This is a genomic window from Alishewanella jeotgali KCTC 22429 (assembly GCF_000245735.1).
Lineage (GTDB): Bacteria > Pseudomonadota > Gammaproteobacteria > Enterobacterales > Alteromonadaceae > Alishewanella > Alishewanella jeotgali.
The window spans coordinates 230,686-288,356 of sequence record NZ_AHTH01000005.1; the positions used below are offsets into that span (position 1 = coordinate 230,686).

Annotated in this window: 51 protein-coding genes (2 of these 51 only partly in view); 25 read left to right on the plus strand and 26 right to left on the minus strand. The window is 52.0% G+C overall.

Going from position 1 to position 57,671, the window contains the following annotated elements:
* From benC to AJE_RS02635, 6 genes are all read right to left on the minus strand, one after another.
* Window positions 1-29 carry the beginning of a benzoate 1,2-dioxygenase electron transfer component BenC gene (benC, locus tag AJE_RS02610; protein ID WP_008949533.1) on the minus strand. The gene continues 991 nt to the left of window position 1, outside the view, so only the first 29 of its 1,020 coding nucleotides appear in the window; it begins with the start codon at window positions 27-29; its stop codon lies off the left edge, out of view.
* Window positions 30-47: 18 nt separating this feature from the next.
* Complete coding sequence (benB, locus tag AJE_RS02615; RefSeq protein ID WP_008949534.1) at window positions 48-554, minus strand: benzoate 1,2-dioxygenase small subunit; 507 nt, start codon at window positions 552-554, stop codon at window positions 48-50.
* On the minus strand, window positions 551-1,921 hold the full coding sequence (benA, locus tag AJE_RS02620) for a benzoate 1,2-dioxygenase large subunit (RefSeq protein ID WP_008949535.1): 1,371 nt from the start codon (window positions 1,919-1,921) through the stop codon (window positions 551-553). Before benA ends, benB begins: the two co-directional genes overlap by 4 nt.
* A 134-nt stretch (window positions 1,922-2,055) precedes the next feature.
* Window positions 2,056-2,976 carry a catechol 1,2-dioxygenase gene (catA, locus tag AJE_RS02625; protein WP_008949536.1) on the minus strand — a complete coding sequence of 307 codons (921 nt, stop codon included), beginning with the start codon at window positions 2,974-2,976 and terminating at the stop codon, window positions 2,056-2,058.
* Between the two features lie 42 nt (window positions 2,977-3,018).
* Entirely contained in the window at window positions 3,019-3,309 is a 291-nt protein-coding gene (gene catC, locus AJE_RS02630; RefSeq protein ID WP_008949537.1) for a muconolactone Delta-isomerase, read from the minus strand.
* A gap of 11 nt (window positions 3,310-3,320) precedes the next feature.
* Entirely contained in the window at window positions 3,321-4,433 is a 1,113-nt protein-coding gene (locus AJE_RS02635; RefSeq protein WP_008949538.1) for a muconate/chloromuconate family cycloisomerase, read from the minus strand.
* A 103-nt stretch (window positions 4,434-4,536) separates the two neighbouring features.
* Between AJE_RS02635 and AJE_RS02640 the strand changes: the two genes are divergently transcribed.
* From AJE_RS02640 to AJE_RS17920, 4 genes are all read left to right on the plus strand, one after another.
* Window positions 4,537-5,451: a LysR family transcriptional regulator gene (locus AJE_RS02640; RefSeq protein ID WP_008949539.1), complete on the plus strand. Its 915-nt coding sequence runs from the start codon at window positions 4,537-4,539 to the stop codon at window positions 5,449-5,451.
* 78 nt (window positions 5,452-5,529) lie between these two features.
* The gene (locus AJE_RS02645) at window positions 5,530-8,211 is read left to right on the plus strand and encodes an HAD-IC family P-type ATPase (protein ID WP_008949540.1); all 2,682 of its coding nucleotides are present in this window, start codon (window positions 5,530-5,532) and stop codon (window positions 8,209-8,211) included.
* 136 nt (window positions 8,212-8,347) lie between these two features.
* Window positions 8,348-9,451, plus strand: a complete 1,104-nt coding sequence (locus tag AJE_RS02650) for a helix-turn-helix transcriptional regulator (RefSeq protein ID WP_008949541.1) — start codon at window positions 8,348-8,350, stop codon at window positions 9,449-9,451.
* 209 nt (window positions 9,452-9,660) lie between these two features.
* Window positions 9,661-10,410 (plus strand): PEP-CTERM sorting domain-containing protein, encoded by a 750-nt coding sequence (locus tag AJE_RS17920; protein ID WP_008949542.1) that lies wholly within the window; start codon window positions 9,661-9,663, stop codon window positions 10,408-10,410.
* A 100-nt stretch (window positions 10,411-10,510) separates the two neighbouring features.
* On the opposite strand, the gene AJE_RS02660 is transcribed toward AJE_RS17920, so the two are convergent.
* Window positions 10,511-11,986, minus strand: a complete 1,476-nt coding sequence (locus AJE_RS02660) for a DUF3360 family protein (protein WP_039927926.1) — start codon at window positions 11,984-11,986, stop codon at window positions 10,511-10,513.
* Between the two features lie 293 nt (window positions 11,987-12,279).
* Between AJE_RS02660 and AJE_RS02665 the strand changes: the two genes are divergently transcribed.
* On the plus strand, window positions 12,280-12,753 hold the full coding sequence (locus AJE_RS02665; protein ID WP_008949544.1) for a hypothetical protein: 474 nt from the start codon (window positions 12,280-12,282) through the stop codon (window positions 12,751-12,753).
* Here the strand turns inward: AJE_RS02665 and AJE_RS02670 are convergent.
* Window positions 12,737-13,741, minus strand: a complete 1,005-nt coding sequence (locus AJE_RS02670) for a Kelch repeat-containing protein (protein WP_008949545.1) — start codon at window positions 13,739-13,741, stop codon at window positions 12,737-12,739. The two genes, AJE_RS02665 and AJE_RS02670, sit on opposite strands and share 17 nt — an antisense overlap.
* Window positions 13,742-13,955: 214 nt before the next feature.
* Here AJE_RS02670 and AJE_RS02675 point away from each other — a divergent pair, with 214 nt between their 5' ends.
* Window positions 13,956-15,413, plus strand: coding sequence for a PAS domain-containing protein (locus tag AJE_RS02675; RefSeq protein WP_237709284.1), 1,458 nt, complete (start codon window positions 13,956-13,958; stop codon window positions 15,411-15,413).
* Here the strand turns inward: AJE_RS02675 and AJE_RS02680 are convergent.
* Complete coding sequence (locus AJE_RS02680) at window positions 15,410-16,084, minus strand: RluA family pseudouridine synthase (protein ID WP_008949547.1); 675 nt, start codon at window positions 16,082-16,084, stop codon at window positions 15,410-15,412. The two genes, AJE_RS02675 and AJE_RS02680, sit on opposite strands and share 4 nt — an antisense overlap.
* Window positions 16,085-16,289: 205 nt before the next feature.
* Between AJE_RS02680 and AJE_RS02685 the strand changes: the two genes are divergently transcribed.
* On the plus strand, window positions 16,290-16,964 hold the full coding sequence (locus tag AJE_RS02685; protein ID WP_008949548.1) for an RluA family pseudouridine synthase: 675 nt from the start codon (window positions 16,290-16,292) through the stop codon (window positions 16,962-16,964).
* 72 nt (window positions 16,965-17,036) lie between these two features.
* Here AJE_RS02685 and AJE_RS02690 read toward each other — a convergent pair whose 3' ends face one another.
* Window positions 17,037-19,505 carry a S9 family peptidase gene (locus AJE_RS02690; protein ID WP_008949549.1) on the minus strand — a complete coding sequence of 823 codons (2,469 nt, stop codon included), beginning with the start codon at window positions 19,503-19,505 and terminating at the stop codon, window positions 17,037-17,039.
* A 172-nt stretch (window positions 19,506-19,677) separates the two neighbouring features.
* Entirely contained in the window at window positions 19,678-20,280 is a 603-nt protein-coding gene (locus tag AJE_RS02695) for an FMN-dependent NADH-azoreductase (RefSeq protein ID WP_008949550.1), read from the minus strand.
* Between the two features lie 253 nt (window positions 20,281-20,533).
* On the opposite strand from AJE_RS02695, the gene AJE_RS02700 reads away from it, so the two are divergent.
* Window positions 20,534-21,133: a sigma-70 family RNA polymerase sigma factor gene (locus tag AJE_RS02700; RefSeq protein ID WP_008610140.1), complete on the plus strand. Its 600-nt coding sequence runs from the start codon at window positions 20,534-20,536 to the stop codon at window positions 21,131-21,133.
* The gene (locus tag AJE_RS02705) at window positions 21,117-21,794 is read left to right on the plus strand and encodes a ChrR family anti-sigma-E factor (RefSeq protein ID WP_008610139.1); all 678 of its coding nucleotides are present in this window, start codon (window positions 21,117-21,119) and stop codon (window positions 21,792-21,794) included. Before AJE_RS02700 ends, AJE_RS02705 begins: the two co-directional genes overlap by 17 nt.
* Before the next feature lie 67 nt (window positions 21,795-21,861).
* Here the strand turns inward: AJE_RS02705 and AJE_RS02710 are convergent, their stop codons facing one another.
* Window positions 21,862-24,102, minus strand: coding sequence for an aminotransferase class V-fold PLP-dependent enzyme (locus AJE_RS02710; RefSeq protein ID WP_008949552.1), 2,241 nt, complete (start codon window positions 24,100-24,102; stop codon window positions 21,862-21,864).
* 130 nt (window positions 24,103-24,232) lie between these two features.
* A complete protein-coding gene (fadR, locus tag AJE_RS02715; protein WP_008949553.1) occupies window positions 24,233-24,949 on the minus strand; it encodes a fatty acid metabolism transcriptional regulator FadR in 717 nt (238 codons plus the stop codon).
* 185 nt (window positions 24,950-25,134) lie between these two features.
* On the opposite strand from fadR, the gene dsbB reads away from it, so the two are divergent.
* Window positions 25,135-25,671 (plus strand): disulfide bond formation protein DsbB, encoded by a 537-nt coding sequence (gene dsbB, locus AJE_RS02720; protein WP_008949554.1) that lies wholly within the window; start codon window positions 25,135-25,137, stop codon window positions 25,669-25,671.
* A gap of 115 nt (window positions 25,672-25,786) precedes the next feature.
* Here the strand turns inward: dsbB and AJE_RS02725 are convergent, their stop codons facing one another.
* The 4 genes from AJE_RS02725 to AJE_RS02740 all read right to left on the minus strand — a co-directional run bounded on the left by AJE_RS02725 (window position 25,787) and on the right by AJE_RS02740 (window position 29,794).
* Window positions 25,787-27,481, minus strand: a complete 1,695-nt coding sequence (locus AJE_RS02725) for a methyl-accepting chemotaxis protein (protein ID WP_008949555.1) — start codon at window positions 27,479-27,481, stop codon at window positions 25,787-25,789.
* Between the two features lie 179 nt (window positions 27,482-27,660).
* Window positions 27,661-28,275 carry a BamJ family beta-barrel-assembly machinery protein gene (locus AJE_RS02730; RefSeq protein ID WP_008610132.1) on the minus strand — a complete coding sequence of 205 codons (615 nt, stop codon included), beginning with the start codon at window positions 28,273-28,275 and terminating at the stop codon, window positions 27,661-27,663.
* 104 nt (window positions 28,276-28,379) lie between these two features.
* Window positions 28,380-28,664, minus strand: a complete 285-nt coding sequence (locus AJE_RS02735) for a YfcL family protein (protein ID WP_008949556.1) — start codon at window positions 28,662-28,664, stop codon at window positions 28,380-28,382.
* Window positions 28,664-29,794 (minus strand): ATP-NAD kinase family protein, encoded by a 1,131-nt coding sequence (locus AJE_RS02740; RefSeq protein ID WP_008949557.1) that lies wholly within the window; start codon window positions 29,792-29,794, stop codon window positions 28,664-28,666. Before AJE_RS02740 ends, AJE_RS02735 begins: the two co-directional genes overlap by 1 nt.
* Window positions 29,795-29,953: 159 nt before the next feature.
* Here AJE_RS02740 and AJE_RS02745 point away from each other — a divergent pair, with 159 nt between their 5' ends.
* On the plus strand, window positions 29,954-31,351 hold the full coding sequence (locus tag AJE_RS02745) for a coniferyl aldehyde dehydrogenase (RefSeq protein ID WP_008949558.1): 1,398 nt from the start codon (window positions 29,954-29,956) through the stop codon (window positions 31,349-31,351).
* Here the strand turns inward: AJE_RS02745 and AJE_RS02750 are convergent.
* From AJE_RS02750 to prmB, 3 genes are read right to left on the minus strand one after another with little or no spacing between them, the layout of a single operon-like run.
* Window positions 31,348-32,535 (minus strand): MFS transporter, encoded by a 1,188-nt coding sequence (locus AJE_RS02750; RefSeq protein ID WP_008610128.1) that lies wholly within the window; start codon window positions 32,533-32,535, stop codon window positions 31,348-31,350. The genes AJE_RS02745 and AJE_RS02750 overlap by 4 nt on opposite strands.
* Before the next feature lie 46 nt (window positions 32,536-32,581).
* Window positions 32,582-33,688, minus strand: a complete 1,107-nt coding sequence (gene aroC, locus AJE_RS02755; protein WP_008949559.1) for a chorismate synthase — start codon at window positions 33,686-33,688, stop codon at window positions 32,582-32,584.
* Window positions 33,689-34,645 carry a 50S ribosomal protein L3 N(5)-glutamine methyltransferase gene (prmB, locus tag AJE_RS02760; protein ID WP_008949560.1) on the minus strand — a complete coding sequence of 319 codons (957 nt, stop codon included), beginning with the start codon at window positions 34,643-34,645 and terminating at the stop codon, window positions 33,689-33,691.
* A gap of 50 nt (window positions 34,646-34,695) precedes the next feature.
* Between prmB and smrB the strand changes: the two genes are divergently transcribed.
* On the plus strand, window positions 34,696-35,271 hold the full coding sequence (gene smrB, locus AJE_RS02765) for an endonuclease SmrB (protein ID WP_008949561.1): 576 nt from the start codon (window positions 34,696-34,698) through the stop codon (window positions 35,269-35,271).
* A 45-nt stretch (window positions 35,272-35,316) separates the two neighbouring features.
* Here smrB and sixA read toward each other — a convergent pair whose 3' ends face one another.
* Window positions 35,317-35,802 (minus strand): phosphohistidine phosphatase SixA, encoded by a 486-nt coding sequence (gene sixA, locus AJE_RS02770; RefSeq protein WP_008949562.1) that lies wholly within the window; start codon window positions 35,800-35,802, stop codon window positions 35,317-35,319.
* A 196-nt stretch (window positions 35,803-35,998) separates the two neighbouring features.
* On the opposite strand from sixA, the gene AJE_RS02775 reads away from it, so the two are divergent.
* Both AJE_RS02775 and AJE_RS02780 read left to right on the plus strand, forming a co-directional pair.
* Window positions 35,999-38,776: an insulinase family protein gene (locus AJE_RS02775; RefSeq protein ID WP_008949563.1), complete on the plus strand. Its 2,778-nt coding sequence runs from the start codon at window positions 35,999-36,001 to the stop codon at window positions 38,774-38,776.
* 238 nt (window positions 38,777-39,014) lie between these two features.
* Window positions 39,015-41,084 (plus strand): putative bifunctional diguanylate cyclase/phosphodiesterase, encoded by a 2,070-nt coding sequence (locus AJE_RS02780; RefSeq protein ID WP_008949564.1) that lies wholly within the window; start codon window positions 39,015-39,017, stop codon window positions 41,082-41,084.
* A 47-nt stretch (window positions 41,085-41,131) separates the two neighbouring features.
* Here AJE_RS02780 and AJE_RS02785 read toward each other — a convergent pair whose 3' ends face one another.
* Entirely contained in the window at window positions 41,132-41,479 is a 348-nt protein-coding gene (locus tag AJE_RS02785) for a MaoP family protein (protein WP_008949565.1), read from the minus strand.
* 128 nt (window positions 41,480-41,607) lie between these two features.
* Here AJE_RS02785 and AJE_RS02790 point away from each other — a divergent pair, with 128 nt between their 5' ends.
* Complete coding sequence (locus tag AJE_RS02790; RefSeq protein ID WP_008949566.1) at window positions 41,608-42,459, plus strand: LysR substrate-binding domain-containing protein; 852 nt, start codon at window positions 41,608-41,610, stop codon at window positions 42,457-42,459.
* Here AJE_RS02790 and AJE_RS02795 read toward each other — a convergent pair.
* The 3 genes from AJE_RS02795 to fadI form a co-directional block, all read right to left on the minus strand.
* Complete coding sequence (locus AJE_RS02795; protein ID WP_008949567.1) at window positions 42,445-42,642, minus strand: hypothetical protein; 198 nt, start codon at window positions 42,640-42,642, stop codon at window positions 42,445-42,447. The two genes, AJE_RS02790 and AJE_RS02795, sit on opposite strands and share 15 nt — an antisense overlap.
* A 145-nt stretch (window positions 42,643-42,787) precedes the next feature.
* The gene (fadJ, locus tag AJE_RS02800) at window positions 42,788-44,926 is read right to left on the minus strand and encodes a fatty acid oxidation complex subunit alpha FadJ (RefSeq protein ID WP_008949568.1); all 2,139 of its coding nucleotides are present in this window, start codon (window positions 44,924-44,926) and stop codon (window positions 42,788-42,790) included.
* Window positions 44,926-46,236: an acetyl-CoA C-acyltransferase FadI gene (fadI, locus tag AJE_RS02805; RefSeq protein ID WP_008949569.1), complete on the minus strand. Its 1,311-nt coding sequence runs from the start codon at window positions 46,234-46,236 to the stop codon at window positions 44,926-44,928. The genes fadJ and fadI overlap by 1 nt, the downstream gene beginning before the upstream one ends.
* Before the next feature lie 223 nt (window positions 46,237-46,459).
* Here fadI and AJE_RS02810 point away from each other — a divergent pair, with 223 nt between their 5' ends.
* The 8 genes from AJE_RS02810 (at window position 46,460) to AJE_RS02845 (ending at window position 56,440) form a co-directional block, all read left to right on the plus strand.
* Window positions 46,460-47,413 carry an AAA family ATPase gene (locus AJE_RS02810; protein ID WP_008610115.1) on the plus strand — a complete coding sequence of 318 codons (954 nt, stop codon included), beginning with the start codon at window positions 46,460-46,462 and terminating at the stop codon, window positions 47,411-47,413.
* 1 nt (window position 47,414) lies between these two features.
* The gene (locus tag AJE_RS02815; RefSeq protein WP_008610114.1) at window positions 47,415-48,359 is read left to right on the plus strand and encodes a DUF58 domain-containing protein; all 945 of its coding nucleotides are present in this window, start codon (window positions 47,415-47,417) and stop codon (window positions 48,357-48,359) included.
* Window positions 48,352-48,876, plus strand: coding sequence for a DUF4381 family protein (locus AJE_RS02820; RefSeq protein WP_008949570.1), 525 nt, complete (start codon window positions 48,352-48,354; stop codon window positions 48,874-48,876). The genes AJE_RS02815 and AJE_RS02820 overlap by 8 nt, the downstream gene beginning before the upstream one ends.
* The gene (locus AJE_RS02825; RefSeq protein WP_008949571.1) at window positions 48,863-49,849 is read left to right on the plus strand and encodes a vWA domain-containing protein; all 987 of its coding nucleotides are present in this window, start codon (window positions 48,863-48,865) and stop codon (window positions 49,847-49,849) included. The genes AJE_RS02820 and AJE_RS02825 overlap by 14 nt, the downstream gene beginning before the upstream one ends.
* Window positions 49,839-51,665, plus strand: a complete 1,827-nt coding sequence (locus tag AJE_RS02830; protein WP_008949572.1) for a vWA domain-containing protein — start codon at window positions 49,839-49,841, stop codon at window positions 51,663-51,665. The genes AJE_RS02825 and AJE_RS02830 overlap by 11 nt, the downstream gene beginning before the upstream one ends.
* Window positions 51,659-53,317, plus strand: coding sequence for a BatD family protein (locus tag AJE_RS02835; protein ID WP_008949573.1), 1,659 nt, complete (start codon window positions 51,659-51,661; stop codon window positions 53,315-53,317). The genes AJE_RS02830 and AJE_RS02835 overlap by 7 nt, the downstream gene beginning before the upstream one ends.
* Window positions 53,318-53,626: 309 nt before the next feature.
* Window positions 53,627-55,120 (plus strand): sodium/proline symporter PutP, encoded by a 1,494-nt coding sequence (gene putP / locus AJE_RS02840; RefSeq protein ID WP_008949574.1) that lies wholly within the window; start codon window positions 53,627-53,629, stop codon window positions 55,118-55,120.
* A 93-nt stretch (window positions 55,121-55,213) separates the two neighbouring features.
* On the plus strand, window positions 55,214-56,440 hold the full coding sequence (locus tag AJE_RS02845; RefSeq protein WP_008949575.1) for an EAL and HDOD domain-containing protein: 1,227 nt from the start codon (window positions 55,214-55,216) through the stop codon (window positions 56,438-56,440).
* A gap of 15 nt (window positions 56,441-56,455) precedes the next feature.
* Here AJE_RS02845 and AJE_RS02850 read toward each other — a convergent pair whose 3' ends face one another.
* Window positions 56,456-56,764 carry a ComEA family DNA-binding protein gene (locus AJE_RS02850; protein ID WP_008949576.1) on the minus strand — a complete coding sequence of 103 codons (309 nt, stop codon included), beginning with the start codon at window positions 56,762-56,764 and terminating at the stop codon, window positions 56,456-56,458.
* A 272-nt stretch (window positions 56,765-57,036) separates the two neighbouring features.
* On the opposite strand from AJE_RS02850, the gene AJE_RS02855 reads away from it, so the two are divergent.
* On the plus strand, window positions 57,037-57,528 hold the full coding sequence (locus tag AJE_RS02855; RefSeq protein WP_008949577.1) for a glycine zipper 2TM domain-containing protein: 492 nt from the start codon (window positions 57,037-57,039) through the stop codon (window positions 57,526-57,528).
* Between the two features lie 33 nt (window positions 57,529-57,561).
* Window positions 57,562-57,671 carry the 5' end (the start) of a PepSY domain-containing protein gene (locus AJE_RS02860; RefSeq protein ID WP_008949578.1) on the plus strand. It continues 172 nt past the right edge of the window, so only the first 110 of its 282 coding nucleotides appear in the window; it begins with the start codon at window positions 57,562-57,564; its stop codon lies beyond the right edge, outside the window.

Sequence of the window (57,671 nt, forward strand, 5' to 3'; positions counted from 1 at the left end):
TCAAACTGTAAGGCAATACGAAAGGTCATAGCAGGCTCCCCCGGCAATTAAATATGATAAATATCAATAACCTGATGGATATAGTCATTTTTCAGCACCACATACTTGTCGCGGATTTTCGGGCTGCCGCCACTAAAATCAATCACATAACGCGACATGCCAAAGTGGCTGAACGTGGTTTTGTAGCGATGACTCAGGGTGTGCCAGTTAAAACGCACCGTGACGAAATCGCCCTGCTGCGCTACCACTTCGATATTGCTCAGGTTATGGCTGGTGCGGGTATCCGGCATGGTAGCGCTGGAGCGTTCGGTTTTGATCCGGAATACCCGGTCTTCCAACCCGGCGCGATTCGGGTAATAAATCAGCGAAATTTCGGTCTGCGGATCGGTAACCAGTTTGTCGTCGTCATCCCAGGATGGCATCCAGAACTGCGCCTCATCGTGATAACACTGCAGCCAGTCATCCCATTGTTCGTCATCAAGCAGACGCGCCTCGCGGTATAAAAAGGCACAAAGTTGCTGATAATCAACCGCGCTATTACTCAGCTTATTCATACTTTGCCTCCTTCTTTGGCCAGTGCGTCTTGCATTACTTTTAACCAGTAGCTGTGCTGCACGGTGTATAAGCCTTCATCTTCGGTTTTCAGGCCACTCATCACCGGCTTTAAACCAATTTCCTGTGCGGCCTGATCGGCCCCCTGGATCCAGTGCGTGGCACCGCGACACATATCGTTCCACTCCATCACCTTGCCGGCATAACCCTGCTGACAGGCGCGGAATTCTTCCAAATCGTCCGGAGTGGCCATGCCACTGACGTTAAAGAAATCTTCGTACTGGCGGATGCGGCGGGCGCGGGCCTCTGGCGCTTCGCCTTTGGGTGCAATGCAGTAGATGGTGACTTCGGTTTTATCCACGCTTAGTGGCCGTAACAGCCGGATTTGGCTGCCGAACTGATCCATCAGATAGACGTTCGGATACAGACAGAGGTTGCGCGAGCGCTGGATCATCCAATCCGCGGTGGGTTGACCAAACTTGTCGGCAAATTCCTGATAGCGCGGAAAATTCGGCCGATCTTCCGGGTTGGCCCAGTTGGTCCACAGCAGCATATGACCCTGCTCAAAAGCGTAGAAACCACCGCCCTGCTGGCCCCAACGGCCGGCATCCATCGCTTTGATGTTATCTTCGCGTTTGGCCGCTTCTTCCTTACGGCGGTTGGTGGTAGCTGCATAGTTCCAGTGCACGGCAGAAACGTGGTAACCGTCGGCGCCATTTTCAGCCTGCAGTTTCCAGTTACCATCAAAGGTATAGGTAGAGGAGCCGCGCAGCACTTCCAGGCCATCGGCTGATTGATCAACAATCATATCGATGATTTTCGCTGCTTCGCCCAAAAAGTCCGTCAAGGGGGCGACGTCCGGGTTCAGACTGCCGAATAAAAAGCCGCGGTAGCTTTCAAAGCGCGCTACTTTTTTCAGATCGTGCGAGCCTTCTTTGTTAAAGCACTCTGAGTAACCGGCATCAACAGGATCTTTAACCTTTAACAGCTTGCCGCTGTTATTAAAGGTCCAGCCGTGGAACGGACAGGTAAAGGTGGCTTTGTTGCCTTTTTTATGCCGGCACAGCTGGGCACCACGGTGGCTACAAGCATTGATAAAGGCGTTCAGCTCGCCGGCGCGGTTGCGGGCAATAAAGATTGGCTGCCGGCCAATATAGGTACTGTAGTAGTCATTGGTATCTGGGATCTGGCTTTCATGGGCCAGGTAAATCCAGTTACCTTCGAAGATATATTTCATTTCCAGCTCAAATAAACGCTGGTCGGTAAAGGCGCTGCGATGCAGCCGGTAGTCGCCTTTGGCCTGATCTTCAATTAAAAAGTCGTTCAGGGTGCGCTCGTTTAGCGGCCGGTCCGGATCGATCATATACATAGTGTGTTACCTCAAAATCAGTTTCATACAGCCTGAAAAAAGGCGCAGCAGTCTCTACTATGGCTTACCCAACTGCTGCGCCAAGGGAACCCGGTTAGAACCAGGAGTTAACTCCTGGCGAACTAAGCCTAAGCTCAGGCCCGGGCGCGACGCCGCTCAACTTCTGTCGTTGGCGCGGCCGCCACTTCTGCATTTAAGTGGAAGTCAAAATCAATTGAGGCGAACGGTTTGCTGACACCATGCTTGGCCAGTTCAGCCGGATCGCTGACTTCAACCACCGGCGGCACCAGGCCTTCACGACTGGCAAAGGCAAAGTCGTCCCACAGGTATTCGTCGCCGTCGATATTGATTTGGGTGGTCAGTTTGCGATGACCGGCGGCGCTGACAAAAAAGTGGATATGGGCCGGGCGCTGACCGTGACGGCCTAATAACCCCAGTAATTTGGCGGTGCTGCCATTTGGCGGACAGCCGTAGCCTTTAGGTACGATGCTCTGGAACTGATAACGGCCGTTGTCGTCAGTAATGATGGTGCGGCGCAGGTTAAAATCAGACTGCGATTTATCAAAGAATGAGTAGTTACCGAGCAGGTTGGCATGCCAAACTTCAACCTGGCTGTTCGGCAGCGGCTTGCCATCGGCGCCATAGACGGTGCCCTGCATAAACAACACCTTGCCTTGTTCAGACTCAGTACCGTCATCCAGTCGCGCAAAGCCTTTGGCAACAGGCGCACCGGCCACATACAGCGGACCTTCGATAGTACGTGGCGTGCCACCGGTGATACCAAGCTTGGCTTCGGCTTCGTCAAAACGGATATCGAGGAAGCGATCTAAGCCGATGCCCGGGGCAATTAAGCCCAGCTCCATGCGGCCGCCCGCTTCCTGCAGAAACTCTAAACCCTTCCAAACTTCGCTGGCGCTAAGATCCAGATCTTCAATCGCTTTGAATAAGTCACTTACCAAGCGCAGTACAATTTGCTGTACCCGCGGGTTCGCTGCAGATTGGGCGGCGTCGATAATAAAGCCTTTTACTAACTGGTCGATTTCGTTATGTGTCATGGTGTTGTCCCCTGTCGGTATCAAATTATGTGTGAGAGTGGTTTAACGGTCGTCGTCATGGATCGAGGACGGATGCCGGCACAGCGGTGTGACCTCAATCTGCATAAAGGGATACAGCGGCAACGACAGCAGCAGGTTGTGCAGCTCTTCGTTACTGGCTACATCAAAAATACTGGTGTTGGCATACTGGCCGGCAATGCGCCATAGATGGCGCCATTTGCCACTTTGCTGCAGTTGCTGCGCCAGCGCTTTTTCGCGGTTTTTAAGGTCGTTGACCTCGGTTTCGCTTAAATGGGCGGGGATGCTTACATCCATCCGTACTTGAAATAACATGCTAAAGCTCCTTAAGCCGGGCGACGCCAGGCAGCAATTTTGTCAAGATCCAGCGCCAGCCCCAGACCCGGTGTGGTCGGCAGTTGCAGCGCAAAATCACGGTATTGCAGTGGCTCGGCCAGAATGTCCTGCTTTAGCAGCAGCGGGCCGAATAATTCGGTACCAAATTCCAGTTCATCGAAGGTGGCGAACAGCTGGGCCGAGGCCATGGTGCCAACAGCGCCTTCCAGCATGGTGCCGCCGTACAGGCTAATGCCTGCTAAACGGGCGATGGTGCCAAGCTCTTTGGCCTGGGTCAGGCCGCCGGACTGGGCAATTTTTACCGCAAACACATCAGCGGCATTCAGGCGCGCCACTTCCCACGCATCCTGCGGGCCGTTCAGGGTTTCGTCGGCCATAATGGCCACGCTAAAGCGCTGTGCCAGCCGTGCCATACCGGCGCGGTTTTCCGCTTTTAGTGGCTGTTCAATTAAATCGATACCACCATCCTGTAACTGCTGGATCGCGGCGGTGGCCTGCAGTTCCGACCAGGCCTGGTTGACGTCGACGCGGATACTGACGTCAGCACCGAGCGCTTTTTTAATTGCCAGTACATGCTTAACGTCGTGCTGAATGCTGTTTAAACCGATTTTCAGTTTGAAGCTGTTGTGGCGGCGCAAGTCGAGCATCATTTGCGCTTCATCGATATCCTTGGCGGTATCGCCGCTGGCCAGAGTCCAGAGCACCGGTACGCTGTCACGCAGGCGGCCACCCAAAAGTTCGCTCATTGGCACACCCAGACGCTGTGCCTGAATATCCAGCAGCGCAGTTTCCAGCGCACATTTGGCAAAACGGTTGCCACGGATATTTTTACGCAGGCGGTACATCAGGGCGCCGACCTGACGCTCATCTTGCTGTAGTAATAAGGGCGCGATATGCTGGCGAATATTCACCGCTACGCTTTCCGGGCTTTCGTCGCCATATTTCAGGCCGCCGATGGTGGTGGCTTCGCCCCAGCCGCTGTAACCGTCGTCAGTTTGGATTTGCACCAGTACCAGAGTTTGGGTGCTCATCGTCGCTACCGACAACTTGTGGGGCCGGATGGTCGGGATATCTATCAGAATTGTTTCAATCGCCTTGATCATATCGTTTCGGTATAGTTAAATCGGATAACCGGACAATACTTCGGCGTTAATCGCAGTTCCAACACTATGTTGGTATCAACTCCATACCAAAAAGGTATAAACGATGGAAATTCGGCATTTACGGTATTTTGTCGCAGTGGCAGAAGAGCAGAATTTTACCCGGGCGGCGGAGCGGCTTTTTATTGCCCAGCCGCCACTTAGCCGGCAAATTCAGCAATTAGAAGATGAACTTGGTGTCAGCTTATTCGAACGCAGCAGCCGGCCGTTGCAGCTGACCGAAGCCGGCAAATTTTTATATACCCATGCCAAACGGCTGCTGGCCAAAAGTGCTGAAATCAAAACCATGACGCAGCGGGTTGGCAAAATAGAGCGCAGTTTATCGATTGGTTTTGTTGCTACTACACTATATGGCTTGCTGCCACGAATTATCCGCCAGTTTCGCGAGCAGCATGCCAACGTCGAGCTGACCCTGCACGAAATGACCACCTCAGAGCAGATTGAAGCGCTAAAAGCCGGCAAAATTGATGTTGGTTTTGGCCGCTTACGGGTCGAGGATCCCAGTATCCGACGTATTTTGCTGCGCGAAGAGCCGCTAATGGTGGCGCTGCCTTCCTCGCATGCCCTGGCCAAAAAAGGCCAGAAGTTGACGCTGCGCGATCTGATTGATCAGCCGCTCTTGGTGTTCCCAAAGCAGCCGCGACCGAGCTTTGCCGATCAGATCCTGGCGCTGTTTTATGATCGCGGCTTAACGCCGAATAAGGTGATTGAAGTGCGGGAGCTGCAAATTGCTATCGGTTTAGTCGCCGCCGGTGAAGGCCTGACGATAGTACCCAGCAGTATGCATGCCTTTATCCGCCAGGATGTCAGCTATTTGGATCTGGACGAGCAACGCGCGGTGTCACCGGTGATAATGAGTATCAGGATGGGTGAACATTCGGATGATTTAAAAGCATTATTGCAAAACATCTACCAGGTATACGAAGACGAGCGCATCCGCTATATCCGCGAAGAGCTGTAAGCCTTTTGATGCAGCGCAGGCTGTTGGCAGAAATTTTCTGGCATACTGTATTTAACTGGTGAAAAAAGGAACAATATTATGGCGACCGGCAAACCAAAAACGGCAGCACCTGTTAACGCTCACAGCCTGAGCGCTAATCAGGTGCTGGCGACGCTTAATAGCGCTGAGCAGGGTTTAACCGCGGCGCAAGCACAGCACCGGGCAGCGCAATACGGCTCTAACCTGCTGCCACAGGCGGCTGGCCCCTCACTGTGGTATCGCTTTTTTAAACACTTTCATGACACCCTGATCTACGTACTGTTATTTTCGGCTGCGGTTACGGCCCTGCTCGGCCACTGGCTGGACACCGCAGTGATTCTGGCGGTGGTGATTATTAATGCCATTATCGGCTTTATTCAGGAAGGTAAGGCCGAACAGGCTTTGGCCGGGATCCGCCAGATGTTGTCGGTGCATGCCAATGTCTGTCGCGATGGCCAGTGGCAGCAAGTGCCGGCCGAGCAGCTGGTGCCGGGCGATGTGGTAAAGATCCGCTCTGGGGATCGGGTTCCGGCCGACTTACGCTTATTAGATACCACTGAGCTGCGGATTGAAGAGTCGGCGCTCACCGGTGAGTCGCAGCCGGTAGCCAAACAAACCGAACCAGTTGCGCCGGATGCGGCACTTGGCGATCGCAGTTGTCTGGCCTTTTCCGGCACCCTGGTCACGTCAGGGCGCGGTATTGCCGTGGTGACCGCTATCGGCGCGGCAACGGAAATTGGTCAAATCAACCAGCTGTTATCCGAAGTACAGGGTATTACCACGCCGCTAACCCGGCAAATGAACCAGTTTGGCCGCTATCTGGCACTGGTAATTGCATTACTGGCGCTATTAATGCTGGCTGTCGGCATGTTGCTACACGACTATAGTCACGCAGAGGTGTTTCTGGCGGCGATTGGTTTTGCAGTAGCGGCGATTCCTGAGGGCTTGCCGGCTATTCTGACCATTACGCTGGCGCTGGGGGTAAAACAAATGGCAGATCGCAAAGCTATTACCCGGCGCTTAAATGCAGTGGAAACCCTGGGCGCGGTAACGGTGATTTGTTCGGATAAAACCGGCACCCTGACCCGTAACGAAATGACGGCCAAAGAAGTCGTCACCGTACAAGGCCTGTATCAGATTAGCGGCGTCGGTTATCAGCCGCAAGGGCAGCTGCGCTTGGCACAAGAGCCGGTAAACCTGGCAGCACATCCGGCGCTGGCAGCGTTAATTGAAGTGATCGCCGTAGCCAACGATAGTCAGCTGGTGGAAAAAGACGGTCAGTGGCTGGTACATGGCGAGCCTACCGAGGGCGCCCTGCTTTGTTTGGCGGAAAAAGCCGGCTTTGAGCGGGAACAACATCAGCGCTTAGCGGTGATCCCGTTTGAGTCGGAAAATAAATTTATGGCCAGTCTGGAACAACACCGCAACGGCAGCCGGCAATTGCTGGTAAAAGGTGCGCCAGATCGCTTATTACCGCGCTGTTCAATACAGCTGAATGCCCAGGGGCAAACCGAGCCATTAAATGAGGCATTCTGGCAGCAGCAACTTAATCTATTAAGCTCGCAAGGGCTAAGGGTGCTGGCCGCTGCGGGCGGTGATACCGAACAAACCGAACTGGGGCTTAACGATTTAACCGGGCTTTGTTTTTATGGCCTGATTGGTATTATCGACCCACCGCGCCCGGAAGCCATTAGCGCTATTGCCGCCTGTCGGGCCGCCGGGATCCGGGTAAAGATGATCACCGGCGATCATGCCGGTACGGCAGAAGCCATTGGCCAGGAGATGGGTTTAGCGGCCGATGCCACGCTTAAGGTCTATACCGGGCAACAGCTGGAGCAAGCCAGTAGCGAACAATTACAGCAGATGGCATTGGCCGGCGATATTTTTGCCCGTACCAGCCCGGAGCATAAATTGCGGCTGGTACAGGCGCTGCAGCAACAGGGCGAAGTGGTGGCGATGACCGGCGATGGCGTCAATGATGCGCCGGCATTAAAACAGGCTGATGTTGGCGTGGCGATGGGCATTAAAGGCTCGGAGGCCAGTAAAGAAGCCGCGGATATTGTGCTGGCTGACGATAACTTTAGCACTATCGCAGCAGCGGTGGCCGAAGGGCGCACCATTTACGATAACCTGCGTAAAGCCATTTTGTTTATTCTGCCAACCAACGGCGCTCAGGGCTTGGTAATGCTTTGTGCCGTGTTATTTGGCATGACACTGCCGCTGACACCTGTACAAATTTTATGGGTAAATATGGTGGTGGCCATTACACTGGCACTGGCGCTGGCGTTTGAACCGGCCGAGCCAGGTGTGATGCAGCGCCCGCCGCGACAAAGTAGCGCAGCGTTGTTAAGTGCTGCCTTTTTGCGCCGTATCGCCCTGGTATCCTTATTAATTGGCGGCAGTGCCATGGCACTATTTCAGCTGGCATTAGCACAGGGCCTGGATCTGGCCACCGCCCGCACGGTAACAGTAACGGCACTGGTGGTGGCGCAGGCCGGTTACTTGCTAAACAGCCGGCATCTGAATAACTTTAGCCTTAAACCCACACTGCTATTTACCAACCGCATTGCCTGGCTGGCGATCGGCATACTGGTGTTGTTACAGCTGGCCTTTGTCTACAGTCCGCTGCTGCAACTGTGGTTTGGCACCCAACCCCTTAGCCTGCAACACTGGTTATGGTCGCTTGGCGCGGCTTTGCTGGTGATGCTGTTGGTTGAAGTAGAGAAAAAGCTACTCTGGTAAGGCTTTGGGGGTCACGGCTTTGGGGGTCAGGTCTTGCTTTTTGCTCAAAAGGCAAAAAGCAAGACCTGACCCCACTTGCTAATTAAAAGTTCTTTGCTAAGTTTAGAGGCGTTATCTCACTGAGGTGAACCTTGGCATGGAATCAAGCAACCTTTCGCAGCTTATTTATTTACTCTACGGCAGTGTCGCAAGCAGTAATTTCCAACCTTTTCTGCAACTGCTCGCCGACATTACCAAGTCGAATAAGGCGTTTATTTCGCTGAAAAAGATAACCGATGATAGCCCGCTATTTATTAATACCGTGTTTAATTTTGACTATTCACCAGCCGCTTTAATTGCCTATCAGCAACGCCACCTTGAAGATCCCTTATTTGAGGTGGTCAGGTATTTACCCGAGGGCGAGATAGTATCCCCGACCGAAGTCATCGAGGTTGATAGCTATAAAAGCTCTGAGTTTTATCATCTGATCCTGGCACCGCTTCGCAGTCATCATGCTTTAGGCATGGTCGTGATCCGGGATGAAAATTATGACTCCAGCCTGGTGATTAATCGCGGTCCGGACGACTCGCCCTATGAACCAGATTGTTATCAGCTTTTAACCCAACTTGGTCCCCATGTGCAGCAAGCCATGCGTTTGTTTACGCTATTCCGGGATATCAGCCAACAACAGGAAATGCTGAAAGTAGTTTTAAATCAAAGTGATAAAGCGCTGCTCGTGCTGGATGGTGATGCAGATATCCAGCTAAGTAATGCACCGGCAGATCGGATCCTGGCCCTGCTGCCCTACTGGACGCGTCAGGGCAATCGCTTTCAATTATGCTTGTCAGCCGAGCAACTGCGCTTTCGAGCTTTACTTAAGCAGTGCTTGCACGCTGAGTTACTTAATCAGGAGCGGCTTTATTTACAGCTGAGTACTGATGATACCAATATGCAGGTTACCCTAACCCTGGCACCACTGCGCTGGTTAGAGCTGGAGAATGGCTGCGACAATCTGTGCTTGTTAACGATTAACTATCAGCAAGCTATTGGCTGGTATGCGGTTAAAACTGAATATGGCCTGACCTCGCGGGAGCTGGAACTGGTCCAGGCGCTGCATAACAACCAGAAACTGACCGAACTCTCAGCGCAAATGCAGATCAGCTACCATACGCTAAGAAAGCACTTACAGACGATTTTTGCTAAGTGCCGGGTTAATTCTCAAAGCGAGCTGATGCTGCTACTTGGCCAGTTTCGGCATTAGCGGTGGTTGTACACAATTTTTATGTTACAGCACTTTAACACTTTCTCTGAAAGGTCGAAGTACGCCAATTGTAGTAGTCTATATATCTCACAACCTACGAACGCCCAAGACTAAAAACAAAATCAAATCATTGATTTTAATCAAATTTTATTTTTGGTGTTTTTCTTGCTTACTTGACTTCGTCGTAACTAAAACGAGGAAGCACAATCATGTTTAAGAAAATCTTTGCTGGCACAGCGCTGCTACTTGCCTGTTGTATGGCGCATGCCAGCTTAATTGAATACAACGGCTACTCCAGAGATAGCTCAAGCAATATTGTTATCGGTGGTGGGCTGGAGTGGCTAATGTGGGATGTCACCAAGGGTATGAGTATCAATGCTGCACTTATACATTACGCGAGCAATGGGTGGGAGCTCGCTTCAAATGATCAAATGACAGCACTGTTTAATGCTTTTGAATTTGGCCGATCGGATTGGTATTCAGTAGAAGATGTGACTTTGTTTTCTTACGTACCTTGGACGCCATCTGAAACAAGTCGCCACTCGCTATTTATTCAAATGTTTGGGATGACCTTTACAACTACTTGTTCATCCTCAATACAAGTTGGTTGTTATATCTCGAGCGATCCCTATATTCGCTCTTCCGCTATATATGGTTCTGATACCGACAGTAATGGGCTATTTAAATTAGCAAGCGTCAATGATGATGCACTCAGACGCTATTGGGGCTGGTCAGGCAATTTTGAATTAGAGCAATATCACCATGAGGCATTACTTTATAATGATTATGTGACATTAAGCTCAACAGTTGCAGGTCACGGTATTGCGCTAGTGCGTCAGATCAACTCGTCACCAACAACCCCATTGCCTGTGTCAGTTCCAACTTCGCTGAGTCTAATTACGTTAGGTTTGATCGGTTTAGCATATCGCCGCAGGATCACGCGCACATACAATGCTTGAGTTTTTATCACTACTTTATACAACAAAACGACAAAATTGCAGCGTTTTAGAACTTTGCCTAAGACGCTGCTTAGATTCATGCTTCAGGTTACGATTGCTCCTAAACTGTCAGGCGAAATGATGGTAAAAAGGCTGGAATGCCCGGAAACATGCCGATAGCTGCCATCACCGTGCATAGCACAATAAATACAATACCTGGCACTATCCAGCGCCCCAGATGCCCTAGACCTTTGCCGCGTTCTTTACAACCGATAATACCCAGATTATCCAGCAATACGGTTAGCGACCAGCCAAACACCGGATTCACTAGCGCTGACGAGAAAATGACAATAGCGGCTGATTGGGTGGTTTTGCCCTCGCGGGTCATTTGCATGCCGGCTTCAAGCAGCGGAATAAAAACGCCAACCATTAAGGCCACACTAAGCACCGGTGGCCATACAGCCAGATCCATGGGATACCCCCAGAGTGCGGCAATAATACAAAATAGCCCGGTAAGCACTGCCCCGGCAGGAATGGGGCGGCGCGCTATTGATGCCGGGATAATATAGGTGCCCCAGGACGAGGCGATGTTACCCCCGCCCAGCAAACTGCCCGTTACCTGACGGGTCGCTGCCGAGCACATGGTATCGTCAATATTCATCAATACTTTGTCTGTCTTTGCCGGGTAATTGAGTTGTTGAAATACCCGGTGTCCGAGGAAATCGGGCGACCACATCGCTACAGCCAGCACCGCAAAGGGCGCAACAGCCAGAAAGTGTTGTAACGTTGGCAGCCCGAGTTGCCAACCGGTGTCGGCTCCCCACCAGTAAGCCGGGTTGAGATTAGGGATACCAGGTTCGGTTTGAAAACTAAAAGGCGCCCCCAAGCTCCAGGCTAACAAGGCCGCCAGTGCCGATCCCAAGGGGATCGCCAACCAACGCTTTTGAATATGCTCCAGATATGCGTATAAGATAATGACTGCCAGGATAATAACAAACGCCAGGTAGGCCATATCAAAACCTGTTGCCCAGCTGAAAAGATGCTTGATTTGGGCTTGTAAGCCAATAAAGCCGAGATACAACAACAAGCCACCACAGACGCCGTTACTGGTAAGTTTGGCCAGTAAGCTTCCTCCCTTGGTAATGCCTAAGATAAAGCCCAAAACGCCAATCAGGATGCCGAGCGCCATGGGATGCCCCCCGGCAGCAACGATCAACGGTATTAATGGGATCAGCGGGCCATGAGTGCCTGCCAGGTTGGCCACCGGATTGAGAAAGCCTGAAATCAAAATAACGAACAGCACTGCAGCGATCAGCATCTCAAAGCGCACGTTCTCGATAACAAAGGCATCGGATAAGCCCAAGGGACCGGCAAAGGCAGCGACAATTGCCGCCACCATCACGATTTTACCAATGGTCGCCGCCGTTGCTGGTACCAGATCTTCCCATTCAAAGCGGTAGTCTTTAAAAGGCAGATTGGGGCGCCAGCGTTTCGGTGCCATCGCCTGTAGCTCGTGTTCCAGATAAGCGGCACGATCAGAGAAGTGCTGCCGCGGCCGGCGCTGTTGCAAATAATCAGAAGGGGGTTTTACAGACATAAAGGATACCAAAAAACACAATGCTGGCATCCTAGGAAGGGATGGCGCTCAGGTCAATGTGGCTAAAGTCGAATAGCTTTTTGCTAACCTTGGCGAAAGGCCGCAACCTTAGCAGATATTTATCGCGCCAGACTGCTGGGTGAAAGTTATCACTCTAGCCGGGCTATCCCGCTGCAGCCCAATAAATTCAGGCGAAGTCGTAAGATAGGTATGGTAATTTTTAGTCTATTAGCTATAGTTAAAAAGGTTAATATTTCACCAGCACAGTGTGCAACTTTGGAGTATAAATAGCGATGATTTCCGCTATCACTAATAGTCCCTTTCCGGTGAACACCTTATTGCGCCAGCAAACCGAGCGCCAGGCACAGCAAGCTGAGCAACAGGCGCAAGCGCTGGAGCAGCAAGCGGCAGCCAAACGACGCGAGGCCAGAGCGGCGCAGCAACAAGCCAGAGAGTTGGACTCTGAAGCCGCCGAATCGGCTAATCGCGCCACCCTATTGCAGCAGAATCTGGCGGCCAGTGATCGTTTGGATACCAGCCAGCAACGAAGTAATGAACGGCTAACAGCAGCGCTTGAGCGTGCCACAGGCGCTGATAATGGTGAAACCGATACCGATGCCGACAATGAAGCGGCTAGTCAGGTAGCCGCATCACGCCGGGAAACTGCCACGCCAACTAATACTGCCAGTAATGCAACGGCGTTGTTTAACTTTATTGCCAGACCACCGGCGTCGGGTAGCGGTTTAATGGTTAATTTGCAGGTTTAGGCGCTAACGTTAAGCGCTGTAACTGCCCCAGCGTCGCCTTTAATCCGACTTCGGCAGCACCACCAATCACATAGACTTGTTCGTCAACAACGACAGCGCCATGGCCATGCCGGGCTATAGGTAAGGACGTTAGCGCTTGCCAGCGATCTTCAGCTGGCAGGTATTGCCAAACGGTACTGAATACGCCACCACCATCGATAAAGTGCTCGCCACCAAAAACTAATAAGGTATCGGCAACTACGGCTGCGGCCAGTCCTGCCTGGGCCTCTGGTAACGGAGCCCGTTGTTGCCAGCTGTTACTTTGTGGATCAAATACTTCGTGCACAGCCAGATTACCCGCTGCGACCGTTCGACCGCCTACCACATGCCAACGCCCGTGCAGCAAAGCTCCGGCCGCACTGTTACGCGCGGTAGGCAATGCGGCCGCTTCCGTGATTTGATAACTGGCGGGGTCGAAGATCCAATGCCAGGCGACATCAGTGTTGTCGCGCCACTGGCCATTTTTTTCTGCCGTCGCAGTGCGACCAGAGGCCAGATGAACCTTACCGTCAATCACGCTAGCTACGGCTTCACTCAGGGGGGCCGGTAGCTCAGCGACTTTTTGCCATTGGCCATTTTGCGGATTTAATAACAAAATATCCGGGCTGTTGGTCCACCAGCCTTGTTCTGTCACAACAAAACCACCAAAGGAGAACAGCTGGTTAGCCACGGATACCAGATAACTATGATGCCGCGGTTCAGGTAAGTCATTGCCCTGTTGCCATTGCCGCTGGTTAAGTGAGTACTGCTGTACTTTAGCCGTTACCGGCGGCGTATCTTGGCCCAGGGTACTGCTTAAGCCACCGACAACCCAGATCTGCTGTTGATGCACGGCGGGATAGATTTCCTGTACCGGTAACGGCATAGCCGCTTCGTCTTGCCAGCTACTGCTGACTACCGTACTCCCTATCAAGATAGCACTCAGTTGCAATAAAAAAGTATTTAACATAGGGGTTTGCCTCAATTTAGGTTTGGGTCTGCAGCTAAGATTATTTAAATCGACAATTAACAATAAAATTACACAACAACAATGGAGTGTGTTATACCTAAATATAAAGCTTATCATGCTTGGCTTAAAAATTTATTCCACGGCCAGCCAACCAGCAGAAAATTCAGGACGTAAGTATTAATGGAACTGTCAAGCTGGATGAATAGGGATGCTAATGCCCAGGTTAGTTAATTTTATGCAGCACAGCCAGGCTGCAAGCTGGCTGGTGTGTATTGCTTTACTGTTGGTACTATTTACTGACAGCCTGACGCAGCTTGGATTTGCACACGGCATCCTCTACACGCCTGTTATTGCTTTAGCCGGTCTAAGCACCAACCGTTTGTTGTTACATGGCTCTGCGCTGTTTGCTCTTTTCGGCATTTGGCTGGGCTTTTTTATTGCACCCACTGCGCCTGCCGAATTCTCGGCGTTTTATGTTATCGCAAACCGCAGTATTTCTTGCCTTGCCATACTGTTGTTATGGTGGTTTGGGATACAGGGGATCCAATTTCGACGCGCCCAACAACAACAGCAGCAGCATGAATCGCAAATGCGTTTGGATTTGGCGCTGGTTAACAAGGTGGCAGGGTTAAGTCATTGGTGGCTGGATTGTCACCAGAAGAAAGTTAAACTGGATACGATTAGCCAGCATTTATTAGGGGTAACACTTAGTGAATTAACACTGGAACAATTTGTCTGCTGTTTTGAATGGCATGAACAAGAGGATTTAAAGCAACAACTGGAGCAGGTTTTAACCAGAGCTGAGCCGTTAAGCCTGGAATTGAAGCTACACAACGAGCACCACAGCGCTATCTGGGTGAGATTAATTGCCTATGCCGATCCGGCAGAGCTGGAGCTGATCCGCGGGCTGCTGCAAAATATTCAACAGCATTACGACGAAGCGCAGCGTGCCAACTCATTACAATTACGCTTTAAGCAATTGGCTGACAGTATGCCGGTGAAGGTATGGACAGCGACAGCGGACGGCATGATTGATTTTGTCTCGGATACGTTCGCGCAATTTAGTGGCAAAACAACCAGTCAGATTGTTAGTGATTGGTTAGCATTACTACACCCGGATGACCGCGAGCGCACTGCGGCTTATTGGCTAAAATGTGTTAGCAGCAAGAGCCATTATCAAATTGAATTTCGGATATGCCGCCAAGACGGCAGCTATATCTGGCATTTGACCTCGGCCCGACCAATCTATGATGACAGAGGCCAACTACTGTATTGGTTTGGCTCGGCGATGGACATCAGCGAACAAAAGCGGCTGTGGCAACAGACTGACCAACTGCGACAAGCGCTCTATCAAACCCTTAATGATGTGTCAGATCCGTTCTTTACTCTGGATCAGCACCTGAATTTTACTTTTATGAATCAAAGTGCGCTGGAGCTGTTTGCCGATCCGAAAATACCGGTAATGGGTAAAGCGTTGACCGAAGTATTTTATCGTCCCGGTCAGGATTTTAGTGGCTTGACCAGCGCAATCCAACGCAGTTTTATGCGCAGCAAGCCTGAGCAGTTGCGCTTGCGCGTACCCAATATTTCTACTGAAGTTACTCTGCTGCTGTATCCATCAGACTCCGGGATCCATGTGTTGTTACAGCCAGACCCGGCGACAACCACTTAGAAATCAATAGTGGCTGTTAGAGTGAGCTCTTTGGCTGTGTTCGGGTGTTGCAAACGGATCTGTTGCGCATGCAACAATAATCGGGGAGCCATGGCGGCCTGCGCCGGCGAGGCGTAAAGGCTGTCCCCCAGGATCGGATGGCCAATGGCAGCCAAATGCAAGCGCAGCTGATGCGAGCGACCTGTTACCGGCTCCAGCTCCACTAAAGTGCTGTCGTCCCCTGCCCGGTATTCCAGCACACGATAATGTGTTAATGAAGGCTTACCGGTTAGCTGACAAATTTTATACAGTGGCCGGCGCTCAGCGTCTGGTGCGATTGGCAAATTAATTTCTCCGACAGCAGCGGATAATTGGCCGGCCACGCGGGCCTGATAGAGCTTGCTAATGCTTCTCGCCTGAAATTGCTTACTTAGCGCTGACAGTGCTTTTTTAGTCAGTGGCAGCAGCACTATGCCAGAGGTGTCGTAATCCAGCCGGTGCACCACCTGTGCGCCCGGGAATTCACACTGTACCCGGCTAATCAAGCAGTCGCGGTTCGCCGGATGCCGGCCCGGCACAGTTAACAGTTTAGTCGGCTTATCAACCACCAATAAGGCTTCATCCTGATACAGGATGTGGTAGGCCTGGTTGGTTGCCGGCAAAATTGCCAATTCGTCTAACGCCGCTGTCATAATCCGGTTCCTATGCTGTAATGCAGCGCATTATAACCAAGTTAGCCTGAGGCGTGTCGACGTTTGCTGATTGAGTTTTGTAAATCTGGCGGCGTTTTAATCGCGAAACGAAACAACACCCCCTAACGGTTGGCAAAAAAGCCTTGCAGGCGGCGCCAAAGCCGTTAAGCTGCCGCCAAGATGGTGATAAGTTGCGGATTTACAGATGAGTGCGTATCAGTTCTACCAGCCTCCGTCAGGCTCGCTGCAAATTTTGTATCAGGATAAAGATTTGCTGGTGGTGAATAAACCCAGCGGCTTGCTGACAAATCCCGGCCGGGCGTTAGAGCTTAGCGATTCACTGCTTAGCCGGGTACAGCGCGAGTTTCCAACCGCGTTATTGGTGCACCGGCTGGATCTCGGAACCTCAGGTGTGGTGGTGTTTGCGTTAAGACGCAAGGCGGAGCGTGAGTTAAAACGGCAATTTGCCGAGCGGCTGGTTAAAAAGCGCTATCTTGCGGTAGTCGCCGGTGTAATGTCAGCTGAGCCGGGAGAAATTAATCTGCCCCTGAGTGCTGATCCGGATCAGGCGCCCAAACAGCGGGTGGATGCTGCCGGTAAACCCGCACAAACCTTTTATCAACGCATTGCGGTACGGCAAGACTGTAGTTTAGTAGAACTAAGACCGGTAACCGGGCGCTCACATCAGCTAAGAGTGCATCTGGCCGCGTTGGGCCATCCGATCCTGGGGGATAATTTTTATGCCTCGCCCGAACAGGCAGCGGCAGCCCCCCGTTTACTGCTGCATGCCGCAGAACTGCGTTTACAGCAGCCATACAGCCAGCAACCCCTGCTCTTTACCGCCGATACCGACTTTGTTAGTGCCAACGGTAACTGGTGAGCAAAGGTAGTTCAGTAAAGCGCAGGGCCGCCCTTCAGCTCAGCTGGCTGAAGGATGGCCCCGGTGACAAGGTTAGAGATTTTGTTCAAACAGTTTGTAGATACGGCGGTACTCGTCCAGCCAGCTGCTTGGTTGCCGGAAACCATGATTCTCCACCGGATAGATCGCGGTTTCAAAGTGAATGATTTCCTGCTCAATCAGCCGTTGTACCAAACGCACCACATCCTGGAAGAACACATTATCATCGACCATAGGGGCGTTGATCAGCAGTGGCTTTTTCAGACCCTGAGTAAAGTAGATCGGTGAACTGCGTTCATAAGCAATAGGATCGATATCCGGCGTGTTCAGAATATTTGAGGTATAAGGGTGGTTATAATAAGCCCAGTCACTAACCGGCCGCAGTGCCGCCCCGGCCTGGAACAACTCAGGCTCTTTAAACAGCGCCATAAAGGTCATAAAGCCACCGTAAGAGCCACCATAGGTACCGATGCGCTTACGATCAACATTGGCATGTTTTACCAGCCACTCGACACCATCGACCAGATCCTGAATTTCCGGTGTTCCCATCTGACGGTAAATGGCAGTACGCCAGTCACGGCCATAGCCTTTTGATGCCCGGAAATCCATATCCATCACTACATAACCCTGTTGTACCAGCAGGTTGTGGAAGAAGAACTCTCGGAAGTAACCCGACCAACCCAGATCGCTGTTTTGCAGATAGCCGGCACCGTGGTTAAAGATCACTGCCCGGCGCGCTTCACCCTGCTGATAATCTGCTGGCAGATAGACCTTGCTAAATACCGGATGCTTGCCATGGCTGGACGGTACAGCTACCACCTGTGGCGCCACCAGCGGTAACTCGCGGAACTGTGCCGAAATGGTATTGGTTAATTGCTTTAGCTCAGCGCCTGGTCGGGCATCCGCGACGTACAACTCAGGTGGCAACAGGTTAGTAGAATGGCGCAGTAATAACTTTTGCTCATCCGGTGATAAGGTAAACTCGGTGCTACCCAGCAGGTTGGTCAGCTGTTCAATTTGTCCGTTAGCCAGCGCCAACCGGTACACATTGTAAATACCAGGATGGCTGACGTTGGCGGTGTAATACAGATACTGGTCATTATGCGTCAGTACCGGATTGCTCACCTCAAAGGTGCCGGCAGTCAGTTTCTTCGGGTTACGATCTTTCAGGCCCTTGGTATACAGATGGGAGTAACCACTCTCTTCTGACAGGAAATACAGGGTTTCGCTGTTGTTTAACCAGCCAAAGTCGTTAAAGGCGTAGTTAACCCAGGCTTTATCATGTAAGCGGTGCTGTGGTTGTAACTTTTTGCCTACCAGATCAACAGTCGCGATCCAGCGGTCTTTGTTATCAAAGGCCTTTAACATGACCGCCAGCTGCTGACCATTCGGGTGCCAACGCAGCGCGCTCTGGCTCCAGTACCAATCGGTCATTAAACCAATATCGCGGATAACCTTGGCACTCTTATAGGTTTCGCCCCGCGCCTTGGCATTTTCCGCTTTAACCTCAGCCAGAACATCTTCGTTATAGCCCGGTAAACTGGTATAGCTCAGTTCATGCTGACTGCCATCGCGTAAATCAACCAGGATCAGCTTCTGTGGCTCAGGTTTAAAGTCGTTTACCCTGGCCCGTACCGGCTGCGCCAGAATATCGCCGGTTGCCGAAATATAGTTCGGCATAATGTCTTTCTCGTTGCGGCTGCTTTGCTTGCGACTGGCCAGGATCAGATGAGTACCGGCCGGTGATAAGCTGGCATCGACAATTTGCTGGCCTTTACCAACATAGATAGCAGCTGGCGCTAAACTGGCGTTTTGTTGCCGTAATTGTTGCTGTGCGTCAAAGCGCTCTGCCTGGTTGCGTTGTTGCAGCGCGACAAACTCCAGCAACTTATGTTGCTCCTGCGCCAGATAGCCTTTGGGCACGGCTGGTGCTTTTGGCGCATCTTCGGTCTTCAGGCTGGCCAGCTCGGTATGACTGCCGTTGTTAAAATCGTAAGCGATAAAATCCCAGCCTTGCTGATACACCAGGCGACCATCCAGCAAAAATTGCGGCCGGCTGTGGCTGCTGTTGCTGCGGGTTAACTGCAGTAACTCACCGTTTTGCAGCACAAACACATTGCCTTCAAACACATAGGCCGCTTTGCTGCGATCACTGTTATACACCAGCTGCGAGGCGCCCATCTGATGCCAGTGCGCCAGCTTAACCAGCTCACCGTTGCCCTCGGCTAACAAGGGGCGGCTAAACCAATCCCGTAACTCACTACCCTCGCGTTTACGCTGGTAATAAATGGTGCTGCTGTCCGGCGACCAGAACGCCGTTTCCGGCTGACGGCCCAACCAATCCGGATCAGCCATGATTTGTTCCATGGTAAAACGAATATCTGGGTTAGCGCTAAAGACCTGCTGCACGCTGATGGTGTCAGTAGTCCAGGTTTGCGGTTCGGCTTTGGCCAGGGCAGCGCTGCTATGCCAGCACAGCGCGGTTAAGCTTAGTGAGAGTAAGGCTTTACGGAATGTTTTCATTGTTTTGGTTCTTACTAATGACAAGACCGCACAGTTATACAAAGGCTGCCTAGAGAACGCAACCTTATGCGGCTGAATGCAACAGGGATACGCCGAAAAGCACCAAGCCGGCGCGAGCCGGCTTGGTGGACGTTCTTAACGCGAGTTTTTATAACGATGTTGGCTAACCTCGTTAGATAAAGAGTCGCTTGGCCAGTTCGGTCAACTGTTGCTGTGCGCCTGTCAGACCTTCTTCTGCCGCTTCCGGGCCCATATTCAGGCCTTCCGCATACACAAAATGCAGCTGGGTCAGACCAACGAAGTTAAAGAAGGTTTTCAGGAACGGAACCTGAGAGTCCGCTGGCGAATTAGCATAAACACCACCGCGGGCCAGAGCGAAGATCACTGGCTTATCTTTTAACAAGCCAACCGGGCCAGTTTCGGTGTATTTAAAGGTGACACCGGCACGAGCCAGGCGATCTAACAAGGCTTTTAACTGGCTTGGCAGCGCGAAGTTATACATCGGCACACCAAAGACGATGGCATCTGCCGCTTCAACTTTAGCAATCAATTCATCTGAATAAGCCGCCAGTACTTGTTGCTCGCTGCTGCGCTCGGCGGCTGGTGTCATCCAGGCGCCGATTTCGCTCATTTCCAGATGCGGCAACGGCTGTGCATTTAAATCAATTTCCGTTACCTGGGCGCCAGACAGCTGTGCCAGTAAAAACTGCACCAGCTTGTTAGAGTTACCATTGCTACCGCTGATTGAGCTATTAATTACCAGAATGTTTTTCATCGTTGCCTCCTTTGGCTAATCCAATAAAGCTAGTTTACTTAGATTTTTTAGAAAAAAAATCCGATAATCTTGCTGTTTATGTTCGATTTATTGATTGATAAAAAATCAATCTACTCAGTGTCAGGCCGCGTAAAACATCAGGAACCCATTAGAACAGCTACTGGCCATACCAGGAAAACGAATTATGTTGGATTCTACCGTGCTGACAGGGCATCATGAGCACTCGGGGACGACCACGAGGATGCCAGACCGAATGACTATCAGTGCCGAGAGCGCCGAGCCACATATCCGCACCGGTCAATGGGAAGATGCCTTGACCTTTGTTGCCTTGCACGCCGATAAATCGGCTTATGCGGAGTTGTTTAATTATTTTGCGCCACGGTTAAAAGCCTTTGGTATGAAAATGTTCGGTAACGAACAACAGGCGCTGGAGATGGTGCAGGACACCATGCTAAACGTTTGGAAGAAAGCCCGCTTATTTGATCCCAGTCGTGGCTGTGCTTCAACCTGGATTTTTACCATTGCCCGTAATGTACGCTTCGACATGCTGCGTAAAAAGCAGAGTCGTAAAGATGACATTAGTGCGGATGATCTGTGGGCCGACGGTGATTATCCGGAGCTGGAAGAGTCCGCCACCGATCAGTGGGAAACCATGTTACTCAGCGAAAAGCTGGCACCGTTTTTTGATGCCTTACCTGTCGCACAGCGGCTGGTAATGCAAAAAGTTTATCTGGAAGAAAAATCACATCAGGAAGTAGCAGAAGAGCTCGACATCCCGCTGGGTACCGTTAAATCACGGATCCGGTTGGCGTTAGACCGTTTAAGAGAGGCATTAGATGACACACGCAGTTAAATACCATCCCGGCATGATGTTAATGGAACAATATGTTGCCGGCACTCTGTCGGCTGATGTGGCTCTTGCCGTAGCCACTCATATTGATTTGTGCCCGCATTGTCAGCGTGTTTGTCAGGATATTCATAACGACCAGGCTGATGTGTTAGCGAGTATGCCGCTTGAGCAGGACGACACTGACGATTTTAGCGCGCTGCTGGCGGAAATCACCGGGCAGCCTCAGCTTGATAAGCCACGGCAGAAAGCGGCTCGCGAACTGGTAAAAGTTCAGATCAACGGTCGTGAGTTTGCTATTCCGCGCGCGCTAAGCCGCCTGGCTGAGCAGCAGGGCAAGTGGCTGCAGCTTGGTGGTATTGCCACCGCCAAGTTACCGGCGGGCGATAAGATGCATGTGTCGTTATTGTATATTGATAAGGGCACAGAAATTCCGAACCATACCCACTTGGGTCTGGAAATGACACTGGTACTAAGCGGCACGATTTGTGATGAAAATGGCGAGTATGGTGCCGGGGACTTGTTAATCAACACCCCAGCCGACACCCATACGCCGCATACCCGGGCTGATGAAGACTGTTTATGCCTGTCGGTGTTAAGCGCGCCACTGAAATTTAACAAGGGTTTGGTACGGTTACTGAACCCATTACAGCAGTTTTTCTATTAACGGTTTACCTGATGCAGCATGTTTGCGCCGGCTCTGCCGGCGTTTTTTTTACTAAGTGGTGGCAGCACTAACTGAGTAATGCCACCCCACCCTGCAGATTCCACAATTTGCTAAAACCGAGGCGCCGCAGCACCCGTGCCGCCAGCAAGCTGCGATTACCACTGCGACAAACCAGTAATAAGCTCTGCTCTGGTTGTAACTGTTGTTGCAATACTGCGTCGCAAAGCCGGGACAAGGGTACTTCGAGCACTTCAGCCTTAACCGGTAAATAGCGGCTTAGGGCGCCTGCGCTCTGCTCATAGGGCTCACGCACATCCAGCACGACCAAACCAGGTTCTGCTAATAAGTCTGGCAGCTGTGCCGACTGCAGTAAGGCAATGGCATCGTCGTTAGCCACTTCAACATAGCCACATAGGTGACTGCTGGCTTGCTGCAACTGCCAACATTGCTGATTTAACACCTGCTGCCATTGTTGCTGCGGTGCGCCGGCCAATAGGCTTTCCAGCAGCGGGCTTTCCTGTAGCGCCAGACTTAAACGGGTGACAAAGCGCTGTGCATAATCATGGCTGGAAAACAGCAAGGTTTCGGGGTAAAGCTGAGCCGCCAGCTGTTGCAGGCTGTGTTGTAACATCAGCGCATCGCCACCTGCCAGATCGGTGCGGCCAATGCCGCCGGGTAATAGCAGATCGCCGACAAAGGCGGCTTTCAGCTCACCAGCTTGTTTTAGCAACAGGCTATAGGCCAGTGGACTATGGCCGGGTGTGGCGATACGGCTTAACTGGTAGGGGCCGATGTGCAGCTGTTGTTGATCCTGCGGCCAACCGGTTTGATCAAACTTTTGGCCGCTAAAGAGTTGACGTAACAGCAGCGCAGCTTGTCCGGCTTGCTGGTGTATATGAGTTTCCAGCACAGCGACCAGCTTTAGGCCGCGGCTTTGAACAATATTCGATAAACGCTCGGTCAGCGCCAGCACCGGATCAATAATCAGGGCTTGCCGGCTTTGCTGACACAGCAGTAAATAACTGCAGCAGGCATCATGTTTAAACTGATACAGGCCGCTGCTGGTCGGTATATTCAACGGATCGCCATCTGTTAATACCAGGCCATGTTGCTTAACCACCGGCACCAGGCTGAGGATGCGTTGACAGGCTTGCTCACATTCGGCCTGACTAAACGCCGGCCCAAAGGATAAGCGGATCGCCCCTTCACTGCGCCAGCGCTCCAGCCCCATCGCATCCAGCACAAAGCTACCTGTGACTTTTGAACTACAGGCCGATCCTGAGCTGACCCGAATACCGGCAGCGTCGAATAGATCCAGAATATCTTTGGCAAAAAAGCCGGGGACCGAGAAGTTTAACGTGGTTGGCAGTGCCTGCGGTAAATCGCTGTTTAGCACCAGTGCCGGAAATAACTGACGTAGTGCCGCTAAGAGTTGTTCGCGGTATTGATAAAGTTGGTTGCTACCGACAAAGATGCTGTGCTCGGGATCCAGCAATTGCTGAAAGATATAGTTTAGCGCAGCAATACCCGGCAGGTTTTCGGTACCAGAGCGTAAGCCACCTTCCTGGCCACCACCGGTGATCAGTGGCTGATAAGGTGCCCCTTTGCGCACATATAAAAAGCCGATGCCTTTGGGGGCATAAAGCTTATGGCCACTAAAGGGGGCATAATCAATGCGGCTTGCCGCCAGATTGAGCGGCATTTTGCCCAGCGCCTGTACACAGTCAACCAACCAGTAAGCATCAGCATTATGCTGGTTCAACAACTGCTCAATCGCCTGCAAATCCTGCTGCACACCGGTTTCGTTATTGGCCGCCATAGTACAGACCAGTGCTGCCTGTGGCAGCAGCTCTGCCAGGGCCTCTAAGTCGAGCAGACCATTGGCAAGTACCGGGATGGCACGGATACTGGCATTAAGTTGTAGCAGGCTATTCCAGTGTTTCAGACTCTCCGGCACTGCCTTGTGTTCGGTTGCGCCATAAAGTAACAGGGTGTCAGGCCCCGCCAAGCCTCGCTCACGGATCGCCAGCAATGCCGACAGCACTGAAGTTTGGATGCCTTCGGTAGCACCTGAGGTAAAGATAATGTCGCCGTTATCAGCGCCCAATAATTGGCGCGCCAGCTTGCGGCTGTGCTCTAACAACGCCTTGGCTTTAATGCCGGTACTGTGCGTACTGCTGGGATTACCAAAATCCTGTTGCATACATTGCAACACGGCTTCCGCCGCGCCGGGTAGCACCGCCGTGGTGGCGTTGTTATCCAGATAGATCTCACTGACTTTCCGGCAGGTCATGGCATCTGCTGACATCTTGGGCTCCGCTAAGGACTCACTTATAACAATTGGGAATATCTTATATCAAAAAGTGTAGTCAGCCCAGTGCAGCAGGTATAAAAAAGCCGCAGAGCGGGCTGCGGCTTTTATCTTAGCCTAACTTGGCTTATTCCATCAGATCGCGCGGAATGGTCGGCCGCAGTTCAGACCAGATCTTACCGCTGTCAATACCATATTTACGCACCGCCATCACCACATCATCATGCTTACCGGCCTGGGCCAGGGCTTTTAATTGCTGATAGTACTGGCGGGCCAGTTCCCGCGCTGCGGGGCTGGAAAAGTAAAAACGGGCAATTTTGTTATACAAACCACGGAAACCATTTAAAATCAGCACATAGATCCGGTTTGACGAATGTAAAGCCAATTCATGGTTCAGGTTATAGTCAAAATCAGCAAAGGCTTCGGCGGTATCTTCCAACTGCTCAGAGCCAGTCAGGGCATCAATGACCTGTTGTTGATGGGTTTTAATGGCGCCGCGAATATAAATCGCACTGATATTAGTGCGGGCAGATAACAGCTCGTCGACCAGATCCGGCATCCGCTCTTCGTCCAGCCGGGCCAGGGTTTCCAGAATATTCAGGCCTGAGGTTTCCCAAAAGTTATTTACTTTAGTGGGTTTACCATGCTGAATGGTTAACCAGCCATCACGCGCCAGCCGCTGTAATACTTCACGCAGCGTGGTACGGGTTACACCAATTAATTCTGAGAGTTCACGCTCTGCCGGTAAAATGGAGCCTGGAGCAAATTTGCCATTCCAGATGGAGTCGACAATATATTCTTCGGCAAAGCCCGCCGGGCTTTGCGCTTTAATCAGATTGGTCATGCACCGTTATCCGTGTCAATCATGGTTCTTATAAGTTGGCACTGATTGTACCAGAGCCAATCCCATTAACAAGTCGGCTTGTAAAAATAGCTTGCCAAGCTGAACTAAGGCTTTAGCCCGCATTGTGTATTTTGTTGAAATCCCTTAGATTAGCCAGCAAAACAACAATAACAGACAGCCATACCATGTTTAAAACACTGAAATCCTTATCGATGCAACGCTGGCCTTGGTTGCTGTTAGCGCTAACCGCTTTGGCCATGGAGCTCACCGGGCTGTATTTCCAGTACGCGTTAAATTATCAACCTTGCATTAAATGTATTTATATCCGGGTCGCCTTTGCCGGAATTTTGCTGGCGGCGTTACTGGCTTTGCTGGCACCTCGCAATGTCATGCTGAGGTTTGCCGCGCTGAGCTTATGGCTGGGTAGTGCCTTATATGGCCTATATCAGGCGCAGGAGCTGGTAAACATTGAACAAATTTTAGCTGAGGGGGGCTTTACGACCTGTGCTTTGTTCGCGGATTTTCCAAGCTGGCTGGCGTTAGATAAGTGGCTACCTGCAGTATTTGAGGTTACCGGCACCTGTGGTGGTGTGGACTGGCAATTTGCCAGTTTAAGCATGGCCGGTTGGAGCCGGGTACTGATGGCCGCCTATGGCGTTAGTGCTTTGCTTATTCTGCTGAGCCAATTTAGTAAAATTTCCCGCAATCCGTATCGCGGTTAATCAGCGTTTGCTGTGTTAGCCGATTTCTGGATTTGTCGTTTTCCACGTTAGCCGTTTTCTGTACTAAACTAAACAGGCCGCAATTGCGGCCTGTTTAGTTGCCAGGATGCCTATCTTAGACCTTATAGTTACCGACCAGCGTATCCAGCTCTGTCGCTAATGCGTTTAAGCGCTCACTGGTGGCAGATGCACGTCTTGTTCCTTCAGCCGTTTCTTCGGTTACCGCCACAATTTGATGTACGTTCTCATTAATGGCGCCGGAAACATGGGTTTGCTCCTCAGCGGCGGTGGCGATCTGCGCGTTCATATTATTGATGGTATTAACCGCACTGCTAATTTGGTTAAGTGCCAGCTCGACCTGCCGGATCTCATCAACACTGCTTTGGCTGCTTTGTTTTAACTTACTAATCAGATCGATCGCACCTTTAATACCGGCTTGCAGGCGCTGGATCATCTGCTGGATTTCCTGGGTGCTTTGTTGGGTACGACTGGCCAGAGTGCGCACTTCATCGGCTACTACCGCAAAACCACGCCCCGCTTCGCCGGCCCGCGCCGCCTCAATGGCGGCATTGAGCGCCAGCAGGTTGGTTTGCTCAGCAATGCTGCGGATCACATCCAGTACTCCGCCAATACTGTCGGATTCTTTGCTTAAATCGCCAATAACCGAAACCCCATGGGTCACCTGCTCCGCCAAACCATCAATTACCCGTACTGTTTGCAGCAACGTCTGCTTCGAGTTACTGACCAGATCCTCGGCATTAGCGGCGGCTTCCGATGCCCGCATGGCGCTATCTGCCACTTCATGGGCCGAAGCCGCCATCTCGTTCATTGCCGTAGCCACTTGATCACTCTCGGATTGTTGGCGTGCCACGCCCTGCCCGGCCTGGCGCATAATGCCATTTAGCTCATTAGCGCTGTGATTCAGCGTTTTGGTCGAACCGGCAACCTGTGCCACCAAATCCCGGACCTGACTGGCAAAGCGGTTAAAAGCCTGCGCCAGTTGCGCTAATTCATCATTACCCTCAGCCGTTAAGCGATGCCGTAAATCGCCGCCACCCTGAGCAATATCGGTCATGGCGCTCACCGCCGATTTCAGTGGTGTAATAATACTGCGTACCACCACCAGTGCCAGCAAGGTAATCACAATTAACGCAATAGCTGCGGTGACTATCGAACTCCAGAGGCTGGTTGCCAGCGAGTCGTCTACCCGTTGCTGCATCACCGCAACCTGTTTATCCAGGCTGTCGATCCAAAAGCCGGTGCCTAACATTAAACCCCATTTGGTTAGCTCTTCGGCATAACCCAGTTTTGGATCCGTGGTATTGGTTTCCGGATTATTCCAGTGATAATACAAGTAACCTTTGCCACTGCGGGCGGCATTCCACAGGCCCCGAATGACTTCAACGCCATTAGGATCTTTAAGATCCATCAAATTACGGCCCTGCAAGGCAGGGTTGGCGGCGTGCATCACATTGACGCCCTGCTGATCATAGATAAAGAAGTAGCCCATGCTGCCACTGTCATCAAAACGCAGTTGGCGCAAAATATTAATGGCTTGTTCCCGAATGGCCGGATTGGTCGCTGCATCCGGCGCATTATAAAGATGAGCGATGGCAGTCTTACCCAGCTCCATATAGTTTTTAATTACTGCCTGCTGGCTTTGGCTATACACCTCAGCAAAGCCATCCACACCCTGCTGGCCGAGGCTGCGTGCCTGCATTAAGCTAAAGGTTACCAGCACTACTGCCAGTAAGGTGCTGGGTAATAACGCCAGCAGGAGGATACGGGTTTGGATGGTCAAATTTGCCATAAGCTACTCTCAGTTCGGTGAATAAAAAACGTCTGCTGAAAGTATAACGTCTGTTTAGAAAACTGCAGAAAAACTGGTAGCTTAGGCAACTGATTGCTGATATTTTCGGCAATTTTATTACCATTAAAACGACAAAGCCGGCAACGCCGGCTTTGTCACATTGAAGCGGAAACTAAGGGTTACAGAATTGCCAGCAGTTCTACATCAAATACCAGGGTGCTGAAAGGTGCGATAGCATTGCCGGCACCGCGCTCACCATAGGCCAGGTTATGCGGGATATATAACCGCAGTTTTGAACCTACCGCCATCAGTTGCAGCGCTTCAGTCCAGCCAGCGATAACGCCGGATACCGGGAATTCTGCTGGTTCACCGCGCTGATAAGAGCTATCAAACACAGTGCCGTCAATCAGGGTACCGTGATAGTGGGTACGCACGGTAGAGGCTGCGGTTGGCTTATCGCCTTCGGCGGCTACCAGAACTTCATACTGTAAACCAGAGGCAGTAACGGTTACTTCCGGGCGCTTGGCATTTTCTGCCAGGAACATTTCACCGGCTTCTGCCAGCGCCTGCGCTTTTTCTTGCTCTTCGGCCTGCATGCGCTGGCTAATAACGGTAAAAGCAGCACGGATTTGCTCATCACTCACTTCTGGCGCCTGCTCGTTGTACGCAGCGGCTAAACCGGCGGCGACAGCAGTGATATCTAAACCATCGAACGGACGATCAGCCAGTTGCTGACCCATTTGTAAACCGATACCGTAGCTGGCGTGCTGCTCTAACGTAGTAAATTTTGACATGGATTTCACTTATATTGACGGGTGCAGCCGGGCTACACCACTGTTAAAAGATGGCAGTATCTTACGTCAATTACCGCCAAAAGTCTTGTTCAAGCGGCCTTAACTCAGGCGGCCTGTTGTAAACGTTGCCAGATATCCTGCACCAGCAACTCGTCTGCCGCGTTTAGCTCACCCTGGGCAATTGCGTGCTGCAGGCTGCTGTTCACCTGTTGCAGCAAGGTGGCCAGGCTAAAAGGTTGCTCGGTTAGTTGCAGGGTTCCAACGGCTAAATCAACATGACCACGTAAATAACCGGCGGCAAATAGCTCATCGTCAGTGGCAACAGGCACTAACTGGTCAAAAAATTCCGCCGCCCGGGCAATAAAGTGTTCGGTATTGCTATCTTGCATTATGCTTCGTCCTCATAACCTAAGCGGTAAATCACATAATCGTTATAACCGGTCAGCACCGGTATTAAACCCTGTAACTCGCGATCTAAGGCCATATCACCGGTATCGGCCAGTAATGGCCGGCCATTTAGTTGCTGCAGCTTGCTCTTGGTCGCCAGCAGCAGAATGTTATCGCGGCCAATGGCGCGGATCACGGCCGGCGAGAGTTGTTGATTACCGCGGCCAAACACATGGCCCTGACCGCCAATCAAGGTAATAATTAATTTGCTGGGGGTATTCTGCACCAGCTCCAGCAGCTGCGCTGCGGTAACATCTTTGGCCAGCAGCTGACCATTTTCGACCACATCAACACCCAGCAGGGTATTGTCCAGCCCCAGTTCCGCCATCACGGCGGCAACCGTCGAGCCAGAGCCCATCACATAACGCACATCCGGTTCCATTAAACCAGCGACATAGGCCGCTAAATCATCCAGTACCAGCTCTTCTGACTCCTTGCCGGCCATTTTTACGCTTTGTACATAACGCAGCTCGGCCGGAATGCGCATCTCGCCATAGCGGCGGGCTTTGACGACCCCTTCACGGAAAGCACCTTCATCGATATCCATCACTGCGGCTTCCTGCTGACTGACCAGCTCACCGGCGACCAGCTTTGCCAGCAGCTTACCGGCGGCCAGTGGCGAAATCGCATAAACGCCGGAATGGATCTTACAACCGGCAGGGATACCCAAGACGGTGGTTTTAGCGCCGACGACGCTACAGACATTGCGCGCTGTACCATCACCACCGGCAAACAGCAGTAAATCAACGCCGGATTCGGCAATCACGGCAGCGGCTTGCTCGGTATCGGCCGCGGTAGTAAGTGAATCCGCTGGGGTATAGCAAAGCTGGTAATCAAAACCCAACTCTTCACAAAGCTGCTGCCCCATATCGCCAGCGACGGTAAAGATTTGTAACTTGTCACGCAGCGGCAGCAGTTGCTCCAGGCTTTGTCTGGCACGCTGTTGCGCCATCGGCACCGCACCGAGTGCCAGTGCCTGTTCAGCCATGCCATCGCTACCTTTTAAACCGACACTACCGCCTAAGCCAGCTAACGGATTTACAATCAACCCTAAGCGAAACTGCGTTGTCATCGACCTCACCTGTGTGACAGCTGTAGAAATTGCTGCGCATTGTAGCGACTTGACCGCAGCTTGCCCAGCGCTGTGCTGCTCGACAACGCTTGCTCCACTGGTTGGACTACTTTAGAGTAACAGCATAACCCAGCGTGTTCTAAGCAGTAGTGAGTTCTGATGAGCATAGAAAGCCTGTTTCAACAGCATCAACAGCAGTTTAACGCCGAACCCTATCCATCACTTGCTACACGTAAGCAACGCTTGCAGCGTCTGGCTGGGTTGCTAAAACAATACGACACGGCGTTACAACAGGCCGTGTCCCGCGATTTTGGCCAGCGCAGCAGTGTTGAAACGCAGCTGCTGGAAATCGCGCCCAGTCTGCAGGGCATCAAATATCAGTTGTCACAGCTTAAACGCTGGTTAAAACCGCAGCGCCGTGCCGTGCACTATACCTTTGCGCCGGCAAAAAACTTTGTGCTGGCGCAGCCGTTAGGTGTGGTTGGTATTATTGTGCCGTGGAATTATCCGATTTTTCTGGCACTTAGCCCGCTTATGGCGGCACTCTCAGCCGGTAATCAGGTGATGTTAAAGCTGTCGGAGTTTACTCCGGCAACCAATGCGGTGCTGGCTGAAATGCTGGCAGAGGGCTTAACTGACTGCGTTAGTGTGGTTCAGGGCGATGCCAACGTCGCCGCCGCTTTTGCCGCCCTACCCTTTGATCATCTGTTGTTTACCGGCTCTACCGGCGTCGGGCGCAAAGTGATGCAGGCTGCGGCGGCCAATCTGACGCCAGTGACGCTTGAGCTGGGCGGTAAAAGCCCGGCGCTGCTGACAGCAGATACCGACTTAGCACATTTTAGCCAGCGCTTATTGTTTGGCAAAACCGCTAATGCCGGTCAAACCTGTGTCGCGCCCGATTATGTGTTAGTGCCTAAGGCTCGGATCACGGCTTTGATTAACCAACTGCAAGCCGACTTTGCCAAGCTCTATCCTGATTTTGCGACTAACCCCGATTACAGCACGGTGATCAATACTCAGCATTATCAGCGCTTACAGCAGCTGCTAAGCGAAGCACTGGCTAAAGGCGCAACCGCTTATCCCTGTGCAGTCATAGGCAGCGAGCAGCAACAACAACAGCGCCGGCTACCGCTAACCTTGCTGGTTGATGTGCCCGAGGAGTGTCAGATTTTACAGCAGGAAATTTTCGGTCCGCTGTTGCCGATTATCGGCTATGACAGCTTTGAGCAGGCGCTTGACTATATTAAATCCAGACCCAGGCCGCTGGCGCTGTACTTATTTAGTGAAGATAAGCGGTTGCAACAGCGAGTATTAACCCAAACCCATGCCGGTGGCGTTTGCATTAACGATACGCTGCTGCATGTGGCACAGGAGGACTTACCCTTTGGTGGCATCGGGCCATCAGGTTTGGGTAACTACCATGGCCCGGAAGGCTTTTGGCGTTTTTCCCACGCCAAGGCGGTGCACCAGAAAGGCCGCTTTAGTAGCAGCATTCTGATTTACCCGCCCTTTAACCGGCCGCTGTTTAAAGCGCTGCTTAAGTGGTTAATGCGTTAGGGCGTGTTGATGTTTGCGGCTTTATCATCCGCTCGCGGCATAGTACGCGGTAAACTTAGCGCCAATAGCATCGCTATTGCTGCTGCCAGTGCCGCCAACGTAAAGGTGGCACTGGCGCCAGCGCCATCGCGCCAGCTGATACCGGCAATATAGGCGCCGATAGCCCCGCCACCGCCATAAATAATACCGGCATAAAACGCCTGACCGCGGCCGCGCTGTGCCTTGGGAAAAAACTGCTGAATAAACTGCATGGCGCCGCTGTGGGCAATAGCAAAGCTACCGGCATGTAACAGCATACTGGCTGCCAGCACCAGCGGCTGATCACCAAGATAAGCGACAATTAACCAGCGCAGTGCGGTTAAGCCATAACAGGCGGCCAGTAAATGCCCCAGCCTGAAACGGCCCAAAATGCGGCCGGCAAAATAAAAGGCGACGATCTCCGCCGCCACCGCCACGCCAATCAGCAAGCCGGTAACAGTGCCGCTATAGCCCAGATCGCGGCAATACAATGTAAAAAAACCATAGTAAGGCGCAAAGCTCATTTGCAGCATTAAGGCCGCGCCCATAAATAGCCACAGTACCTTACTTTTGAATAACTGACGCCAGGATAAGTGCACCTGTTGACTGGCTGACAGCTTAGGCAGCGGCGGCAGTTTAAATAAGCTGAGTAGCAGTAAGCCTAAAAACAGCAGCGCCGTTGCCGGCATAAACTCACTGCCAAAACGCTGAAATAAATAACCGCCGAGCAGCACCAGAATGATATAACCAACACTGCCGGAAGTGCGGATGCGGCTGTAAGCACCGGCATCATCGTTCAACGCATGGAAGGTACAGACTTCGAGCTGCGGTAAGATGGCGGTCCAGAAAAAACTAAACAGCGCAAAGCCGGCCAGCAAAGGCCAAAAGCCGGCATCAACAAAGCTGCTGCACCAGGCCAGGATCGCGATGATGGCGCCAAAACGCATAATACTCAGCGGCCTGGCGGTTTTATCAGCCAGCGTGCCCCACAGCGCCGGGCCAACGATCCGCGTCGCCGTGACCAGCGCCAGCAATAAGCCAATTTGCGCCGAACTTAAGCCGCGGCCATCCAAAAACAGCCCGAAATAAGGCACAAACAGGCCTAAGACGCCGAAATAAGCAAAATAAGCCAGCGCAAGGGCTGGCTTGGTGGCAAGTGTTAACACGACTGTTCCGTTAAACTAGTGTGATTAAAAAGCGGTATTAATTACTTTACTGTTGCCGTGCCAGTGCCGCGATATCCGGCGTACCGACCTGTACCCCGGCATTTTGGGCGCGATGGCGCAGCAGATGATCGAGCAGCACTATTGCCAGCATGGCTTCGGCTACCGGTACCGCACGGATACCCACGCAGGGATCGTGCCGGCCTTTGGTCACTACATCCACCACTTCACCGGCGGTATTAATGGTTTTGCCCGGTATACTGATACTGGAAGTCGGCTTTAACGCCATGCTGACCAGAATATCCTGGCCACTGGAAATACCACCCAGGGTACCGCCGGCATGATTCGCCGTAAAGCCCTGCGGTGTCAGCTCATCACGGCCGGTGGAGCCGCGCTGCTCAACCACCGCAAAACCATCGCCGATTTCCACTGCCTTAACGGCATTGATACTCATCATCGCATGGGCGATATCCGCATCCAGACGATCAAACACCGGCTCACCCAGACCGACCGGCATCCCGGTTGCCACCACATTAACCCGCGCGCCAACCGAATCACCGTCTTTTTTCAGCTGCCGCATATAGTCATCCAGCGCTTCTAGCTTAGTCGCATCCGGGAAGAAAAAGGCATTTTGCTCTACCTGTGACCAATCCAGCTGCTCGGCTTTAATCGGCCCCAGTTGCTGTAAATAACCACGGATCTCAATACCACAGTGCTCAGCGAGATACTTTTTGGCAATGGCACCGGCCGCCACCCGCACTGCCGTTTCGCGCGCCGACGAACGACCACCGCCGCGGTAATCGCGAATGCCGAATTTATGCCAGTAGGTATAGTCGGCATGGCCAGGCCGGAACTGGCTGGCGATATTGGCATAGTCTTGTGAGCGCTGATCGGTATTTTCAATCAATAAGCCAATACTGGCACCGGTTGTCTTACCTTCAAACACACCAGAGAGAATTTTGACACTGTCTTCCTCGCGGCGCTGTGTAGTGTAGCGCGAGGTGCCGGGCTTGCGCCGATCCAGATCACACTGTAAATCTTCGGCAGTTAACGCCATACCGGGCGGGCAACCATCGACAATGCCGCCAATCGCCGGGCCATGGCTTTCACCAAAAGTCGTGACTTTAAATAACTGGCCGATGCTGTTACCTGCCATTTAACTTTCCTCGAATAAATGCTGGCAAGTCACAAGTTGTGCTTTGCTCAGTGCAAAGACGCCAAGGCCTCCGGCACTAAACTCCAGCCAGCGAAATGGGACGTCTGGATATCTATACTGCAATTCAACCATACTATTGCCCACTTCACAAACTAAAATACCCTGCTCGGTTAAATGTGCAGCCGCATCGCGCAGGATCTGCCGGGTTAATGCCAGACCGTCGATACCAGACGCCAGCCCCAGTTCAGGTTCGTGCCGGTATTCATCTGGCAGATCGGCCATATCTTCGGCATCGACATAAGGCGGGTTAGTGACAATCAAATCATATTGCTGGCCCGTCAGGGCACTAAAGCCATCAGACAGAATGGGGTAGACCCGCTCCTGCAGCTGATGCTCGGCAATATTCAGCTCACATACTGCCAGAGCATCCTCACTGATATCGACGGCATCAACCTGCGCCTCCGGAAAAGCGACCGCACAGGCAATGGCAATACAACCCGAGCCGGTACAGAGATCCAGAATATGGGCCGGGCTGCTGCCAGCCGGCAACAGGCCCTGAAACTGCTGCTTAATCAGCTCGCCAATCGGTGAGCGCGGGATCAACACCCGCTCATCGACATAGAACGGCAGATCACAAAAATAGGCTTGCTGAGTCAGATAGGCAGCTGGAATGCGCTGGGTAATTCGCTGCTCTAACAGCGCGACAAATTGCTGTTTCTCATCTAATGTCAGGCGCACGCTAAATAACTTTTCATCACGCAGGGGCGGCAAGTACAACACATGCGACAACATCACTGCGGCTTCATCCCAGGCGTTATCGGTACCATGACCAAAATAGACCCCACCCTGATGCATCCGGCTGACCGCCCAACGTAACCAGTCATGCAGGGTCTGCAGTTCGCTATAGGCGCGGTCCAGTAATTCAGGACTAAAGGGTGCGGGTAAGGTGTCAGACATGGTATCCTTTGCTCCGGTAGCAGCTAATAAGATAGTATAGATTAAGGCCGATGCAGCAAAAAAAGCCGAAGCCCGATGCACTCAGCGTCGAAGAGCGAGCCCTGTTTCGCGACAGTGTCGCCGGTGCCCGCCCGCTTGAGCAGGACAAGATACCGCCAGTTGTCAGACGCAGCAAGCAAAAACGCGCGCCTACCGGCACGGCGGAGCTATCTGCGCAAAAACTGTTCTTTTTCTCCGATGAATACGAAGCCATCACCGACACCAGCGGCAGCTTGTCTTATGTGCAGCAGGGTGACGACCCGATGCTGGCCGGCCGCTTACGCCGCGGTGAATTAGAACCGCAGGTGGTATTGGATTTACACGGTATGACAGCCAATGAAGCGAAAACACAGCTGGCTGGCTTACTGGACTACTGTCAGCAGCAGCAATTTAATTGCGCCTGTGTCGTGCATGGTAAAGGACTGGGCATACTGGCACGTAAGGTACCAAACTGGCTGGTGCAACATCCGAATGTACGCGCCTTTCACACCGCCCCAAAAAGCTGGGGCAAGCATGGCGCCCTATTGCTATTGCTTAAAATTAATCAGAGCAACGAGCAGCAGTTTCGCGAACTGCAACACCGGTAACAGCAACATCTACAACAGCATCTGTCACGACAAGATCAAGCAGCGTTAGCTACGTACTAACGACAAATCCAGCGGTGACATCTGCTCTAACAACTTCCCGCCCCGCGCTGTCCGGTAGTCGATACAACATAAGGCTGCAGTAGTGAAAATGGGGGTGCGGCCCGCGTCAGTAAAAGCTTCTACCAGAAAACTGACCAGCGGCATATGGGATACCAGTAATACCCGCGCATCAGGTTGCTCAGCGAGCAGTAAATCCAGTTGATCTTTGATCTGTAACGCCTGGCCATCCGGTACCAATTGCGGTATCACCTGCAGCCGACAGGCCGCCTGCGCTTCCAACATAATGGCAGCAGTTTGCCGTGTACGCAGGTATGGGCTGACCCACAGGTAGTCAAATGCCGGATAGACATTGGCCAACCAGGACGCCATCTGTTGTACTTCTACCCGCCCCTGCTCGGTTAGCGCGCGTTGCTGATCATCAGCCTGCAGCGGTTCAGCTTCGCCGTGGCGCATGATTACAATATTTACCATGGTGTTATTGCCATACTACTTGATCTGTCCCATCTGGCCGGCCGTTTAACAAATAAGCATGCGTCAGGTGAAAATAGTGCGCTATGATAATGAAAGTCAGCCGCCAGCGTAACTGCTATTAAAGCATAAGACCTATGCTGGTTATTACTTATCGCTATGAGAGGCGCTCGCAACAGGTGCCTTAGAAGGATGCATCTTGGCAAGTTCACCGATATTGCAAAGCCCGAACGATCCCAGACAGTACCGGCACCTTGTCTTAGCTAACGGTTTAACGGTGCTACTGGTTCACCAGGCCGACAGCGAAAAAAGCGCGGCGGCCCTGACCGTCAATGTCGGGCACTTCGACGATCCGATTGAGCGCGAAGGCCTGGCGCATTTTTTAGAGCATATGCTGTTTTTAGGCAGTGCCGCTTATCCGCAGGCCGGCGAAGTGCAGCAGTTTATCAGTGAACACGGTGGCAGCCATAATGCCTGGACCGGCACTGAGCATAGCCAGTTCTACTTTGATCTTGAACAGCAACATTTTGCTGACGGTTTAAGCCGCTTCGCTGCGATGTTTACCGCGCCCCTGTTTAGCAGCGACTATGTCGAAAAAGAGCGCCAGGCCATTGAAGCGGAATTTTCGCTAAAGCTAAAAGATGATAGCCGGCGTATCTATCAGGTGCATAAAGAGAGTATTAATCCGGCGCATCCCTTTGCCAAGTTTTCGGTTGGCAACGCCCAGACCCTGGCCGATCACCCACACGAAAGTCTGCAACAAGCGGTGAAACGCTTTTTCGATAGCCAGTACAGCGCCCACAGAATGTCATTGTGCCTGGTTGGCCCACAGAGCCTGCTTGAACTGGAAAAACTGGCCAGAAACTATTTTAGTGATATTAAAGCGGATGTCGCGGCTAAAAGTCCGCTGCAAGTGCCGCTGTACTTGTCAGAACAATTGCAACTACAGCTGCAGATCCGCCCCCATAAAAGTAGCCAGCGTCTGGTATTGAGTTTCGCCCTACCTGATATCCAACCCTGGTATCGTTATAAGATGGTCAGCTTTTTGGCGCATCTGCTCGGTGATGAAGGACCGGGCTCCTTGCTGGCGTTATTAAAAAATGCGGGGCTGGTAAACCAACTGAGTGCCGGCGGAGGCATTGACGGCAGCAATTATAAAGATTTTACTCTGGCATTCGAACTCACGTTACTGGGGCGGCAGCACTATCAACAGATCGTGCAGGCGGTGTTCGCTAAATTAGCCTTGCTCAGGCAAAGTCCGTTTCCAGAACAGTTGTTTCAAGAGCGGCAAAAGCTACTACAGTGGGCATATCAGTTTTATGAACCTGCCACGGCCTTGCAAACCGCCACGGATCTATCGCTTAATCTACAGCATTATCCGCTACAGGATGTGATCTTTGGCGATTACCGAATGGAAACGCCACCTCCGGCTTTATACCGACAGCTATTACAATATTTTACTGCCGATAATCTGCGCTTGATGCTGATCGCCGATGATGTGGACACTAACCGTGAAGCCCGCTGGTACCAGACGCCCTACCAGATCAGCCCTATCGACGCGCAACTGTTAGCCAGCTTGCAACAAATCCAGGTCCCAGCAACATTGCAGTTGCCAGCCGCTAACCCTTATCTTATTGCAGATTTAGAACTGTTATCGCCTGCAGACCATCTCGCTGCACCACAACTATTTTTTGAAAGCCATGAGCTTAGCCTCTGGTACAAACCCGATACCGACTTTAACAGCCCCAAAGGCCATATTTTTTTACAGCTTAGTCTGCCCTTGAGTTGTCAAACCCTAACCCAGCAAGCTGCCAGCCGCTTATGGGTCGAGTTACTGTTAGACCGCTTTAATCAGCAATTCTATGCGGCGACCACTGCCGGCCTGAATTACTTTTTGCACGTGCATCGCCAAGGCCTTAGCTTACAAACCAACGGACTTTCAGCTAATCAGTTACAGCTTATTGGCGACATATTATTACAGCTACCTGATCCGCAATTTTGCGAGCAACGATTTGCAGAGTTAAAGCAACAACTTTGCCGGCATTGGCTAAACAGTAGTAAGAATAAGCCGGTGGCAACGTTATTTTCGAAATTGTCGGCGGTATTACAACCGCAGAATCCCGAGCCAGTGCAGCTGGCAGCGTCACTGGCTAACCTGAGTTACGAGGATTTTCAGCACTTCCGGCAACAGGTATGGCAGCAATTACATCTCGAAGCGCTGATGTTGGGTAATTGGAGTGTCGAGGCTGCCGCCGCACTGCAACGGCGGTTACAAGACTGGCTGCAGACGCAAAACAATAGTGGCAGTGCGCCCAAATCGAAACAATGCTATATCCGGGACCTGGGTCCGGTTTGGTTACAAGCCAGTCCCGAATACGAGTCGGATCATGCGCTGATAGCCTATTTGCCGGCTCGAGAGAAATCACCCACCATGATGGCGTTGTTTATGCTTGCCAATCATATCCTGGCACCGCGTTATTTTCACCAATTACGCACTGAGCAACAGCTAGGTTATTTAGTTGGTACTGGCTACGTGCCAGTTAATACGTTGCCGGGCATCGCCTTTTATGTACAATCGCCCAATCACGCGGCGGATGTATTGTATCAGGCAACGGAAGCGTTTTTCCGGCACTTTATCGGCGAATTGAGTCAACTACATGACCGCGATTTTCAGTCTTTAAAGCAAGGCTTAGCTGCTCAACTGGCTGAGCGGGATACCAGCTTAAGTGCCAGAGCCAAACGCTACTGGTCGGCCCTAAGTCAGGGCGACTATGACTTTGATTTGACGCAGCGCATCCTGAATGCACTTGAAGATATTGACCGGCTGCGGTTTCAGGATTTCTTAAGTCAATTATTAGCCGCTGACTATGATGTGCTGTTATTAGCGACAGATCCACCACCCATGGATAATTATGTAAAACGCCTGCATAAGTCGCAGTTGACAGAATTATTACAGCAGCAACGAAAATGCTTTTGACAGTACCGATTTTCTCCGTTAACGTAGTCCAAAAGCAGTACTGAATTATTATAAAGTGCGCGATAAAACAATAACTTTTCTCACCCTCTCATTTTTGGGGCTAACACTTGCTGTGTTATTTTTCTTGCCCCTTGCCGCAACGGCCCTTAGTTGGGATACCGTTCAACCTTATTTATTCCCTGCTTTGTTAACACTGGCGCTGACCGGCTTGTTGCTTGGTCAGTTAAGTTTGAGACGGATGCGGCGTTATCATCAGGCGCTGGCGAAAAGTGAAGAGCGGCTGCGGCTATCGATTTGGGGCAGTGGTGATGAACTCTGGGACTGGAATATCGATAGTGGCGAGCTGTACCGCTCCAGCGCCTGGCTGGAGCCTTTGGCTATCGCGCCGCAAACCGAAGATTTCCCGCCCAATAAGGCGCTGATTCATCCACAAGACTTAGAGCGGGTAAGTCATGCGCTGTCGCAGCATTTGGCCGGCAAAAGCCCCTTTTTCGAGGCCAGTTATCGGGTAAAGACCGTGGACGATACCTATATCTGGGTGTTGGACCGCGGTAAGGTCGTCGCATTTCACGAAGATGGCAAACCACAACGCATGACTGGTACTTTGAAAAATATCAGTCAGTTAAAACAAGCCGAAGCACGGATGCAACTGTTCGCCCGCTGTCTGGAGAATATCTCTGATGCCGTGGTGATCTGCGATACCAAATTTAGCATTATCGAAGTTAACCCGGCCTTTAGCGTGATTACCGGAAAAAGTCGGGAGCAGGTATTACAAAACCGCTTTCAGCTTTCACTTTATCCGCCACGTTTTATCCAGGAAATTGAAAAAAAGCTGGTTAAAGATGGCCGTTGGAGCGGCGAGATCCGGGAACTGAAAACCAATGGTGATTACTACCAGGCAGAATTAACCTTTGATGTGATTAAAGATGATCAGGGTTGTATTACCCAATACGTCGCGGTATTTTCTGATATCTCCGATCGCAAAAGACGTGAAGCCGAATTAAGCCGGCTGGCTAATAGCGACACCCTGACCGGCTTACCCAACCGCGCGGTTTTTATGAATAAGCTGGCCAGCCTGGTTACCGAAAAAACCGAACATGCGCTGCTGGTATTTGACCTGGATAACTTTAAGAAAATTAACGACTCACTGGGTCATGAACTCGGTGACGCCCTGCTTTGTAAGCTGGCTGATCGCCTGCATAACAATAAATTATTCCGGCAAAAGCTTTACCGACTCGGCGGCGATGAATTCGCTATTTTGCTCGACAATACCAACGATATTCATGCCATTACCAGCCTGGCGAAAAACTTACTGGAACAAATTAATAAGCCTTTCGCTGTGGATCAGCATGAGTTGGCGGTAACCAGCAGCGTCGGCATAGTATTGTTTCCGGAAGATGGTAAGGATCCACAGGCGCTGCTGCGAAATGCTGATACCGCGATGTATCATGCCAAGAGTGCCGGCGCCAACCGCTATTTGTTTTTTAATGACACCATGAACAAACAAGCTGTGAAACGGCTGCAGATCGAAAACCTGATCCGCCATGGCTTAAAAGAAGATTATTTTACTGTGTTCTACCAGCCGAAAATGGACATGCTAAGTGGCAAGGTTGTCGGTATGGAAGCCCTGGTACGTTTTATTACACCCAAAGGTGGTCTGGTAAGCCCAGCCAGCTTTATTCCGGTGGCCGAGGAAACCGGACAAATTGTTGATATCGGTACCGTGGTACTGCGTAAAGCCTGTATCGATGTTAAACGCTGGATAGCACAGGGCCTGTTTCATGGCCGGGTGGCGGTTAACTTATCGGCCAAGCAATTTATGCTGCCCTTTCTCTGTGATCAGATTGACGATATTTTGCAGCAAACCGATTTACCCTCCTACCACCTGGAGTTAGAGATCACCGAGGGCACGGTGATGCAATCGCCGAAGCTGGCGATTGATACCATGAAAAAACTGCGTGCCCGCGGCATTCACCTGGCAATGGATGATTTTGGTACCGGCTACTCCTCGCTGGCCTATCTGAAGCAATTCCCACTTAATACGCTGAAAATTGATAAAGCCTTTATCGACGATATGAGCAGCGCCCGCGGCCGCAATATGGTCGATACTATTGTCACTATCGCACACAACCTGAGCCTGAGTGTGGTAGCAGAAGGGGTGGAAACGCACGAACAACTGGAGCAACTACGCAAGCTGCGCTGTGAAATTATTCAGGGTTACTATTACAGCAAGCCGCTGTCTGCTGAAGATTTTGCCGCCTTCCTGCAAGAACAAAAGCAACAACGGCCGAAGATTGCGGCGTTATAAAGGCGAAAGCCAAATTACAGACATTAAAAAAGCCCTAACGGGCTTTTTTAATCGGCATCTGATTCAACGTACGAGAAATCATCCGAGCCATCTGCAATGCGCTTCTTACCGAATACGGTATGAAATTTGCGTTTTTCTGCCAGACGTTGTTTGTACTTTAGCCAGGTTTTTTCATACACAGTGCTGGCTTCGGCTTCACCGCGGCACACCGACAAAAAGCGCTGCTCTTCGTCATTTGCCGGTTGGCGTACGCCCTGCTCCAACTCTTGCATTGCTAAACCATGTTTTTCCAGCAGATTGCCCTCTGCCAGGGTAAAACGCCCAGACCGGGTAAAACCACGCGGGAAATTCCGGTCATCGAAAAAGCGACGATTAGCGACAAAACTTTGCTGCATCACTTTTTTCCTCTCATGTCGTTGAATATCAAGCCAGCCTGTTTAAACTGTGCGGAGTATGGTTAACAAAATTCCTGTCGTAAAACAAATATTTTTAATTGTTACGATAAAAAACATTTGAGGCTAGTTTGGATACTGACTTACTGAAAACCTTCCTGGAAGTACAGCGCACCCGCCATTTTGGTAAGGCTGCCGAAAATTTATACCTTACGCAGTCGGCGGTCAGTTTCCGCATCCGCCAGCTGGAACAACAATTGGGCGTAAATTTATTTATCCGACACCGAAATAACATTCAGTTAACAGCGGCGGGCGAGCGGCTGTTGCCACATGCTCAAACTATGCTGGCCGCCTTACAGCGCGCCAGACAAGACGTCGCGGACAGCGCCAGCCAAAGCCCGGCTTTACAGCTGGCAATGCCGATGGTATTGGCTGAGCAGTTATTAGCGCCCACGCTGCAGCAACTGGCGTTATTGCCAACACCGCTGACCATCCGGGCGGAGTGCTTACCCAAGGAGCAAATCAGTGACTTATTACTGAGCCAACAATTGGATCTGGCTATGTTACCGGAGCCGGTAAAGACCGAAGAGCTTTATCGCGAAGCCATAACACAGTTGCCGCTGCTGGCGGTATGCACGCCGGGGCATGCAGCCTGTAAGCAGCTCAGCGCTGCAGAGTACTGCTATGTGGAATGGGGGCAGGCCTTTGCACTGCAGCATAGCCGCGATTGGCCACAGCTACAGGCGGCGCGCTTTAGCACTAACTCAGCGCAACTGGCGCTAACTCAGGTGTTAGCGGGTAACGTCGCCGCCTTTTTACCCGAGAGCTGGGTTAAACCCTATCTTAATGCCGGGCAACTGGTGGCGGCAGCGGCGCAGCGCTATACACTGACACTCTATGCCGTCTGTCATCAGGATCGGCAACAGGATAGCCTGCTAAAAGCCGCTATAGCGCTTTTAAAGCGACAATTAGGGCCGGAATAAGCCGTAGCTACGGCCACGGGCGCGGCGCAACGCCAGGCGTTTGTGGCTGTTAAACAGCGGTAACAGCAAAGGACCGGTAAAGATTGCCGCCAGTGCCCAGCGCATCGCCTGCATACCACTACGCAGTGCCGCTATGTATACGCCTACTGCTACCATTAACCAAAGCACCGGAACTAATAACACCCGCTCTCTCCTACATCACTTTACTGCTGCTGGCGATTATACCAGCTATCCGGACGTCTTGCTGTTATGCTTTAGTTGCATTTTTAGCGAAAATGCAAAAAGGGCCCGCAGGCCCTTAGATAACTTACCCCCTGCAAGGCGGCTGTTACTGTGGATAGAAACGCTCGCCTGCTGTTGCCATTTTCAGCAAGGTATCGCACGGCGTAAAGCGGCTACCAAAGCGGCTTTCCAGCTGGCGTAAGGTCGCCACCAGATTATTGACACCCAGCTTATCAATATAGCGGAACGGGCCACCGAGGAAGGGTGGGAAACCGATACCAAAGATGGCACCGATATCCCCATCCCGGGCCGAGGCTATAATGCCCTCTTCGAGACAACGTACCGCCTCATTCAACATCTGCGCGGTACAGCGGCTGGCAATCTCTTCGCCATTTAGCGCCGGCGCCGGTGTTACGCCAAGTACTGCATATACCGACTCATCAACCAGCTTCTTACCTTTTTTCGCCGCCTTACCGTAAAGGTAAAACCCTTTTTCGGTTTTCTTGCCTTTACGGCCATCGGCCAGCAGTTTGTCAAAAGCAGCCGGGGCGGCAAAGCGCTCACCGAGCTCAGCAGTTAAAATCGGAGAAATTTTGGCGCCAACATCAATACCCACTTCATCCAGCAGCGTCACCGGGCCGACCGGGAAGCCGAATTTGACCAGCGCACGGTCAATTTTTTCTACCGGCTCACCGGCAAGCAGAATATTGGCCGCCTCATTCATATACAGCGCCAGAATGCGGTTAACGTAGAAACCGGCACCGTCTTTAACCACGATCGGCGTTTTGCCTTGCTTACGGGCAAAAGCAACCGTCGTAGCAATAGTTTCCGCTGAGGTTTTGTCATGCGCAATCACTTCTACCAGCGGCATTTTATCTACCGGTGAGAAGTAATGCAGACCGATCACATTTTCCGGCCGCGCTGCCTTTTCGGCAATTTTGTGAATAGGTAACGAACTGGTATTGCTGGCAAAGATGGTATGCTCCGCACAGTGCTGTTCAATATCAGCCACCATTTGCTGCTTTAAGCTCAGATCTTCAAATACCGCCTCAACCACGATATCGACATCATGGAAACCACTGTAATCGGTAGTGCCGGTGATCAACAGCAGCTGCTTTTGCATCTCGGCCTTGCTGATAAAGCGCTTTTTATATTTTTTGTTCAGGATATCAAAGCGGTATTTCAGCGCATTATTAATACCCTGCTCAGCGATATCTTTGATCCGCACCGGTACACCGGCCTTGGTGGCGCTGACATTGGCAATACCGCCGCCCATCAGACCGCCGCCCAGCACTGCGGCTTTGCGCACCTTACGCGGTTTAGCATCACCGGCACCGCTTTCTTTCTTCATCTGGGTGGTAGCAAAGAAAATACTGCGCAGTGCCGCCGACTCTGGCGTCATACAAAGCTGGCCAAAGGCTTTGGCCTCTGCGGCCAGACCTTTTTGATAGCCCTGCTCAACACCGGTTTGAATCACTTCAATAATCCGCAGGGCGGCAGGATAATTGCCCTGAGTTTTCTTCAGCGTTTGTTTTAGTGCCTGGGAGAACACCAGTTTGCGACCCGGTCCGGTATTTTCCAGCAGTTTATCCAGCAAGCTCTGCTTTTTCGCTTCGCGTCGTGGTTTACCGGCCAGCGCCTTTTTCACTGCGGCATCCAGCAGAATGCTCTCCGGCACCACTTCATCGACCAGGCCGAGCTTTTTCGCCTGGGCCGCACGCAATTGCTTACCCGTCAGGATCATATCCAGCGCTTTTTGCACGCCAACTAACTTTGGTAAACGCTGGGTACCACCACTGCCGGGTAGTAAGCCCAGCTGCACTTCCGGCAAACCCAGCACGGTTTTCGGGCTGCTGCTGGCAACCCGCACATGACAGGCCAGTGCCAGCTCCAGACCACCACCTAAGCAAGGCCCATGAATTGCGGCCACCAGCGGTAAGCGCAATTGCTCCAACCGGTCAAACATTTGTTGTCCCATCGCAGCAATGGTTTCAGCCTGCTCAGCCGTCTGACAGGCGTCAAGCATGCTAATATCGGCGCCGGCAATAAAGGAATCTTTTTTGCCACTGATAAAGACCACGCCTTTTAAGGTACTGTCGTTAGCCAGCTGTTTCAGCATGGCATCAATTTCATCGGCAAACGAGGCTTTCAGGACATTCATGCTTTCACCCGGAATGTCCATGGTGATCACGGCCACCTTGTCATCGCGGATGTTTAAGCTAAAGCTGCTTACTGTCTCAGTCATTATTCGGTCTCCACAATCATCGCAGCGCCTAAACCGCCGGCGGCGCAGGCAGTGGTCAGGCCGATGCCACCACCACGACGTTTTAATTCATTCAGGGTTTGCACTATTAAGCGGGTGCCGGTCGCGGCAAAGGGGTGGCCATAAGCCAATGAACCGCCGTTGACGTTAAACTTATCCATATCAATTTCGCCAATGGCTTCGCTGCGGCCCAGCTTTTCTTCGGCAAATTTACGGCTGCCAAACATCTTCATATTAGCCAGCGCCTGCGCAGCGAAGGCTTCATGCATTTCAATCAGCGTCAGATCCGACAGTTTCATCCCGGCGCGATCCAGCGCGATCGGCGTGGCATAAGACGGGCCCATCAGCATATCTTCATGTACGCCGATGGCCGAAAAGGCGTAGCTGCGCAGATAACCCAGGGGAGTATAACCCAATGCCTTGGCGCGGCCTTCGGTCATCATCAGCACCGCAGACGCACCGTCGGTCAGCGGCGTACTGTTTGCCGCCGTTACTGAACCATGCACCCGGTCAAATACCGGCTTTAACTTGGCATAAGACTCCAGTTTGGACTCCATCCGGATATTATTATCGATCTTTAAATAACGGCTGTACGGCTCAACATAGGCGGTCATTACCTCATCGGCCAGCTTGCCGGCTTGCCAGGCGGCCGCCGCCAGCGTGTGCGAGCGGTGTGCCATTTCATCCTGCGCTGCCCGGCTGATACCATGGCTTTTCGCCATTTGTTCAGCCGTATCGCCCATTGACAGGCCGGTACTGTATTCGGCTACTGCCGGTGGTACCGGCAGTAAATCTTTCAGGCCCAGACGGCGGAAAATTGCCAGTTTCTGGCCCAGGGTTTTAGCTTTATTGACATCGACCAGGGCGCGCGCCAGTTTCTTGCTCACGCCAATAGGTAACACTGAGCTGGAGTCCGCGCCACCGGCAATGGCGATCTGAGTGACACCGGCCAGCATTGATTCGGCAACACTGACTACCGACTGAAAACTGGTGGCACAGGCCCGGGTAACACTAAAGGCATCGGTATGCACCTGCATACCGGTACCGAGCACGATTTCGCGGGCGATATTTGGCGCCTCTGGCATCTGCACCACCTGGCCATACACCACCTGCTCTACCAGCGCCGGATCCAGTTCGGCACGGATCAGTAATTCATTCACCACCAGTTTTCCCAGATCCAGAGCCGAGACACCATGAAACTCGGTCGCTTGTTTGGCAAAGGGGGTACGAAGCCCGGACACGATTGCAATACGCTCACCGTCACGGGTTCTCAGGTTGATAGGGGCTGCCATAGTTATCCTCTTGTTTTATGCTGGCCTGATTACAGGTCTGACCTCTGACTTTTGATTGTAACCACAGTCCGGCGAAATTAAAACAGTTGTTTTAAAACTCTTGTTTTAGCGCTTGTAATAGCCATACGGGAACCTTATAAATAACAGCAGGTCCTAACTTGGCGTTTGCCCGCAGAAAGCGGTCAAAAATCAACCACTTCTTAATAATAAGACAGAAATCATCATGGTACAGGCTTTTGCGTCATTAAAATCTTATCTGGATAGCCAGGTGCTGGGGCAACCGGCACTGACCGAAGGCATCTTGCTGGCTTTGCTGGCCAATGGCCATCTGCTGGTAGAGGGCCCGCCCGGTCTGGCGAAAACCCGCGCAGTGAATGCACTGGCGCAAGGTGTAGAAGCGGAGTTTCACCGCATACAGTTTACCCCTGATTTACTGCCTGCTGATCTGACCGGTACCGATATCTACCGGCCGGAAACCGGCGCCTTTGCCTTTCAATCCGGCCCGTTGTTTCATAATTTAATTCTGGCGGATGAAATTAACCGGGCACCGGCCAAGGTACAGTCTGCGCTACTGGAAGCGATGGCAGAAAAACAGGTCACAGTGGGTCGCAATACTTATAAACTGCCGGAGCTGTTTCTGGTGATGGCGACACAAAACCCGCTGGAACAGGAAGGTACCTACCCGCTGCCGGAAGCCCAACTTGACCGCTTTTTATTGCATTTAAAGGTTGATTACCCGGATAGCGCGACCGAGCTGGAGATCCTGCGCTTAACCCGCGCCGAAGCCCGCCATGAAACACCGGTTAAAGCGGCACCCATCAGTCAGGCGGATATTTTCGCTGCCCGCCAGCAGGTACTCAAGCTGCATCTGGCGGAGAGCCTGGAGCACTATATGGTGCAACTGGTGATGGCCACCCGCCAACCGGCGGCTTACAGCGACAAACTGGCCAGCTATATCAGCTATGGCGCCAGCCCGCGGGCGACCATAGCGCTGGATCGATGCGCCCGTGCCCGTGCCTGGCTGGCGGGTCGTGATTTTGTTACGCCGGAAGATATTCAGGCGGTATTTCATAATGTGCTGCGCCATCGTCTGATCCTGACCTATGCGGCAGAAGCCGAAGGGATCAGCACTGATCAGGTGCTGACCGAAGTCCTGCAGCGGGTGGCAGTGCCCTAAGATGAGCGAACTGGCTTTTGATGCACAGCGCTGGCTTAGCAGCTTGCACGCCAACGGTTATCAGCTGGGCCTGCCGGAGCTGCTGTGGTATCAGCACCATACCCGGTTACTGGATCTAAGCCCCGGCCAGCAGGTACATAGCAAGCTGGCCGGCAGTTATCTGGCGCGCAGCAAAGGCCGCGGCATGGAGTTTGATGAAGTGCGGCACTATCAGGTGGGTGACGATGTGCGCGCTATTGACTGGCGGGTAACGGCCCGCACCGGACGGGTTCATACTAAATTATTCCGTGAAGAGCGTGAGCGCCCGGTGTTTTTGCTGACAGAGCTGACCGAGTCCATGCGCTTTGGCTCCAGTCTGCTGTTAAAATCCGTGCAGGCAGCGCATCTGGCGGCCCTGTTGGCCTGGCATTGCAAAGCCAATGGCGACAAACTGGGTGGCCTGGTGTTTAGTGAACAGCAGCATGTACTGTTAAAACCCCTGGGCAGAAGCCGTGGCGTGTTGCGCTATTTGCAGGCTCTGCTGGATGTGCATCAGCAAAACCGCAGCAATCAGGGCATGGTCCTGAGCACAGCACTGGCAGAGCTAAGACGACTGCTGCGCCCGGGCAGCCTGCTTTATATTTTGTCCGATTTTGCCACCCTGGATGCTGAGGCGTTACGCCATCTGCAGGTATTATCACAGCATAATGAGATTCACTGTTGTCAGCTAACAGATCCGTTGGAGTTACAGCTGCCATCAGAGCTGCAGGGCGAGGCGCTGGTCAGTGCTGCTCAGGCATTAAAAGTGGTGCAGTTTAATTCACAGCTAAAACAGCGCTATCAACAGCAACAACAGCAAGCGCTGGCGACAGCCAAGCACAGCGTGTTACAACTGGGCTGCAAATGGCTGACGCTAAGCAGTGCCAGCCCGCTGTTAAGCCAACTGGCTGGGGTCTATCATGACTGAGCCAGCACAATTATTGGCGTTACTGGCCGATATTGACGAGCCGGCATTAAGCGAGAGCTTCGCGCTGGCGCCCGGTCACTGGCTGCTGTTACTCCTGCTAGTAGCCGCCTGCTTATTTGCGCTCACTATTGCGCTGCGTTACTGGCGGTTTCAGCGCCCGAAACGGCTGGCTCGACGCCTTTGGCAGCAACTGGATGCCACTGATCCGACAATGCCGGCCCAGCTGAATCAACTGCTCAAACGCTTACTCAAGGCTTATGCACCGCGGCATCCGTTGTTAACCGCCGATACCGAGAGCTGGCAACAGCACTGGCAGAGTCAGCTACCCGCCCCGCTGCAGTTACCGTCGTTACAGCCACTGTTATATCAGGCGCCAACGCAGCACAACGCGCTGGAGCGCCAGCAGTTGTATCAGTGTGGTGGGGTCTTTATCCAGCGCTTTAACGGCCGCTTGTATCAGCAAGCCGCCAGCCCAGCTACCGGCCCGGGTACAGGAGTTGACCATGCTGGAGCTTAGTTATCCGTGGCTGTTACTGGCACTGCCCCTCCCCTGGCTGGTGCCCAAAGCCCGCCAGCTAAGCGGCAGTGCGCTAAAGCTGCCGGCCCTGGCGAAATTAGGGCAGGCGCACAGCACTGGTACCACGGCGCCAATCAGTGTGCGGCTGTTGCTGCTATTAACCTGGGTCCTGCTGGTGCTAAGCGCCAGCCAGCCACGCTGGCTGGGTGAGCCGGTAACCCTGCCACAGCAGGGGCGCGAACTGATGCTGGCGTTGGATCTGTCCGGTTCGATGGATATTCAGGATATGGAGTTAAATGGCCAGCGCATGACCCGGCTGGATGCGATGAAACTGGTGCTGCGCGATTTTATCGCCCAGCGCCAGGGTGATCGGATTGGCCTGATCCTGTTTGCGGATGCCGCCTATCAACAAACACCGCTCACCTTTGATCTGGCGACGGTACAGCAGTTTCTCGACGATGCCGTCATGGGACTGGTTGGCCAGCGGACCGCCATTGGCGAGGCGATAGGTCTGACCGTAAAGCGGCTGAATGCCTACCCGTCCAGTAATAAGGTGTTAATCCTGCTCAGTGACGGCGCCAACAACTCCGGCGAGATCCAGCCCCGCGAAGCCTTACAACTGGCGAAAGCGGCCGGGATCCGCATCCATACTGTCGGCCTGGGTGCTGAACAGATGGTACAACAGAGTATTTTCGGACAGCGTATTATCAACCCTTCACATGATTTAGACGAAGAGTTACTACGTGAGATCGCTGAACAGACCGGTGGCCGCTATTTCCGCGCCCGCAGTCCGGCAGAGCTGCGGCAGATCTATCAGTTGCTGGATCAACTGGAGCCGATAGAACGTGAGCAGCTCACCTACCGGCCCCAGCTTAGCTTGCTGCATTATCCGCTGGCGCTGGCTTTGCTCTGTAGCTTTTGTCTGGCGCTACGGCGAGTTGATTGGGCAGGAGTAAAAAACCGTGTGGTCTGAGTTACATTTACTACGTCCATTCTGGCTACTGGCCCTGCTACCGGCGCTGTTACTCTGGCTGCTGCTGTACCGGCACCGCCAGCAACCAGGGCTTTGGCATAATCTGATTGCCCGGCATTTACAACCCGTGGTGTTGCTGGGGGAACAATTACAAAAACGCCAGCCGCTGGCCCTGCCCTTGCTGGCGTTATGCTGGCTGTTAGCCGTGCTGGCATTAAGTGGCCCAAGCTGGCAGAAACTGCCGCAACCGGCACTGACCGTCAAGCAGGCGACAGTGCTGATTATGGATATGTCGCTGTCGATGCGCGCCACCGATCTGGTGCCGGATCGCCTGACGCAGCAAAGATTTAAAGCGCTGGATTTTATAGATAAATTACGCGAAGGCGAACTGGCACTGATTAGCTATGCTGCCGATGCCTTTGTGATTTCGCCACTGACACCGGATCACAACAATATCCGCCTGCAGGTGCCCAATTTGCGCCCGGAGCTGATGCCGGCTCAGGGTTCAAATGTGCTGGCTGCGTTGGAGCTGGCCGATCAACTGTTAACCCAGGCTGGCTTCGCCAGTGGCGAAGTGATTTTATTTACTGACGGTTTTGAGGCGCAAAGTTTTCATGCGTTGCAGCAACTGCTTAACCGTTATCCACACCGGTTGTCAGTGCTGGCATTTGGCTCTGCTGAGGGCGCAGTGGTAAGGCTGGAAAACGGTGAGCTGTTAAAAGATCGTCAGGGTGGCGTAGTAGTACCACGAGTACCGCTACAACAATTGGCGGTGCTGGCCCGTCAGGGTGGTGGTCAGTTCCGGCAAGCCGTTGCTGATAACAGCGATCTGGAGGCACTGGTGCAGGCACTACGCAACCCACAGGCCAGTAAAGGCGAAACGCCGGTATTAAGCGGCGATGTCTGGCAGGATGGCGCAGTTTATCTGGTCTGGTTATTGTTACCGCTGGCGCTCTGGCTTGGCCGGCGCGCAGCGGTATTAATGCTGTGTCTGATTATCTATATCCCACCAGCCAATGCCAACAGTTGGCAGCAGCTGTGGCAAACCCAACAGCAACGCGCACAGCAGGCTTATCAACAGGGTAACTATGCCAAAGCCAGAGAGCAGTTTCAGGACCCACTTTGGCAAGGTAATGCGGCCTACCGCGCCGGTGATTATCAGCAGGCAGAGCAAGCCTACCGTCAGGCTCTTGCGCAGGGTGAAAACGCCAGTCTGTGGCATAACCTTGGTAATACGCTGGCAATGCAACAAGATCTGGAGCAAGCGCTGTCGGCTTTTCAGCGCGCCTCTGAGCTGGATCCTGAGCATAGCGCAGCGCGGCAAAACGCCGAACTGATGCAGCAATTGTTAGAGCAGCAGCAAGCTGAGCAGCAGCAAGCTGAGCAGCAGGCCCAGCAGCAATCAGAAGAGCAGCAAGACCAACAATCATCGGATAGTAACGAATCATCAGCGGATAATGCTTCGCAAAATGCTAAAGACAATGCTGAAGAACAAACAGATAATGCACAGCAATCGGCTCAAAGTGCTGAGCAAGGCCCCCCGGACGAGTCCGAGCCACAGCAAACGGATGCTAACAGGGCGCAACAGGCTGAGGCTCAGTTAGAGCCAGCACAAGCTGATACGCAGGATACTGCGGCACAAGCTGTTATTAATGAGCCCTGGCCTAATGCGACACCGGAACAACAACAAGAGCTGGAAAATCTGCTGCGCAAAGTACAGGACGATCCCGGCGTCCTGCTTAGAAACCGCATGCTGCTCGAATATCAAAAACGTCGTCACAGCCTACCCCCGCAAGGAGCTCAACAAGAATGGTAAGCCGTTTTCTTAGTTTGCTGCTGTTACTAATGCCGCTGTCGGCCGCGCAGGCCTTTAGCAGCCTGAGCAGCAGTGTCGACAAAAACCCGGCCATGCTGGGGGAAGCCATTACCCTGACAGTAAGCGCCGATGGGCGTTTTGCCGCCGATGCCATAGATTTTCGGGTGCTGGAGCAAGACTTCAGGGTTATGCTGCCGTCGGTAAGTCAAAGTACCCAGGTGATCAACGGTGTAACACAGCATAACACCAGCTGGAGTGTGTCATTATTTGCCAGTAGCACCGGTGTTTACCGGATCCCGGCCTTTGAGTTAAACGGCGTGCGCTCCGAGCCTATTGAACTGACCATTATCGAAAGCAGTCAGGCGCAAAACCGGCGCGACCTCTTTCTGGAAGCGAAACTAGTCGGTTACCCCTCCGCCTATGTGCAGCAAATGCTGTATTACGACGTGGTGATCTACTTCAGTGGCGACTTGCAACGCGGCAATCTGACGGAGCCGGCACTGGAAGGCGCCGAAATTCAGCGCCTGGGCCCGGATACCGAAGGCACCGCCCTGATTGACGGCGTACGTTACCGCACCATTACCCGTCGCTATTTGTTGATCCCACAGCGCAGCGGTGACTTTGTTATAGCGCCGCCACTGTTTACCGGTGAAATGATAGAGCGTAATCCGGAGCGTTTTAACTACTTCTCGCGCAGTAAAACCGTAATGGCCGAAGCGGAGCCAGTGCAGCTGGAAGTGAAACCACAACCGGAAAACTTCCCGGGTCGCTGGCTGATAGCCGGCCTGGTAACGCTAACCGAAGAATGGCAACCGGATAGTCAACAGCTAAAAGCCGGTGAGCCTGTGACCCGGATTATTACCCTTTCGGCCGTCGATGTCGCCGCGAATCAGCTGCCGGATCTGGACCAGCAACTGCCCGCCTCATTGCGGGCCTATCAGGAACAGCCACAAAGCCGCGGTGCTGAGCGTAGCGGCCGGCAGGTGGCGCAAAAAGTCTTTACCAGTGCCCTGATTGCCAGTAATGAAGGCGAGTTAGTCTTACCTGAAGTGCGTCTGCCATGGTGGAATAGCCAGACCAACCGGCTGGAATATGCGGTGTTGCCAGCCCGTGCGCTGCAGGTAACCGGGAATGCCCAACCGACGATGTCGCTGCCAACGCTAAGCAGCCCAGAATTGCTGCCAGTAACAGCTGCCAACAGCCCCTGGCAATGGAATTATCTGAGCACGGTATTGTTAGCCGCCTGGCTGCTGAGCACTGTGGCATTATGCTGGCTGTGGCTTGAACGCCGTATGCTGCGCGCTAACCAGCACACCGGCAATCGCGCTGATAATGGCAATACTGTAGCGGTCGATGCCGGCAAGCAGGCTTTTAAACAGGCCTGTAACAATAATTCTCCGAAAAAGGCAGAGCAGACGTTACTGCGTCTGGCCGCCGGCGCCTATCCGCCGGCATGCCGCTCGCTGGGGGAGCTTGCCGCTAAAGTGAGTGATCCGGAATTAAAAGCAGAGATTCGAAAGCTGGAGCAGGCGTTGTACAGTCCGCAAACCGAGAGTTGGCAAGGTGAGGCGCTGTATCACGCCTGGTTAAAGCGCAAAGCCAGCCATACTGCGCAGCGTGCGGTTCAGCTACAGCCGCTATACCCTGATTAAAAGGCCTGATTAAACATTCTGCTTAAAAGGCCTGGTTAAAAGACCGGAATAACAGCACGAATTCGGCAGATCCCACAATCAATAAGGCGGGCTGGTGGCAAAGCACTAGCCAGCCCGCCGTCATCTTGTTAGCATCTACCCTAAGCCAAACTAAGACTGAGGGCTGCAGTTACCGCTCTCAGCCTTAGTCTGGCTGAATTTATTATGATTTGACCTTTGCTGACGCGTTCTGGCTGTCATCGCCAGCAATGACTGTCGTCAGCAAAGGTCAGCTCGTTTTATAACAACGTACAATAACAGGAGCTTCGTTTGGAAACTGCCACTCTCTTTTCGCTCGCCCTCTATTTTCTGGCGATGATCGCAATCGGGCTTTATGCCTACCGTACCACCGATAATGATGTCTCAGGCTATATGCTGGGTGGACGTAAGTTAAGCCCCAGTGTCACTGCCCTTTCGGCCGGCGCATCTGATATGAGCGGCTGGATGCTGATGGGCCTGCCTGGTGCTATGTACCTGTCCGGTTTAAGCAGTACCTGGATCGCCGTCGGGTTATTGATTGGCGCCTATCTTAACTATTTAATAGTGGCACCGCGGCTGCGGGTTTACACCGAGCTGGCGCAGGATGCCATTACCATTCCGGATTATTTTGAAAAACGCTTTGAAGATCGCACCCGTTTGCTGCGTTTAGTGTCATCGCTGGTGATTATTGTGTTCTTTACACTGTACACCTCATCCGGTGTAGTTGGCGGTGGTAAGCTGTTTGAAAGCTCTTTTGGCTTTGATTATGAACTGGGGCTTTTCGTTACCGCCGGCGTAGTCGTGATCTACACCCTGATTGGTGGCTTTCTGGCGGTAAGTTTGACCGACTTTGTGCAAGGCTGTCTGATGTTTATCGCGCTGGTGTTAGTACCGGTGGTAGCGATTGATCATCTGGGTGGCCTTGGCGAAGTCAATCAGATTGTCAGTACCATCAATCCGGATCTGTTAAGTTGGGTTGGCGCCAGCTCAGCACTGGCGATTATCTCGGCGCTGTCCTGGGGCCTGGGTTATTTCGGCCAGCCGCATATTATTGTCCGTTTTATGGCCATTCGCTCAGTAAAAGATATTAAAGTGGCGCGGCGCATCGGTATGAGCTGGATGCTGGTAACCATCGTTGGTGCCGTGATGACCGGTTTTGTCGGTATCGCCTATGTTGCGAAAACCGAGATGACACTGCAGGACCCGGAAACAATCTTTATTATCTTCTCCCAGTTTTTGTTTCACCCACTGATCAGCGGCTTCTTACTGGCGGCGATCCTGGCAGCGATTATGAGTACCATCTCCTCCCAGTTGCTGGTTACTTCCAGCTCACTGACCGAAGATTTCTATAAAACCTTTGTCAAACGTGATGCGTCACAGGCGGAACTGGTGGTGATTGGCCGTTTATCAGTGCTGGCGGTTGCTATCGTCGCCATCGCGCTGGCATTTGACCGTAACAGCTCAGTACTGCAACTGGTCAGCAATGCCTGGGCCGGGTTTGGCGCTGCCTTTGGCCCGCTGATTATCCTGAGCCTGTACTGGCAACGGATGACATTCGCCGGCGCCCTCAGTGGTATTGTAGTTGGCGCCCTCACAGTCTTGTTCTGGATCTATGCGCCCATTACGCTTGACGGGCAGCGGCTAAGCCAGGTGATGTATGAAATCGTACCTGGCGTGTTACTGAGTACTTTGGCGATAGTTGTAGTGAGTTTATGCACTAAAGCGCCGGCTCCCTCCATTCTGCAACTGTTCAGCAAAATGCAGCAACAAATGAAAAACAGCTAACAGCTTGTTTTAACAGCTGCTAGAATTGGCTAATAGCCTGTTCTGGCAGCCTCCGGTTGCCAACACCGCGTGTTTGAGGGAGAGTTCGCCTTTATGTTTTTTTATGCCGCACGTCAGCCGATCCTGGATCGAAACAAGGAGTTGTTTGGCTATGAATTGCTATTTCGAGATGGCTTAATTAACGCTTTTCCGAATATAGACGGCGATGAAGCGACATCGAAAATGATTGAGGGAAGCCAACTTAGTTTCGGCCTTACTGACTTTCTTGGCGATAAGCCCGGCTTTATCAATTTCACACTGGAGACCTTGGTAAAAAAATACCCCAGTATGTTGCCAAAGGAACAAATCGTCGTTGAGGTACTGGAAACGATTCAACCAGGTAAGCGATTACTGCTGGAATGCCAGGAACTGAAAGAACAAGGCTATGTTCTGGCCTTGGATGACTACGAACATCGTAATGTCTGGCGTCATTTCTACCCTTATGTCGATATTATAAAGATCGACATTCGAACGACCTCTGTAGCGCAAATTGCTGAAATTAAACAAGCGATAAGCGACTATCCGCAGATAAAGCTGCTAGCTGAGAAAGTTGAAACTAATGAGGCTTTTCAACAAGCTCTGCAGCAAGGCTTCGATTATTTTCAAGGTTATTTTTTCTCCAAACCTGAGATTCTACAAACCCGAGCGCTGTCACCTGCACAGTTAGCCTTGGCAGAGCTACTTTATGAAACCTCAAAAGCTGAAATAGATCTGGTAAAGATTACGGAAGTCTTTAAGCGGGATGTTACCCTTTCCTATAAATTACTCAGGTACAGTAACTCTGCTATTTTTCGGCGTCGGGCAGAAATTGAAACGATAAAACATGCGCTCGTGGTGTTGGGTCAGATTGAACTCAAGAAATTTTTGTCTTTGTTGTTTACTGCACAAATCAGCACAGATAAGCCAGCTGAGTTACTGAGAATGGCAATGACCCGCGCCGCCTTTGCCGAGGGTCTAGCAGCACTGACGTCGAGTGTACCGCAAGACAAAGCCTATCTGACCGGTATGATGTCTTTAATGGATGCCATACTGGATGAACCTATTGACAGCGTAATGGAAAAACTGCCGTTGGCAGCTGAAATCAAAGTCGCATTAATTGAGCGTACTGGTATATTAGCTGATTACATTCGCTTAATTGAATGTTACGAAAACGCCCAGTGGCAACAAGCAACTGATCTGATTAATGCGCTGAAGCTTCCCGCCAATAAAGTGCCTGATGCCTATCATCAGGCTGTACAATGGGCAAACGAGCAAATGAAAGCCTTAGGTGAGCTCACCTAAGGCCTGCAGTGAACATCAGTCAAAACTTACATGCTCGGCAACACGTGCAGCCAGCTTTTCGCCAATACCCTTGACTTTTGTCAGCTCTGCTTCACTTTTTATCGCACCGTTTTCCTTAACATAATCAACTATGGCTTGTGCTTTCACTTTGCCTAAACCCGGTACAGCGGCTAGTTGCTCTGCACTGGCTTGATTCAGTTTGAGTTTAGTGCTGGCTTCTGCCACTGCTGTTTTAGTTAACGGCTGTCCACTCGTATTCGCTAAGCTATAGTTGGCGGTTAAAACCAATGTTGCTAATAGTGCTGAAATGAGCAGTTCTTTCATGTTTTTTCCTCCCGAAACGGTAGTCTGTGGTGCCGTAACCAAGCTGTCACTGACCGGATATCGTTGTTGCGGGTTGGCGTTATGCAAGCAACAATACCAGACAATCCGGCACCACCACACCACCAAAACATACCAACCACAATAAATTTAGCTTTAATATTTATTTTTGCAACTTTAAATTAACTAAATTATTGGATCAGATGTCAGTAAACATTCAGCATCAATTAAGCGTAACGACTCTAAGCTAACAGGCAAAGGTCGCGGAGGTGCTTATGAAACAATTATGTTATGCGATAACACTGGCAGGACTGACGCTTTCGTCTACAGTTCATGCCCATGGCCGCTCAGAGTATGGTCGAGTTACCGACGTTGTACCTGTTTATTCTCAGGTGCCAGTGCGGCATGTGACGCAAAGCTGTACTAGCCATTATCAGCGTGGTGGCGATTCCAGCACGCCAGCCATTGTAGGAGCTATAGTGGGCGGAGCCTTAGGTCATGCCGTTGGCAATAATAAGTCCAATAAACGTATAGGCCTGGTTGCTGGCGCTGCACTCGGCGGTAGCGTTGGCTATGATTTAGGAAAAAAAGATCGCTATTATGAAGATTGCCGACCTCATCATAATTCAGTACAGTACAGGCAAGTATTACAAGGATATCAAGTGACTTATAAATATCGTGGGCGCTACTATCAAACCTTTACTGAACAGCACCCGGGTAGAACGATTCCTTTAGTTGTCAGTGCTAGGCCTGCGTATCGCTACTAGCGATAACGTTTAAGCCTGATATTGGAGGAAGCTATGCAAGCCATTTTAGTATTATTGATGACACTGTGCCTGGCGCTGCCTGCTTACAGTTTTTCAGAGCCAGTAAACGAACAGCAACGCCAATCAGCGACACCGGCGAAACG

Bases quoted from the DNA above. Each gene is read 5' to 3' on its own strand.
- sixA (WP_008949562.1), bottom strand. From the start codon at position 35,802: ATGGTAAATATTGTAATCATGCGCCACGGCGAAGCTGAACCGCTGCAG.
- dsbB (WP_008949554.1), top strand. From the start codon at position 25,135: ATGTTTAAAACACTGAAATCCTTATCGATGCAACGCTGGCCTTGGTTG.
- AJE_RS02665 (WP_008949544.1), top strand. From the start codon at position 12,280: ATGATTTCCGCTATCACTAATAGTCCCTTTCCGGTGAACACCTTATTG.
- AJE_RS02725 (WP_008949555.1), bottom strand. From the start codon at position 27,481: ATGGCAAATTTGACCATCCAAACCCGTATCCTCCTGCTGGCGTTATTA.
- AJE_RS02640 (WP_008949539.1), top strand. From the start codon at position 4,537: ATGGAAATTCGGCATTTACGGTATTTTGTCGCAGTGGCAGAAGAGCAG.
- AJE_RS02780 (WP_008949564.1), top strand. From the start codon at position 39,015: ATGCGGCGTTATCATCAGGCGCTGGCGAAAAGTGAAGAGCGGCTGCGG.
- fadI (WP_008949569.1), bottom strand. From the start codon at position 46,236: ATGGCAGCCCCTATCAACCTGAGAACCCGTGACGGTGAGCGTATTGCA.
- benA (WP_008949535.1), bottom strand. From the start codon at position 1,921: ATGTATATGATCGATCCGGACCGGCCGCTAAACGAGCGCACCCTGAAC.
- AJE_RS02855 (WP_008949577.1), top strand. From the start codon at position 57,037: ATGAAACAATTATGTTATGCGATAACACTGGCAGGACTGACGCTTTCG.
- benB (WP_008949534.1), bottom strand. From the start codon at position 554: ATGAATAAGCTGAGTAATAGCGCGGTTGATTATCAGCAACTTTGTGCC.
- fadJ (WP_008949568.1), bottom strand. From the start codon at position 44,926: ATGACTGAGACAGTAAGCAGCTTTAGCTTAAACATCCGCGATGACAAG.
- AJE_RS02675 (WP_237709284.1), top strand. From the start codon at position 13,956: ATGCCCAGGTTAGTTAATTTTATGCAGCACAGCCAGGCTGCAAGCTGG.
- fadR (WP_008949553.1), bottom strand. From the start codon at position 24,949: ATGACCAATCTGATTAAAGCGCAAAGCCCGGCGGGCTTTGCCGAAGAA.
- AJE_RS02730 (WP_008610132.1), bottom strand. From the start codon at position 28,275: ATGTCAAAATTTACTACGTTAGAGCAGCACGCCAGCTACGGTATCGGT.
- AJE_RS02660 (WP_039927926.1), bottom strand. From the start codon at position 11,986: ATGTCTGTAAAACCCCCTTCTGATTATTTGCAACAGCGCCGGCCGCGG.
- smrB (WP_008949561.1), top strand. From the start codon at position 34,696: ATGCAGCAAAAAAAGCCGAAGCCCGATGCACTCAGCGTCGAAGAGCGA.
- AJE_RS02835 (WP_008949573.1), top strand. From the start codon at position 51,659: ATGGTAAGCCGTTTTCTTAGTTTGCTGCTGTTACTAATGCCGCTGTCG.
- AJE_RS02785 (WP_008949565.1), bottom strand. From the start codon at position 41,479: ATGCAGCAAAGTTTTGTCGCTAATCGTCGCTTTTTCGATGACCGGAAT.
- catA (WP_008949536.1), bottom strand. From the start codon at position 2,976: ATGACACATAACGAAATCGACCAGTTAGTAAAAGGCTTTATTATCGAC.
- AJE_RS02845 (WP_008949575.1), top strand. From the start codon at position 55,214: ATGTTTTTTTATGCCGCACGTCAGCCGATCCTGGATCGAAACAAGGAG.
- AJE_RS02690 (WP_008949549.1), bottom strand. From the start codon at position 19,505: ATGAAAACATTCCGTAAAGCCTTACTCTCACTAAGCTTAACCGCGCTG.
- AJE_RS02815 (WP_008610114.1), top strand. From the start codon at position 47,415: ATGAGCGAACTGGCTTTTGATGCACAGCGCTGGCTTAGCAGCTTGCAC.
- AJE_RS02735 (WP_008949556.1), bottom strand. From the start codon at position 28,664: ATGCAAGATAGCAATACCGAACACTTTATTGCCCGGGCGGCGGAATTT.
- AJE_RS17920 (WP_008949542.1), top strand. From the start codon at position 9,661: ATGTTTAAGAAAATCTTTGCTGGCACAGCGCTGCTACTTGCCTGTTGT.
- AJE_RS02825 (WP_008949571.1), top strand. From the start codon at position 48,863: ATGCTGGAGCTTAGTTATCCGTGGCTGTTACTGGCACTGCCCCTCCCC.
- aroC (WP_008949559.1), bottom strand. From the start codon at position 33,688: ATGGCAGGTAACAGCATCGGCCAGTTATTTAAAGTCACGACTTTTGGT.
- AJE_RS02700 (WP_008610140.1), top strand. From the start codon at position 20,534: ATGACTATCAGTGCCGAGAGCGCCGAGCCACATATCCGCACCGGTCAA.
- AJE_RS02810 (WP_008610115.1), top strand. From the start codon at position 46,460: ATGGTACAGGCTTTTGCGTCATTAAAATCTTATCTGGATAGCCAGGTG.
- AJE_RS02635 (WP_008949538.1), bottom strand. From the start codon at position 4,433: ATGATCAAGGCGATTGAAACAATTCTGATAGATATCCCGACCATCCGG.
- AJE_RS02685 (WP_008949548.1), top strand. From the start codon at position 16,290: ATGAGTGCGTATCAGTTCTACCAGCCTCCGTCAGGCTCGCTGCAAATT.
- AJE_RS02645 (WP_008949540.1), top strand. From the start codon at position 5,530: ATGGCGACCGGCAAACCAAAAACGGCAGCACCTGTTAACGCTCACAGC.
- prmB (WP_008949560.1), bottom strand. From the start codon at position 34,645: ATGTCTGACACCTTACCCGCACCCTTTAGTCCTGAATTACTGGACCGC.
- AJE_RS02680 (WP_008949547.1), bottom strand. From the start codon at position 16,084: ATGACAGCGGCGTTAGACGAATTGGCAATTTTGCCGGCAACCAACCAG.
- AJE_RS02710 (WP_008949552.1), bottom strand. From the start codon at position 24,102: ATGTCAGCAGATGCCATGACCTGCCGGAAAGTCAGTGAGATCTATCTG.
- AJE_RS02740 (WP_008949557.1), bottom strand. From the start codon at position 29,794: ATGACAACGCAGTTTCGCTTAGGGTTGATTGTAAATCCGTTAGCTGGC.
- AJE_RS02650 (WP_008949541.1), top strand. From the start codon at position 8,348: ATGGAATCAAGCAACCTTTCGCAGCTTATTTATTTACTCTACGGCAGT.
- AJE_RS02850 (WP_008949576.1), bottom strand. From the start codon at position 56,764: ATGAAAGAACTGCTCATTTCAGCACTATTAGCAACATTGGTTTTAACC.
- AJE_RS02705 (WP_008610139.1), top strand. From the start codon at position 21,117: ATGACACACGCAGTTAAATACCATCCCGGCATGATGTTAATGGAACAA.
- AJE_RS02745 (WP_008949558.1), top strand. From the start codon at position 29,954: ATGAGCATAGAAAGCCTGTTTCAACAGCATCAACAGCAGTTTAACGCC.
- AJE_RS02820 (WP_008949570.1), top strand. From the start codon at position 48,352: ATGACTGAGCCAGCACAATTATTGGCGTTACTGGCCGATATTGACGAG.
- catC (WP_008949537.1), bottom strand. From the start codon at position 3,309: ATGTTATTTCAAGTACGGATGGATGTAAGCATCCCCGCCCATTTAAGC.
- AJE_RS02695 (WP_008949550.1), bottom strand. From the start codon at position 20,280: ATGAAAAACATTCTGGTAATTAATAGCTCAATCAGCGGTAGCAATGGT.
- AJE_RS02670 (WP_008949545.1), bottom strand. From the start codon at position 13,741: ATGTTAAATACTTTTTTATTGCAACTGAGTGCTATCTTGATAGGGAGT.